The sequence below is a fragment of the Rhodospirillaceae bacterium genome, assembly GCA_016712715.1.
Taxonomy (GTDB): domain Bacteria; phylum Pseudomonadota; class Alphaproteobacteria; order Dongiales; family Dongiaceae; genus Dongia.
Window position 1 is genome coordinate 922,747 of record JADJQM010000003.1, and the last position, 57,671, is coordinate 980,417.

General features: G+C 59.7%; 45 protein-coding genes and 3 pseudogenes (2 of these 48 only partly in view). 17 read left to right on the top strand and 31 right to left on the bottom strand.

Features of this window, described 5'->3' with window-relative positions:
- Both IPK59_22045 and IPK59_22050 read right to left on the bottom strand, forming a co-directional pair.
- A protein-coding gene (locus IPK59_22045) for an acylneuraminate cytidylyltransferase family protein (GenBank protein ID MBK8161316.1) crosses the window boundary here: on the bottom strand, positions 1-377 show its 5' portion. Its footprint begins 316 nt before the window's first position; only the first 377 of its 693 coding nucleotides appear in the window; its start codon is at positions 375-377; its stop codon lies beyond the left edge, outside the window.
- Position 378: 1 nt separating this feature from the next.
- Positions 379-1,320 carry a Gfo/Idh/MocA family oxidoreductase gene (locus tag IPK59_22050; protein ID MBK8161317.1) on the bottom strand — a complete coding sequence of 314 codons (942 nt, stop codon included), beginning with the start codon at positions 1,318-1,320 and terminating at the stop codon, positions 379-381.
- 230 nt (positions 1,321-1,550) lie between these two features.
- Here IPK59_22050 and IPK59_22055 point away from each other — a divergent pair, with 230 nt between their 5' ends.
- Both IPK59_22055 and IPK59_22060 read left to right on the top strand, forming a co-directional pair.
- Positions 1,551-2,453: an aldo/keto reductase gene (locus IPK59_22055; GenBank protein ID MBK8161318.1), complete on the top strand. Its 903-nt coding sequence runs from the start codon at positions 1,551-1,553 to the stop codon at positions 2,451-2,453.
- Between the two features lie 114 nt (positions 2,454-2,567).
- Positions 2,568-3,302 (top strand): pentapeptide repeat-containing protein, encoded by a 735-nt coding sequence (locus tag IPK59_22060; protein ID MBK8161319.1) that lies wholly within the window; start codon positions 2,568-2,570, stop codon positions 3,300-3,302.
- Between the two features lies 1 nt (position 3,303).
- Here the strand turns inward: IPK59_22060 and IPK59_22065 are convergent.
- The 9 genes and pseudogenes from IPK59_22065 to IPK59_22105 all read right to left on the bottom strand — a co-directional run bounded on the left by IPK59_22065 (position 3,304) and on the right by IPK59_22105 (position 16,957).
- Positions 3,304-6,476 (bottom strand): annotated as a pseudogene (locus IPK59_22065) (efflux RND transporter permease subunit).
- A gap of 4 nt (positions 6,477-6,480) precedes the next feature.
- Entirely contained in the window at positions 6,481-7,599 is a 1,119-nt protein-coding gene (locus tag IPK59_22070) for an efflux RND transporter periplasmic adaptor subunit (protein MBK8161320.1), read from the bottom strand.
- Between the two features lie 48 nt (positions 7,600-7,647).
- Positions 7,648-8,187: a hypothetical protein gene (locus tag IPK59_22075; GenBank protein MBK8161321.1), complete on the bottom strand. Its 540-nt coding sequence runs from the start codon at positions 8,185-8,187 to the stop codon at positions 7,648-7,650.
- Positions 8,188-8,393: 206 nt separating this feature from the next.
- Positions 8,394-9,353 carry a carbamate kinase gene (gene arcC, locus IPK59_22080; GenBank protein ID MBK8161322.1) on the bottom strand — a complete coding sequence of 320 codons (960 nt, stop codon included), beginning with the start codon at positions 9,351-9,353 and terminating at the stop codon, positions 8,394-8,396.
- 4 nt (positions 9,354-9,357) lie between these two features.
- Entirely contained in the window at positions 9,358-10,362 is a 1,005-nt protein-coding gene (locus tag IPK59_22085; GenBank protein ID MBK8161323.1) for an ornithine carbamoyltransferase, read from the bottom strand.
- 33 nt (positions 10,363-10,395) lie between these two features.
- A complete protein-coding gene (locus IPK59_22090) occupies positions 10,396-11,625 on the bottom strand; it encodes an arginine deiminase (protein MBK8161324.1) in 1,230 nt (409 codons plus the stop codon).
- Between the two features lie 53 nt (positions 11,626-11,678).
- Positions 11,679-13,156 (bottom strand): annotated as a pseudogene (gene arcD, locus IPK59_22095) (arginine-ornithine antiporter).
- Between the two features lie 846 nt (positions 13,157-14,002).
- Complete coding sequence (locus tag IPK59_22100) at positions 14,003-15,316, bottom strand: UDP-glucose/GDP-mannose dehydrogenase family protein (GenBank protein ID MBK8161325.1); 1,314 nt, start codon at positions 15,314-15,316, stop codon at positions 14,003-14,005.
- A gap of 81 nt (positions 15,317-15,397) precedes the next feature.
- Positions 15,398-16,957 (bottom strand): exopolysaccharide biosynthesis polyprenyl glycosylphosphotransferase, encoded by a 1,560-nt coding sequence (locus IPK59_22105; protein MBK8161326.1) that lies wholly within the window; start codon positions 16,955-16,957, stop codon positions 15,398-15,400.
- A gap of 327 nt (positions 16,958-17,284) precedes the next feature.
- Here IPK59_22105 and IPK59_22110 point away from each other — a divergent pair, with 327 nt between their 5' ends.
- The gene (locus tag IPK59_22110) at positions 17,285-17,977 is read left to right on the top strand and encodes a polysaccharide export protein (protein MBK8161327.1); all 693 of its coding nucleotides are present in this window, start codon (positions 17,285-17,287) and stop codon (positions 17,975-17,977) included.
- Entirely contained in the window at positions 17,977-19,200 is a 1,224-nt protein-coding gene (locus IPK59_22115; GenBank protein MBK8161328.1) for an outer membrane beta-barrel protein, read from the top strand. The genes IPK59_22110 and IPK59_22115 overlap by 1 nt, the downstream gene beginning before the upstream one ends.
- Positions 19,201-19,209: 9 nt before the next feature.
- Here IPK59_22115 and IPK59_22120 read toward each other — a convergent pair whose 3' ends face one another.
- The 9 genes from IPK59_22120 to IPK59_22160 all read right to left on the bottom strand — a co-directional run bounded on the left by IPK59_22120 (position 19,210) and on the right by IPK59_22160 (position 26,792).
- On the bottom strand, positions 19,210-19,758 hold the full coding sequence (locus IPK59_22120; GenBank protein ID MBK8161329.1) for a hypothetical protein: 549 nt from the start codon (positions 19,756-19,758) through the stop codon (positions 19,210-19,212).
- Positions 19,755-21,107: an acyltransferase gene (locus tag IPK59_22125; GenBank protein MBK8161330.1), complete on the bottom strand. Its 1,353-nt coding sequence runs from the start codon at positions 21,105-21,107 to the stop codon at positions 19,755-19,757. Before IPK59_22125 ends, IPK59_22120 begins: the two co-directional genes overlap by 4 nt.
- A gap of 60 nt (positions 21,108-21,167) precedes the next feature.
- Positions 21,168-22,340 (bottom strand): glycosyltransferase, encoded by a 1,173-nt coding sequence (locus IPK59_22130; protein MBK8161331.1) that lies wholly within the window; start codon positions 22,338-22,340, stop codon positions 21,168-21,170.
- Position 22,341: 1 nt separating this feature from the next.
- Entirely contained in the window at positions 22,342-22,761 is a 420-nt protein-coding gene (locus IPK59_22135) for a polysaccharide pyruvyl transferase family protein (GenBank protein MBK8161332.1), read from the bottom strand.
- A gap of 81 nt (positions 22,762-22,842) precedes the next feature.
- Positions 22,843-23,628 carry a polysaccharide pyruvyl transferase family protein gene (locus IPK59_22140; GenBank protein MBK8161333.1) on the bottom strand — a complete coding sequence of 262 codons (786 nt, stop codon included), beginning with the start codon at positions 23,626-23,628 and terminating at the stop codon, positions 22,843-22,845.
- A gap of 37 nt (positions 23,629-23,665) precedes the next feature.
- Positions 23,666-25,177 carry a lipopolysaccharide biosynthesis protein gene (locus tag IPK59_22145; protein MBK8161334.1) on the bottom strand — a complete coding sequence of 504 codons (1,512 nt, stop codon included), beginning with the start codon at positions 25,175-25,177 and terminating at the stop codon, positions 23,666-23,668.
- 97 nt (positions 25,178-25,274) lie between these two features.
- Positions 25,275-25,832 carry a glycosyltransferase gene (locus IPK59_22150; GenBank protein MBK8161335.1) on the bottom strand — a complete coding sequence of 186 codons (558 nt, stop codon included), beginning with the start codon at positions 25,830-25,832 and terminating at the stop codon, positions 25,275-25,277.
- Positions 25,715-26,500: a glycosyltransferase gene (locus tag IPK59_22155; GenBank protein ID MBK8161336.1), complete on the bottom strand. Its 786-nt coding sequence runs from the start codon at positions 26,498-26,500 to the stop codon at positions 25,715-25,717. Before IPK59_22155 ends, IPK59_22150 begins: the two co-directional genes overlap by 118 nt.
- Positions 26,501-26,564: 64 nt before the next feature.
- Complete coding sequence (locus tag IPK59_22160) at positions 26,565-26,792, bottom strand: hypothetical protein (protein ID MBK8161337.1); 228 nt, start codon at positions 26,790-26,792, stop codon at positions 26,565-26,567.
- On the opposite strand from IPK59_22160, the gene IPK59_22165 reads away from it, so the two are divergent.
- From IPK59_22165 to IPK59_22175, 3 genes are read left to right on the top strand one after another with little or no spacing between them, the layout of a single operon-like run.
- Positions 26,722-26,889: a glycosyltransferase gene (locus IPK59_22165; protein ID MBK8161338.1), complete on the top strand. Its 168-nt coding sequence runs from the start codon at positions 26,722-26,724 to the stop codon at positions 26,887-26,889. The genes IPK59_22160 and IPK59_22165 overlap by 71 nt on opposite strands.
- Positions 26,890-27,615 (top strand): glycosyltransferase, encoded by a 726-nt coding sequence (locus tag IPK59_22170; GenBank protein MBK8161339.1) that lies wholly within the window; start codon positions 26,890-26,892, stop codon positions 27,613-27,615. It abuts the gene before it with no gap.
- Between the two features lie 11 nt (positions 27,616-27,626).
- Entirely contained in the window at positions 27,627-28,583 is a 957-nt protein-coding gene (locus IPK59_22175; GenBank protein MBK8161340.1) for a glycosyltransferase family 2 protein, read from the top strand.
- Between the two features lie 51 nt (positions 28,584-28,634).
- Here IPK59_22175 and IPK59_22180 read toward each other — a convergent pair whose 3' ends face one another.
- The 3 genes from IPK59_22180 to IPK59_22190 all read right to left on the bottom strand — a co-directional run bounded on the left by IPK59_22180 (position 28,635) and on the right by IPK59_22190 (position 31,488).
- The gene (locus tag IPK59_22180) at positions 28,635-29,801 is read right to left on the bottom strand and encodes an AAA family ATPase (GenBank protein ID MBK8161341.1); all 1,167 of its coding nucleotides are present in this window, start codon (positions 29,799-29,801) and stop codon (positions 28,635-28,637) included.
- A 46-nt stretch (positions 29,802-29,847) separates the two neighbouring features.
- The gene (locus tag IPK59_22185) at positions 29,848-30,639 is read right to left on the bottom strand and encodes a CpsD/CapB family tyrosine-protein kinase (GenBank protein ID MBK8161342.1); all 792 of its coding nucleotides are present in this window, start codon (positions 30,637-30,639) and stop codon (positions 29,848-29,850) included.
- A 318-nt stretch (positions 30,640-30,957) separates the two neighbouring features.
- Positions 30,958-31,488 carry a hypothetical protein gene (locus IPK59_22190; protein MBK8161343.1) on the bottom strand — a complete coding sequence of 177 codons (531 nt, stop codon included), beginning with the start codon at positions 31,486-31,488 and terminating at the stop codon, positions 30,958-30,960.
- A 322-nt stretch (positions 31,489-31,810) separates the two neighbouring features.
- Here IPK59_22190 and IPK59_22195 point away from each other — a divergent pair, with 322 nt between their 5' ends.
- Positions 31,811-34,231, top strand: coding sequence for a tetratricopeptide repeat protein (locus IPK59_22195; GenBank protein MBK8161344.1), 2,421 nt, complete (start codon positions 31,811-31,813; stop codon positions 34,229-34,231).
- Here the strand turns inward: IPK59_22195 and IPK59_22200 are convergent, their stop codons facing one another.
- On the bottom strand, positions 34,232-35,626 hold the full coding sequence (locus IPK59_22200; GenBank protein ID MBK8161345.1) for an O-antigen ligase family protein: 1,395 nt from the start codon (positions 35,624-35,626) through the stop codon (positions 34,232-34,234).
- A 52-nt stretch (positions 35,627-35,678) separates the two neighbouring features.
- On the opposite strand from IPK59_22200, the gene IPK59_22205 reads away from it, so the two are divergent.
- Entirely contained in the window at positions 35,679-36,776 is a 1,098-nt protein-coding gene (locus IPK59_22205) for an acyltransferase (GenBank protein MBK8161346.1), read from the top strand.
- Between the two features lie 12 nt (positions 36,777-36,788).
- Here the strand turns inward: IPK59_22205 and IPK59_22210 are convergent, their stop codons facing one another.
- The 4 genes from IPK59_22210 to IPK59_22225 form a co-directional block, all read right to left on the bottom strand.
- Positions 36,789-38,156, bottom strand: coding sequence for a hypothetical protein (locus tag IPK59_22210; GenBank protein ID MBK8161347.1), 1,368 nt, complete (start codon positions 38,154-38,156; stop codon positions 36,789-36,791).
- 71 nt (positions 38,157-38,227) lie between these two features.
- Positions 38,228-39,949, bottom strand: coding sequence for a hypothetical protein (locus IPK59_22215; GenBank protein ID MBK8161348.1), 1,722 nt, complete (start codon positions 39,947-39,949; stop codon positions 38,228-38,230).
- A 38-nt stretch (positions 39,950-39,987) separates the two neighbouring features.
- Complete coding sequence (xrtD, locus tag IPK59_22220; protein MBK8161349.1) at positions 39,988-41,493, bottom strand: VPLPA-CTERM-specific exosortase XrtD; 1,506 nt, start codon at positions 41,491-41,493, stop codon at positions 39,988-39,990.
- Positions 41,494-41,616: 123 nt separating this feature from the next.
- The gene (locus tag IPK59_22225) at positions 41,617-42,684 is read right to left on the bottom strand and encodes a glycosyltransferase family 4 protein (protein MBK8161350.1); all 1,068 of its coding nucleotides are present in this window, start codon (positions 42,682-42,684) and stop codon (positions 41,617-41,619) included.
- Positions 42,685-43,068: 384 nt separating this feature from the next.
- On the opposite strand from IPK59_22225, the gene IPK59_22230 reads away from it, so the two are divergent.
- The 6 genes and pseudogenes from IPK59_22230 to IPK59_22255 all read left to right on the top strand — a co-directional run bounded on the left by IPK59_22230 (position 43,069) and on the right by IPK59_22255 (position 52,657).
- Complete coding sequence (locus tag IPK59_22230; protein MBK8161351.1) at positions 43,069-44,877, top strand: VWA domain-containing protein; 1,809 nt, start codon at positions 43,069-43,071, stop codon at positions 44,875-44,877.
- 133 nt (positions 44,878-45,010) lie between these two features.
- Entirely contained in the window at positions 45,011-45,199 is a 189-nt protein-coding gene (locus IPK59_22235; protein ID MBK8161352.1) for a hypothetical protein, read from the top strand.
- A 921-nt stretch (positions 45,200-46,120) separates the two neighbouring features.
- A pseudogene (locus IPK59_22240) lies at positions 46,121-50,373 on the top strand (response regulator).
- Between the two features lie 178 nt (positions 50,374-50,551).
- Positions 50,552-51,187, top strand: a complete 636-nt coding sequence (locus IPK59_22245) for a sigma-70 family RNA polymerase sigma factor (protein MBK8161353.1) — start codon at positions 50,552-50,554, stop codon at positions 51,185-51,187.
- A 186-nt stretch (positions 51,188-51,373) separates the two neighbouring features.
- On the top strand, positions 51,374-52,270 hold the full coding sequence (locus IPK59_22250) for an acyltransferase (protein MBK8161354.1): 897 nt from the start codon (positions 51,374-51,376) through the stop codon (positions 52,268-52,270).
- A 63-nt stretch (positions 52,271-52,333) separates the two neighbouring features.
- On the top strand, positions 52,334-52,657 hold the full coding sequence (locus IPK59_22255; GenBank protein ID MBK8161355.1) for a hypothetical protein: 324 nt from the start codon (positions 52,334-52,336) through the stop codon (positions 52,655-52,657).
- 375 nt (positions 52,658-53,032) lie between these two features.
- On the opposite strand, the gene IPK59_22260 is transcribed toward IPK59_22255, so the two are convergent.
- On the bottom strand, positions 53,033-53,623 hold the full coding sequence (locus tag IPK59_22260; GenBank protein MBK8161356.1) for a hypothetical protein: 591 nt from the start codon (positions 53,621-53,623) through the stop codon (positions 53,033-53,035).
- 232 nt (positions 53,624-53,855) lie between these two features.
- Here IPK59_22260 and IPK59_22265 point away from each other — a divergent pair, with 232 nt between their 5' ends.
- A complete protein-coding gene (locus IPK59_22265; protein MBK8161357.1) occupies positions 53,856-54,296 on the top strand; it encodes a polymer-forming cytoskeletal protein in 441 nt (146 codons plus the stop codon).
- A 12-nt stretch (positions 54,297-54,308) separates the two neighbouring features.
- On the top strand, positions 54,309-54,515 hold the full coding sequence (locus tag IPK59_22270) for a hypothetical protein (protein MBK8161358.1): 207 nt from the start codon (positions 54,309-54,311) through the stop codon (positions 54,513-54,515).
- Between the two features lie 30 nt (positions 54,516-54,545).
- Here the strand turns inward: IPK59_22270 and IPK59_22275 are convergent, their stop codons facing one another.
- Together IPK59_22275 and IPK59_22280 are read right to left on the bottom strand one after the other, a co-directional pair.
- Positions 54,546-55,478: a hypothetical protein gene (locus tag IPK59_22275; GenBank protein ID MBK8161359.1), complete on the bottom strand. Its 933-nt coding sequence runs from the start codon at positions 55,476-55,478 to the stop codon at positions 54,546-54,548.
- Between the two features lie 129 nt (positions 55,479-55,607).
- On the bottom strand, positions 55,608-57,671 hold the 3' portion of the coding sequence (locus IPK59_22280; protein ID MBK8161360.1) for a calcium-binding protein. 21 nt of this gene lie beyond the right edge of the window; only the last 2,064 of its 2,085 coding nucleotides appear in the window; its start codon lies off the right edge, out of view; it ends in the stop codon at positions 55,608-55,610.

The window sequence follows — 57,671 nt, forward strand, 5'->3', positions numbered from 1 at the left end:
GCGTCGACGGCGCTGCGCACGTGATCCGCATTGCGCAGCGGGCAGGTCGGCAGCAATTGCGTTACCATCCTGGCTGGCTTGCCATGCCAGGCCGCATATTGTTCCAGCGCCTCGATCGTCGCCAGGGAAACCGGTGAATGATCGTCGCCGGTGCTCCGCCGCAGAAACGGCACCACGGCGCCATGGGACTTCGCCACCTCCGCAATCTCCGGGTCGTCGGTACTGACCAGCACCTGCTCGAAGCAGCCACTCTGACGCGCCGCCTCAATGCTCCAGGCGATGAGCGGCTTGCCCAGGAAATCGACGATGTTCTTGCGCGGGATGCGCCGCGAGCCACCTCGGGCCGGGATGATGGCGATACTGCCTGCTATGGTCATGTCATCCACCCGTTGCGCGACCACGCTCGATGATTGCGGTCACGGCCATCATGCGTGGCTGGCTGAACATGCGTTGCCTCGTCAGAACGCCGGTGCAGAACTGCTGCAGGGCGGTGCGGAAGGCGGTGAAGGAATCCCTGAAAACCAGATTGTCGTGGCCGCTCTCGCCATAGACGGCAAGGCTGATCGGCGCGGCTATGCTGCCAAGGGCTGCGAATTGCGCCGTGGCGCCGCTGGCCCAGACGGCGTCAACCAGGCGCTGCGTGCCGCCCCCGGTGGCGGTGATCTCCGCCGGCGCAGTTTCTTCGCCCAGCAACTGCAAGGCCGGCTCGATCACATGGACGGCATAGGTGTCCCAATATTTCGGCGTAACGCCAATGACATGGCGCACCTTGCCAATACGCGTCGCCTGCTCTGGCGTCAGACGCATCTCTTCCGCCCAGGCAACGGCGGTGCCGGTAAATATCTGCCCCGGATAACGCTCTTCCGCCAGAAGCTGATTTGCCGCAGCAATGCTGAGTGCCAGCGGCTTGTCGAGATAGACGGGCAGGCCGGCGCGCAGAAACGGCACAGCAAAGCGCGCGTGATTCTCGGCATCGTCGCGCGCCAGCAGCAGCCCATCGACGGCGCCGATCATGTCCTCGGGTACCGCGGTGATCGTGGCAATGCGGCTGGCACCGGCGATGCGCCGCGATTCCGACGAATCCTGGGTCCAGATATGGGTGACGATCGCTTCCCTCAGCCGATCGTCGGGAAACCGGCGCGCGGCGAGATATGCGGGGATGCCTGGAAAGGGGCAGTCAGCCATCAGTGCCGCATCATAGCCGTTGCAGATTGCCGCCCATGAATAAGGATGGCCATTGCCGGCGCTGCTGCCAATGATGCCCAGACGCAAGGGGGCCTCTCGCCGGATGCTGTTGAAGCCGTCAGTTTCCAGGGCCATGTCCGGCACAAATCCGCGCGTCGATGTTCACGTCAAGAGCTCCAGCAACCTATTGCTATCAGTGGTGAATTTCTGCCAAGATCGCGCCTAATAACCCACCCGGATCAGAGTTTGTCAATGCGCATCATTGTCCAGGCGCCTAGCCATCCCCCCCGCCTGACAACCTTGTCGGAACTGCGTCGTCCCACAGGCCCGCGGCGATGAGCAACGGCAGGAGGCCGGCTCACTTCGTGCTGGGTACCGTCCAACTCGGCATGCCCTATGGCAAGCTGCGCCAGTTCGCCTTCCCAAGCAACGCTGAAGCGGTCGCCCTTATGCGCAGGGCCGCCGATATCGGCATCACCGATTTCGACACCGCCCGCAACTACGGAATCGCCGAGATGCGCCTGGGCGACGCCTTCGGTCCGATCCACGATCCGGCACGCACTATCGTAACCAAGCTGCATCCGCTGCAGCATGTGCCGCTGGATGCCCCGGAATGGGCGGTACGCGCCGCCATCGACGCCAGTATCTTTGCGTCCTGCCGCGCGCTGCGTACCCGGCATCTCCCGGTCCTGCTGCTGCACCTTGTCTTCGCGCGGCATGCCTGGAAGGGTGCTGCCTGGCGCCGCCTCCTTGAGCTGCGGGACGAAGGCATCATCAGCAAGCTCGGCGTATCGGTCGTGAACCCGGAGGAAGCGCTGGAATATGTCAGCGATCCCGAGGTGAAACATATGCAGGTACCGATCAACATCCTTGATCGACGCTGGGGCGAGATGGGCTTGGCCGAGAGATTCGCGGCGCGACCTGATATCACGGTCCATGCCCGCAGCATCTTCCTGCAGGGTGTGCTGCTGCAGGACGACCCTGCAGGATGGCCGCAGCAGGCCGGCAGCAGCGCTGGCGAGATCATCCGCTGGCTGCGGCAGACCGCCCACGATCTCGACCAGGCAAGTGTTGCGCAGCTTGCCGTCAATTACCTCCGGTCTTTGGGCTGGATCGACGGCCTCGTCATCGGGGTCGAGAATGAGGGCCAACTGGTCAACAATCTGTCTTTGTTCAAGATGCCGCTCCTGGACGCAGCGGGCCTGGCGCGGATCGAGGCGACAAGGCCCGCGGTTGAGGATTGGCTGCTCGATCCCGGCAAATGGTGATCCCGGCCGATTGTTGATGCCCTAAGAATCGAAGACATCCACAATGCTCGACATCGGCAGATACCACGGATCCTGATCCAAACCGGTTGCGGTGCTGACAGCGGGAGGTAGGCCATGATTGTCCGATGTAGCGGTTGGGCGGCTTGCCGGGCGGGCGTCCCATTCCGGTCCTGGCTGCGTCTCGTCTTCGCGCTGCTGTTCCTGGGCGCCCTCGCACCGCCCAGCTTCGCCGATTGCAATGACAAGCCGGCGCCTGGCGTCGATTGGTCCGGCTGTCAAAAGCTCAACCGCCGCATGGACGGCACCAATTTCCAGGGCGCCAATCTCGCCGGCGTGAATTTCACCAGCAGCGATCTCGCAGGCGCCAATTTTACCGGCGCCAATCTGAGTTCCGCCATTTTGTTGCGAACACAGATGGCGGGTGCCGTGCTGTTGCGCGCGGACCTCGGCAAAGCCTTGCTGGACCGCACCAATCTCCGCGGTGCTGATCTCAGTGCGGCCCGGCTCGTGAAGACTGAGTTGCATCGCGCCGACCTTACTGATGCGCGCCTTGTGGGCAGCGACCTGCAAGGAACCGAATTCGGGCGGGCATCCCTGGTCAACGTCGATCTCACCGGCGCCAATCTGCAGGGTGCTTATCTGGCCCGCACCGACCTCAGCAACGCGCAATTCGGCAATGCCGATCTTGCCGATGCCGATCTCTATCGGGCAAATCTCGTCGGCGCCGACCTGTCACGGGTCATCGACCTGACCGCGGCACAACTGGCCACGGCCTGTGGCGATGCGGCAACGCAACTACCGCCTGGCTTCACGCCCCCAGCCAGTTGGCCCTGCGTCGATTTGCCTTAGCTCAAGGTGCCGGAGTCGCCTCAATGTCGGCCGGCCTGATATCGGGAATCTCTTGCGCCGGCTTGGTTGACGGGCGCAGCTTTTCACGGCCCCACTGAAAGACGACATAGAGCGGCGGGATCACGAAGATGCCGAGGAATGACGCCGCGATCATGCCGCCGAAAACCGGCGTGCCGACGTCGCGGCGCGCCAGTTCCGAGGCACCCACGGCCACCACCAGCGGATAGAGGCCGAGGATGAAGGCAAAGGATGTCATCATCACCGGCCGGAAGCGCAGGCGAGCACCTTCCGTCGCGGCACGGTACAGGCTGTATCCCTTGCTGCGCAGTTCCTGGAAAATTCGACGATCAGAATGCCGTTCTTGGCGGCGAGGCCGATGAGCACAACCAAGCCGATCTGCGCATAGAGATCGAAGGTAAGGCCGGCCAGCATCACGGCACCGAAACCGCCGAATACGCCGACTGTGACCGAGAGCAGCACCGGGACCGGAATGGTCCAGCTTTCATAGAGCGCGACCAGGAACAGATAGGCGAACAGAACCGCCATCGCCAGGATCGCCGCCGTCTTGCCCTCGGCGCGCTTTTCCTGGAAAGCCGTATCGGTCCATTCGCCGGCGAAGCCCGGCGGCAAGGTCTTGGCCGCCACCGCCTCCATCGCCTGCAGTGACTGGCCGGAGGACACGCCCAGGGCAGGGCTGCCTTGCACCGTCACCGCGCGCACATTGTTGTAGCGGATGATGCCGGGCGGTCCGGTCACGATCCTGACCTCGAGCAGGCTGCGGAGGGGCACCATCTTGCCCTCGGCGCTGCGCACGTTGATGTTGTAGATATCCTCGATCCGGGAGCGGTCGGCGGCCTCGGCCTGGATCTGCACCTGCCAGGTGCGCCCGAACAGGTTCAGGTCATTGACATAATATCCGCCGAGATAGGCCTGGAGCGACTGGAACACATCGTCGAGACGAACGCCCAGCACCTGCACCTTGTCGCGGTCGATATCGAGATAGACCGAGGGGCTGGTCGCCGAGAAGGTCGTGAACACATTGCGCAGTTGCGGATCCTGGTTGGCGGCCACGACCAGGCCGCGCAGCACCTGCGCCAAAGTCTTCGGATCGCCGCCGCGCAGATCCTTCAATACATAGGTAAAGCCGCCGCCGGTGCCGAGGCCGACGATCGGAGGCGGCGCCAGCGGCACCACCACGCCGCCGCGAATTGCCCGGAACTTGCCCGCGAGCCGGGCCATGACGGCATCCACCTTCATGGCGGCGTCCTTGCGTTCCTCGAACGGCTTCAGCGTCACCACGATGAAGGCCGCATTGGCCTGTGAATAATTGTCGATGAAGTTGAGGCCCACGACGGACGTGAAATCCTCGACCGCCTTCTCGTCCCGGAGGGCTTTCTCCGCATCGCCGATGACCGCCATGGTCCGGCCGAGGGAGGCGCCTTCAGGCAATTGCACGACGACGAAAAAGGCGCCCTGATCGTCTTCCGGCAGGAAACCTGTCGGCGTCACCTTGCCGACCGCCACGGTCCCCACCGCCGCCACCAGCGCCACGGCAAGGCCGATGATGGAAATCCGGACAATCCGCGCCACGAGGTCGCCATAGGCGTCGCGGATCCAGTCGATCCCGCGCATCACATGGCCCATGACACCGCGCCGCGGTCCCGCGTGGCGTTTCAACAGGACACCGCACATCGCCGGTGACAGGGTCAAGGCATTGATGGCGGAAAGAAACATGGCGACGGCCACCGTCACCGCGAACTGCCGGAACAGTTCACCCGAGATGCCCGGAATGAAGGCTACCGGCACGAACACCGACAGCAGGACCAGGGTGATGGCGATGATCGGCGCGGTGATTTCAGCCATCGCCTTCTTGGTGGCTTCGGCCGCCGACAGCTCCGGATGCTCCTCCATCACGCGCTCGACATTCTCCACGACGACGATTGCGTCATCGACCACGATGCCGATCGCCAGCACCACGGCCAGCAGCGAGACGGAGTTTGCCGAGTACCCGATGGCATTGAGCACGATGAAGGCGCCAATGAGGCTGACCGGCACGGCAAGAACCGGAATGAGGGTCGCCCGCAGACTGCCGAGGAACAGATAGACTACAATCACGACCAGGATGAAGGCCTCGATCAGCGTCTTCTGCACCTCATGAACCGTGGCCTTGACGAAGGTGGTTGGATCGTAGGTGACCTTCCAGGCCAGATCCTCGGGGAAGCTCTTCTCCAGTTCCGCCAGCCGTGCCTTCACCCCTTCCAGGGTGGCGATGGAATTGGCGCCCGGCGCCTGGTAGATTGCCATCACCGAGGAGGCCGTGCCGTTGAAGCGCGTCTCTCGGTCCAGGTTCGCCGCCCCGAGTTCCAGGCGCGCGACGTCGCTTAGCCGCAGCACGGAACCGTCGGAATTGGTCCGGATGACGATTTGCCCAAACTCTTCCGCCGAGGTCAATCGGCCCTTGGTCTGGATGTTGAGCTGAAGTTGTTGTTCGTCGGAAATCGGGCGTGCACCGATCCGCCCCACAGCCGCCTGCATGTTCTGCGCCTGGATCGCGCTGATGATATCGCCCGGGGTGAGACTGAGTCCCGTCAGGCGGTCGGCCTTCAGCCAGGCGCGCATCGCATAGTCCTGCGGACCCCACAGCGCCGCATCGCCGACACCGGGCGCGCTCTTCACCTGGTCAAGCAGGTTGATCGTCACATAGTTGGAAATGAACAGCGGGTCGTGGCTGTTCTTAGGTGCATAGACGGCGATCACGGCGAGCAGGGCCGAGGATTTCTTCTTGACCGTGACACCTTGGCGCTGCACTTCTTGCGGCAGCTTCGACAAGGCAACCTGGACGCGGTTGTTCAGGTTGACGGTGTTGATGTCGGGATCGGTGCCGAGCTCGAACGACGCGGTGAGCGTATAGCTGCCGTCATTGCCGCTGACGCTCTTCATATACATCATCTTGTCGACGCCGACCACCTGCGCCTCGATCGGCTGCGCCACGGTCGCATCGACGATCGCCGCCGAGGCACCCGGATAGCTGGTGGTGACGGAGACCTGCGGCGGCACGATATCCGGATATTGCGCCACCGGGATGACGAACAGCGACAGCAGCCCACCGATCAGTGTGACGATGGCGATTACGATGGCAAGGCGCGGTCGGTCGACGAAGATGGCTGACAGCATTGCCTTATTCCAGTCCGGTGGCGGCCGGGATCGGCGCGGTCGTCACCGCCGCGCCGGGCCGGACGAACTGCAGCCCCTCAACGATCACTAGTTCGCCGCCGGCAAGCCCCTCCGCCACAACGATATTCGGCCCCTGCTCGCCGCCGGTCTTGATCCGCTTGACGACGGCCTTGCCATCCTCGACGGCAAAGAGATAGGGGCCGGTCTGGTCCGCCAGCAGGGAAGATTGCGGCACTGTTACCACTTCGGTGGTCGAACTGCTCGCCAGTTCGACCTGCACCAGTTGGCCATCGACCAGGTTGCCCTTTGGATTGGGAAACACCGCGCGAACCGCGATCGTGTCGGTGCTGCGATCGGTGGTTACGTCGACAAAGTCGATCTTGCCTGTTTCCGAATACTCGGTCCCGTCGGCGAAGTGCACCTTGACGATGAAATCGGGCTTTTGCGGATCGGCGCCTTGCTGCGCGCGCAGGAATTCGCGCTGACTGACCGGAAAGGTCACATACATCGGGTCCTGGCTGACGATCACGGTGAGCGGTCCGCTTTCCGGGCCGACGACATTGCCCTTGGTCAACGCCGTCCGGCCGATTTTGCCGGCGATCGGCGAGCGGATATCGGTGTAGCCGAGGTTGATCTGGGCGGTGAGGAGGTTGGCCGACGTGGCACCGACATCACCCTCGGCCTGCGAGACGGCGGCTTCCGCCTGGTCCATCGACATGCGGGACGCTACTTCCTTTTCAAGGAGTTGCGTCGTACGCGATTTCTGCTGCTGGGCAAGGATGACTGAAGCCTTGGCGCTTTTCACCGTACCTTCGGCCTGTTTCACCGCCGCTTCGAAAAGTTCCTTTTCGATCCGGTAGAGCGGTGCGCCGGCCGCGACGGTGTCGCCTTCCTTGAAGAGCACCTCCTCAAGATAGCCGGATACCCGCGCCACGACCTCGACCCGTTCGATCGCGTCGACACGGCCGACGAAGCTCATCGATTCCGAAATTTTCTGTTTCATGGCCGGGACTGTCCCGACGATGAGGGCCGTCGGCGCGGATGCCTGGTCGGTCGCTTCCTCCGCCCAGGACACCGTCGGCAAGGCCAACAGCATCAAGGAGATCCCCAGAATTCGACGCATCACTGCTCCTGTTGCAGTCGGGCCAGCGACCCGGCTGGCGGTCTTTTCCTAACGCTCCCAGTGGAGGAAAATGCCGACTGTCCCCGGCATCCCCTCCGGATAGTCAAGAATCTGCGCCGTCAGGGTGAAACCGGGCGGCTTCAGTTCCTTGAGATAATAATCATAGGCCCCCTTGGCGAAACCTTCGAACAGGCCCGGCCAGTCCGCCTCAAGACTATTGATGCGGCGATTGCGATCGTTGCAGAAGGTCGCCAGAAAGGAAAGAGCCATGATCTGGTTGAGCCCCTGTTCGGTCGCGCGGCGAATCGCAGAAGCACGACCGAGGACAAGGACCAAAGGCAGAAATCTCCAGGGCGAGCTATGCGCGCCCTGCTCTTTTCCCTGCAGCACCACCCCCGGCCTGAAATCGCCGGCTTCGCCAAGCCAGCTGAACAACAGGATCGCGAGCGCCAAGGCGCGGCCAGACGTCCATAGCGATTCCCGGAGATGGTCATAGATGGTCGAACCGGCGACGGCGGTTGCAAGATAAGCGGTGCCCGAGAGCAGCGAGGTCTTGTCGCCAGAATATGAACCTGAGATGATCGCCATCGACGCGAGGAAGACGCTTGGGCTGAGGATCTGCAGCCCTTAATGGACCATCGACAGCACATAGCTCAGGTCTCGATCAGCGCCACGAGCGGTATCAGCGCATCGATCGGTCTCGGCCTCAGCACACCGTCATTTGCGGCGCGTTCTGGTTTGATTGGCTGATCCGGATCCGACATGTTTCGGGCCTTGCCCGGGGATGCGCACCTTCACTGGGCGGTATGCCAGCTCAGACCTTGAATGGCCTGGCCCTGGAAGGATCGTCCAATCAAGGTCCCCTTCTCGCCGCGCACGATGGCCGGAATATCCGCGAGCGCGCCGATGGCGGCCGTCTTCCCGCTGAGCTTTGCAAACTGGACCGCGGCGCTGACCTTCGGCCCCATTGAGCCTGCTGGGAAATCATAGGCCCCGAGCGCATCCGGATGCGCCCGGTGCAGCGCCTTCGCCGTGGGTTTCCCCCAGTCGACATAGACCGCATCGACATCCGTCGCCATGACGAGGAGGTCGGCTTCGAGCTCGCGCGCCAGCAATTCCGAGCACAGATCCTTGTCGATTACCGCCTCGACGCCGATCAACTCGCGCGTGGCGCCGGGCTTGTACAGGGTGGGAATCCCGCCGCCGCCGGCGCAGATGACGATGGTGCCATGTTCCAGCAGCCATTTGATCGGCCGCAACTCGAAGATGCGCTTTGGGAGCGGCGACGGCACCACCCGGCGCCACTTCTCGCCATCCTTCTTGAAGACCCAACCCTTCTCCAGGGTGATGCGCTCCGCGGCACTCGCGTCATAGACCGGTCCCACAAACTTGGTCGGATTGTGGAAGCCGGGATCCTCGCCATCCACCTCCACCATGGTGAGGATGGTGGCAAACGGCACCTCGAACGGCAGCCTGTTGCCCATCTCCTGCTCGATCATGTAACCGATCATGCCCTCCGTCTCGGCGCCGAGCACGTCGAGCGGATAGGCCTCCTCCGGCTTGTAGGCGGCACCCTGCAGCGCAAGATGGCCGACCTGGGGGCCGTTGCCATGCGTAATCACCAATTGATGTTCTTGCGCGACAGGTGCCAGAGCTGCGGCCGCGATACGGATATTGCTGCGCTGCGCTTCCGCCGTCATCGGCTCACCGCGCTTCAGGAGGGCGTTGCCGCCCAACGCCACCACAATCCGCATGACCTCAATCCCCCAGCGTTGCGACCAGGATGGCCTTGATCGTGTGCAGCCGGTTCTCGGCTTGCTCGAAGGCGACATTGGCCTCCGATTCAAAAACGTCGTTGGTGACCTCCAGACCATTGGTCATGCCGTAATCCTCGGCGATCTGCTTGCCCAGCGTCGTTTCGGTATCGTGGAAGGCCGGCAAGCAATGCATGAACTTCACCTGCGAATTGCCACTGGCCTTCATCAGGGCTGCATTGACCTGATAGGGGGTAAGCAGCTCGATGCGTTCCTTCCAAACCTCTTTGGGCTCGCCCATCGACACCCAGACATCGGTGTGGATGAAATCGACGCCTTTCACGGCCGCGGCCGGATCCTCGGTGATGGTCAGGCGCGCACCGGACTTGGCCGCCAGATCCTCGGCGATCTTCCGATACTCCGCCGCCGGCCACAGCGATTTCGGCCCGGCGATGCGTACATCCATGCCCATGAGGCAGCCGACGATCATCAGCGAATGGCCCATGTTCGAATGCGTATCGCCGACATAGGCGTATTTGATTTCGGCGATCGGCTTGTCACTGTGCTCGCGCATGGTCATCACGTCGGCCAGCATCTGCGTGGGATGGTATTCGTTGGTGAGGCCATTATAGACCGGGACGCCCGCATACTTGGCCAGTTGCTCGACACCCTCCTGGGCCGAGCCACGATACTCGATCGCGTCATACATGCGACCCAGTACTCGCGCGGTGTCCTTGAAGGATTCCTTGTGCCCGATCTGCGAACCCTGGGGGTCGAGATAGGTGACATTGGCGCCCTGGTCGTGGCACGCCACCTCGAAGGCGCAGCGCGTGCGGGTCGAGGTCTTCTCGAAGATGAGGCAGATCTCCTTGCCGGCGAGATGCCGCTGCTCCGTGCGGGCATATTTGGCTCGCTTCAGGTCGCGGGCGAGATCGAGCAGATAGCGGAATTCCCGCGGCGTATAGTCCTGCACCGTGAGGAGCGAACGGTTGCGCAGATTGAAGCTCATGGCGAATCTCCGAAGAACGGGTTCAGCAGGAAGTCAGTAGGCGGGCTCGCGCCAGATCGGGCAAGTCATGCAATGGCCACCGCCACGCCCGCGACCGAGCTCCGCACCTCGGATGGTGATCACCTCGACGCCCGCCTTGCGCAGCAACGTGTTGGTATAGACGTTGCGGTCATAGGCGACGACCACGCCCGGCTCCAAGGCCACGACATTGTTGCCGTCATCCCACTGCTCACGCTCCGCCTCAAAGCTGTCGCCGCCGGTGCCCACCACCCGCAGTTCCTTGAGGCCCAACGCCTCGCGCACCACTTCCAGCATCTGCTTCGGCTCAGGGCTTACCTTGAAGCCAACCTCATTGTTCTCAGGGTAGATGCTGTAGCAGCGGATCTGGTCCACCACCTCGCGGAACACGGTGACAAGATCGCGGTCGCAGAAGCTGAAGACGGTGTCGAGATGCATCGCGGCACGGCTTTTCGGCAACAGGCAGGCAATGACCCGGGTCGCCGCATTGTGCTTGAACAATTGCTGGGCGACCTGCCCCACCGCCTGGTGCGTCGTGCGCTCGCCCATGCCGATGAGCACGATGCCCTTGCCGATCGGCATGACGTCGCCGCCTTCCATCGAAGCGCCGGTGAACGGCTCGTCGGAATCGCCCCACCAGATCTTGAAATCGGCATCCTTGAAGAAGGGGTGGAATTTGTAGACCGCGCGCTGCAGCAGCGTCTCCGGCTGGCGTGCCGGCCAGTACATCGGGTTGACGGTGACGCCACCATAGATCCAGCAGGAGGAGTCGCGCTGGAACAAGGTGTTGGGAATCGGCGGCAGGATGAAATCGCTGACCCCGAAGGCCTCGACCATCATCTTGCGCGTGGCACTATCCGGCAGGTCCGAGACCGCGATGCCGCCGATGAGGTGCGTCGCCAGCAGTTGTGGATCCATCTCGTCCAGCCAGGGTCGAATAATGCCGCTGATGGCGACGCCGACCGAATGCACCGTCACGCGACGGTCGAGCACAAAGTTCCGCGCCACTTTATCCGCGAGCGTGGTCGCCAGCATCTCATGGAGTTCCAGCACCTCGATGCCGCGCTCCTGCATCTTGAGCGTGAAGTCGTAATGATCCCTCTGCGCCTCATGCACCCAGATGACATCGTCATAGAGAAGTTCGTGGCAGTTTGCCGGCGTGAGGCGCTGATGCGCCAGGGACGGCTTGCACACCATCACGGTCCGCAGCTTGCCCACTTCCGAATGAACGCCCAATGTCCGCATGGCTCATCACTCCCGATTGGGGCGGGTCGGCGCTGCCGTCCGCCGAATTCCTGTCACAAAGGGCTGATTGTCCCGATCCACATCAGCCAGGCAGCAACAATTGCCAGCACGCCGATGACGATGGCGATCAGCAGCTCCCCGCCGGTGAAGGCTTTGACACCCTGTTCGTGTCGCGCCTTGGCATAAACGAGGATGCCGGGTGCGAAAAGCACGGTGCACATCAGGAGGTAGGTGAGCCCGGCAGCATAGATCAGCCACAGGCCGTAGAGGGTCGCGAGCAGGCCGACGATGAGGTCGCGGCTGCGATTCCCCTTGCCGTCGGCATAGCCCTCGCCGGTCACGGCAAGTTTCAGGGCATATCCCCCTGACAGCACATAGGGCGGCAGGATGGCGACCGACGCGATGAAGTAGAAGAATTGATAGGCACTCTGCGAAAACAGGCTGAGTACAAGGAAACCCTGAACGAGCAAATTGGTTGCCCACAGCGAATTGGCCGGCACGCCATTGCGGCTCTCGATGCCGAACCATTTTGGAAAGGTCCCATCCTGGCCGCAGCTATAGGGAATCTCGGCAGAAAGCAGTGTCCAGGACAGGAAGGCCCCACCGACAGAAAGAATGAGGCCGAGATTGATGAGTGCGGCTCCCCAGGGACCGACCAGTGTCTCGAACACGCCGGCCACGGAAGGCACTTTGAGACCGCTCAGCTCCGGCTGGATCATGATGCCCGCCGCCAGGATCGACACCAGCACATAGATGCCGAGCACGCCGAAAAAGCCGATGACCGTCGCCCGCCCGACATCAGAGCGCTTGGCGGCCCGGGCCGAATAGACGCTGGCGCCCTCGATGCCGATGAACACCCACAGGGTCACCAGCATGGTGCCCTTGACCTGCTCCAGGAGCGAGCCCAGATCAGCCGCCCCGTCGACACCGCCGCGGCCCCAGAAGTCGAAGGTGATCTTGTCGAGATTGAAGCTGACGATCGCTACCAGCACGAACAGCATCAGCGGCACCAGCTTGGGCAGCGTCGTCACAACATTGATGAAGGCAGCCTGCTTGATACCCTTCAGCACCAGGAGATGGACCAGCCACAGGCACAAGGAGGCGCCGATGATCGAGGGCAAATTGTTGCCGCCGCCGAAGATCGGAAAGAAATAGGATAGAGCCGAGAAGATGGCGACGGCATAGGCGACGTTGCCGAGAAAAGCACTCAGCCAATAGCCCCAGGCGCTGTTGAATCCGATATAGGTGCCAAAGCCCGCGCGGGCATAGGCATAGGGGCCAGCGTTGAGCGCGGGTTTCCGTACGGCAAGGCTCTGATAGACGAAGGCCAGCATCAGCATGCCGAATCCGGTCACCAGCCAGCCGATGATGATGGCGCCGGGCGAGGCGCCCCCGCCATGTCGGAGGGGAGGTTGAACACTCCACTGCCGATCATCGAGCCGACGACGAGAGCGATGAGCGGCAGCAAGGTCAACTTGCCTGACCGTGGCGGCTGGACAGCCTCGACTTCCGTGGTGCTCGCAACGCTCATGATATTTCTCCCCATCCGGCTGGTTCAGGCCAGTATGCTTGATCAAAGTACTCCCGCGCGGGGCGCAAGGGAGGGGTCGTTACCGCAACGTACCGCCGCTCTTCGCCTGTGCGCCGCCCCGATTTGAGACACCCATGGCCTCAGAACGTCTCTGGCACATTCTTGGAAACATATTGCGGGTCCCAATAGCCCTTTGCAGGCTGCCGTTTGGGCAGGCTGATCTTCTGGCGTTTCGCCTCATCATAGGGCACCAGGCTCAGTAGATGCGTGATGAAATTGAGACTCCCCCGTCTAGTATCGCGGGCTGTGCCACATACCAGGGGGCCGAGAAAGTACCGGTCGCCTGGAACATCTCATCCCGGGCGCGCGAGTAGTCCTACCAACGGCTTTATGATTTGAGGTCCATCGGCGACAGCTGGGGGGTAGCCTTCCTTTGCGACCTGCAAGCCCTCAATTCGCCTTGTCCCTGCCGCCTTTGCCAACTGATCACCTCGCCGCTCTACTCGCCTCCGGGGGCCTTCCCTGCGCCGTCCTGCTGGTCAGCGACCTGATGACGATCCCACGCACGGCGAGGCTTGGTGTCATCCAGGATGCCTTCAAGGAACACGGCGTTCAGATCATGTCGCCGCAATTCTATGAACAGCCGCCGCAGCCCCTCATCCCCGGTACAAGAGACCCGATAATCGCCGCCCCCATGGCTGAGAACCATAGTTCTCTAGGCCAGACCCTTCAATGCATTGCCCGGGGGTCTACGTTGTAGCAGTCAACCTCTGAGCTGATCTCTAGCACATAAGATGTCACTGTCGTTACAGGAAAGGACGGCTGGCGCCTTCCTTGGAACGACCGTCAATTAACCTGCGGTCGTCCCAGGCTGACATAGCGATATCCACACTGTGCCATTTCGGCAAGCTGATAGATGTTGCGCAAATCCACCACATTGGGGGCTTTCATGAGACCCTTCATGCGCTTGAGATCAAGCGCCCGATAGCTGTTCCATTCGGTCAGGATAACCAGCACATCGGCACCTGCCATAGTGTCATAGGCATCTTCGCAGTAGCGGATGCCCGGCATGTGCTTTCGCGCTTCTTCGATGCCAACTGGATCATGCGCCTGGACGGTGGCCCCGCGCGCCACCAGCTCCGGCACGATAACCAGACTGGGCGCATCCCGCATATCGTCGGTGTTCGGCTTGAAGGTCAACCCAAGCACCGCGACCGTCTTCCCTGAGAGGCCGCCATCGACGGCCATTTCGACCCGATCGGTCATCTGATGTTTTCGGGCATCGTTGAAGCTGACAGTTGCTTCAACCAGCGACAGAGGTGCGTTGACGTCCCGCGCGGTCTTCATCAACGCCAATGTATCTTTCGGAAAGCAGGAGCCGCCATAGCCGGGGCCAGGATGAAGGAATTTTGGACCGATACGACCATCGAGACCCATGCCGCGCGAGACGTCATGAACATCTGCGCCCACCTTGTCGCACAGATCGGCGATTTGATTGATGAAGGAGATCTTCATCGCCAAAAACGCGTTGCTGGTGTATTTGATCAGCTCTGCTGTCTCTAGGCTCGTGAACAGGATGGGAGTCTCGATCAGGAAAAGTGGCCGGTACAGCTGCTTCATGACGGAGCGCGCCTTCTCCGTCTCGCACCCGATGACGACCCGGTCCGGACGCATGAAATCATTGATCGCAGCGCCTTCCCTGAGGAATTCCGGATTCGATACCACATCGAATTGCGCAGCCGGATTGGCGGCTTTCATGATCTCAGCAACCTTTCGCCCGGTTCCAACCGGGACCGTCGATTTTGTGACAACGACGGTATAGCCTGTGATCCGTTTTGCAATCATTTCAGCTGCGGCATAGACATAAGTTAGGTCGGCATGGCCGTCACCTCGGCGACTTGGTGTTCCGACTGCGATGAAGACGACATCTGCATTCGCGACAGCTGCATCGAGGTCTGTTGTGAAAGCCAAACGCCCTCGATCGACGTTGGTCTTTACCAACCCGTCCAACTCGGGCTCATAAATGGGAATTCTGCCTTCTTGCAGCTGGGAGATTTTCTGCCGATCCTGATCGACGCAGACGACGTCAAAGCCAAACTCCGAGAAACAGGCGCCGGAAACGAGCCCGACATAACCGGTGCCGATAACGGCAATCTTCATAATACCCTCATGACTTTTGAAGTTATTGCTTCAGCATGAGGCACTTTTGGCGAAATCGGCCGACCGCACTCACACCCTTGATCAAAACGCGTTTCTTGGCCTTATCAATTCAACGACTGTCAAAATGAGTATCTGGATATCAAAGAAGAAAGACCAGTTGTCGATGTAATAGATGTCATGCTGGACGCGCGCCTCAAGTGCGGATGGCACGTCGATAGCACCGCGCAGGCCGCGGACCTGTGCCCAACCGGTAATGCCCGGCTTCATGCGATGACGGACGGCGTAGCCACGCACGATCTCATCACATAAATGATTGCCGACCTGCATGCCGAGCGCATGGGGGCGCGGTCCTACGAGAGACATGTCGCCGCGCAGAACATTCAGAAGCTGCGGCAGTTCATCAACACTTGTACGTCTCAGCCAGGCACCAACTCTGGTTACGCGGGCATCGTTCCGCTTTGTCTGCTGCCGGGCGCCAATATCCGCGCAATCGACATACATCGACCTGAATTTGAGGACGTCAAACTGGTTGTTATTGAACCCCATGCGCGGCTGGCGAAACCAGATCGGCCCCGGGCTATCTATCTTCATCGCGATGGCTGCCACGGCAAATATCGGTGCCAACAGGATCAATCCACCAAGCGCAGCTGTGAAGTCGAAGCAGCGCTTTATCAGGATATCGATGTCCGACAATGGTCTGCGGCAGATACTGAGGATCGGCGGATGCACGCCACGTATTACCTGCTTGTCAATTCGAACGCCGACAAGCTCAGGCACCAGCGCGACATCAACAAGGAGATGCTGCAATCGGTGCAACAGGTGCAAAATTCGCGCCTCGGCATGCATCGGCAAGGCTACCAGGACCTTGTCTATCGTTGGCGTGTTTTGCACGAGCGCGATCAGATGTTCAATTCCGCCGTCGACAGGGATGCCATGGATTTGGTCCGGGACCCGCTGTACGCGATCGTCGAAGACGCCACGAACTTGTACAGAATCCGCATAATCATCGCGAATGACCTGCATCAAGCGTTGGCCAATGGTGTCTGCGCCGAACAGCACCACATTGGTGCACAGCTGCCCGGATGCTTGCAGGCGTCTGAGAAAGCCGTAGATGGCCGCCCGCTCGATGCCGACGGAGGCCGACGCCAAGGCCACAAGACAGACCTCCGGAATGAGGTCTCGTGCCGACAGGCTCTCACCAACCGATAGAATGCCATGATCGAGAAGGGTGCTCACGCCGCAGGAAAACAATATAGCAAGGCCAGTCAAGATCGTCGGTTTGACGATGAACTTCACTCGCGTGGTTTTGGAAATGCGCGAGAGGTTATCGCCCTTGTAGGACTGCGCGAAGGCGTGCCCCAGGAACACACTCAACAGGCTGATAACAAAGAAATACGGGAGGTTGGTGGAAAGCAGCTTGGCATCCACATACGTCATCACGGACGCGACCGCAGCGATCGAACTCAGCACAACGCTGATGTCACAAATCGCGAGCAGGACACCTCCAAGATTTGGATCGCGCGGGATCAGACGGCTGCGATTTAACGGAAGCGGCCGCGGTTCGTGCGTTTTACCCGAAAATGCTGGTTCGAGACGTCGTTTCGGCGTAGAGTGCAATTGCAGCATTGCGGTACCTGACATTCCAAATACTCAAAATTAAGTATCCAAGTTTCGGCAACGACGGCATCTTGACGACGCAAGAATGTTTGTGCTGCAGCGAAGGAAAGCACCAGTCTTAGGGACGATGCTCCTGTCTTGGGACGCGCTATCTCGGACCTTACCGTACGACTCACTATCTGGAGCAGGGTCGGAATCTACTTAGGCGGAAGCAGGCATTTCACCCGACTATGCACATGCTTGCTGGCGACATGTGCGATCTCGTGAAGACACTACTCATACCGATTGACTGAGGCACGTGTTTCCGGCCCGGCAAGCTGAGCAGATAGCAGTGCACGTCGAGATGATAGTTTGCTTGCCCATGATATCGGCGATACCTTGGCGACGATTGTCGACACATCATCGACCCACAACAAAGACCGAGACGCGGTCAAGAAGGCTCCAATGTCAACCAGGCTAACGACACTTATGATCGCGGTGATTTCCTTCATGGCAGCCGGCATTCTCTCCAGCTGGGCTGACGAAGAGGCCTATCACATCAACGGGGGAGATCTCCTTCACATTTCTGTCTATGGCGAACAGAATTTGAATGAGGATGTGACCGTGCAGCCGGATGGCTGGATTTCCTTTCCCCTGGTCGGCAACATGAAGGCTCTCGGCCTTACCATGCAGGAGCTTCAAACGAGGGTCGCAGACAGCCTCCGCAAGAGTCAGTATTTTCCGAACCTGACCGACAGCGAAGTTACCGTCTCCATGCGCAAAGCCAGTGGCAATTCGATCTCGGTGGTGGGCCAGGTTAAACAGCCCGGCACATTTGCCTTCGATACCCGACTGGACGTCATGCAGGCCCTCAGCATGGCTGGTGGATTGACGCCTTTCGCCGACAAGGACGAAATCAAAATTCTCAGGCGCGATACCACGGGCAAGCAGACGGCTATACTGTTTGACTATTCCGTTATTGAGGACGGCGAGAAACTCGACAGCAATATACTGCTGCAAAGTGGAGACGTCGTCGTGGTTCCGCAGGGCGGGTTCGGTTTCTAGTGGAACGGCCGCCCGGATATGTTGCGCTACCCAAACCTGGCGTCATTCTTGGAGTAGTTGCCGGGCTGACATCGCTCTGTTTCTGCAGCGCCAGTGAGGCCCAGGAATGGAAACTGGACACGGGTCTGACGCAGCAGGTTCTTTACGGCGACAATCTGTTGTTGGGGCGGGAGAGCGAGATCAGTGACTTCGCTTCTGTCACCACGCCGGCCTTGCGGCTGCAACGGACGTCCCCGACATTCGATTTTAGTCTCGATGGACAGTTTGAGTTTTCCGAGTACCTGGATCACACGGATTTCAACTCGCAAGACCAGTCGTTGCGCCTGAAGACAAGCAAGGCCCTTACCGACCGTAGCTCCCTCGGCGTCAGTGGCAGCTTCATCCGCGACACCAACCTGACCTCCGATATGGATGAGACCGGAAAATTCGTCGATGAGCCGGTCCATTATACTTCGTGGGATGTTCACCCTAGCTGGACCTATCTTCTTTCCCCCGTCGATCAGGTCGTGCTGGGTGGGCTTTATCGATCGGTAACCTATGATGGGTCGGAAAAGACCGACTATAGATACTTCGGGTCGACCGTCGATTACGGCCACAAGCTCAGTGAAGTCGACCGGCTTACCGCCAATTTCAGCTATTTTCACTTCGATCCCGACAGCACGAATGACCAGGCCTCCGACACACTGAGTGCGTTGGCGGGATACGCCTACGCCCCGTCGGAACGGCTGGCGGTCAGTGGCTCGGTTGGCCTCGGCTACAGCCTGGAAGACCAGGGCGCCACCGACACGAACAATGATGGGGGCCTTGGATACCGGCTGAAGTTCAATGCCAAGTATCAACTCGCCGATCAAACCGCGCTGAAGATGTCGCTTTCACATGACGCCGAGCCTTCCAGCGACGGCGAACAAGTGACGCGCAACCGCGCCACATTCGGTCTCAATCATCAGTTAACGCCCTATACAGCGTTCGCACTCGATGTCGACTATGTAGACAATTATGACTATGCCGGCTTGGAGAGCGATACCCGATCCGACAACAGTGAGTCGCGCTACGCTTCTGTTCGGCCGTCCCCGTCCTGGCTCCTGACAGAAGAGTTGAGCCTCATCGCCGAATACCGCTATCGCTACAAGCTATACGAAGACGGCGGTGATGCGGCCACGTCCAATACCGTGTTCCTGTCCGTCAAATACGCGCTACCAACCTGGGGCTGGGACGGATTTTGACCGATCATCTCACTTGAAGCCACCCCAGGCCTTGACCTTGTCCGCGATGAAGATCGAGCCACCATCGGTAAAGTGCCCGTAGTCAAAAGCCAATGGTGTGCCGGCGTCGTCGGTGGTGCGGCATGTACTATCCGCGCAGATCGCCTGATAAAGCGAGAAGTAGGGAATATTCATGCCGGCCAGCTCGCGACGAAACAGCTCATCCGTTGCTTTCTGTTCGATTCTGCGATTGCCATCGATAAGAGACATATTGTCCTTCAGAATGCTGAGCGCCAGTATCCAGGGTAGATCGTGCTTGTATTCAACCCGTGGCCCGAAAACGATAACATTCTCGCCACCTTCCGTGAGACGCGACAAGGTCACCTTCAGGAAAGGTAGATCTTCCGGCTTCCAGCGTGCCGCCAGGACAATGGTATCGACCCGGTTGTTCGGCAGGAACGTATGGAAAATCATATCCATAAGCTCCCGGCAACGCTTTTCACCTGCCTGCTCTAATACTGGCTTGCATCCTGACGAGGTGGCCTGAAGAAAGTTGATATCCGGATTGACCACTTTCAACCCGGAAACCAGATCCTTGGCCTGACTGTCCCCGATGACAATAAAGTCTTGCTGCGACGGTGACAGTCGGAGGCAATCCTTCGTGTCGAACAGCGCAACGTCATCGTTGCGGGTTGAGAGGAAACAGGTTTGAAGGTGCCCACCCGATTTGTGCCTTGATTGACCACCTCAAGAATGCGCTTTGCGTCCGGCGGCAGGCTCCATACCCGCTCGCTGATTGCTGTCATCATCACGGCTGCAAGGACCAACGCTCCCATGATTCCGCCAGAGGTTAGCAGGACCGAGGCATTGCCGGCCTTCGAGGATGTGCCCCTGCGAAACGGACGCTCGACAAAGTACCACGACGCAGCAGCCGCCAGGAAGCTGAGCGACAGGGCCGCCAGCTTGAACGATCTCGCATCCGTATCCCACATGTACCAGAATCCGGCGAACTTCATGATGACGTTGATGGGCCAGTGCCAGAGGTAGAGCGAATAGGAGATCAGGCCGATAAAGCGCATGGGCGGGATCGCGAGCAAGCGCGTCGAGACCGGTATTGCATGCGTACCGCCATGGATGATCAGCGCGGCACCAATGCATGGCAACAAAGCAGCCGGCCCGGGAAACAGTACGTGCTCCGAGTAGAACAGGACACTGACGGCGATAAGAGTCAATCCTGACGCGACAATTGTTTCCGCCAGCTTGACGTTGCGAACTGCCGGGAAGACGCCGATTGCTAACAGAGCGCCGATCAGCAACTCCCAGGCCCGGGCCTGCAGCAGGTAGAACGCGCCCGATGGGTCCGTCCATAATAGCCAAGTCGACACGGCGAAGGATGCTACCGTGATACCGACAAGCCAGTTTTTCCGCGCCTTGTCGGAGAATCGCGAGATGAGCATAAGCAACAATGGAAAGAAAATGTAGAACTGCTCTTCCACCGCCAGCGACCATGTATGCAGAAGCGGCTGCGTTTCGGCACCTGGCGCGAAATAGTCCGCTGTCAGATAGAAGTGGATGTTCGAGAAGAAGAAAGTCGACGCAATCAGACTGTCTTTGAATTGATCCGTCACATTTGGCAGGCAGAATATCAGAACGAAGGCGGCGCAGACGGCGAACATGAAGAACAGGGCCGGGAAAATCCGGCGTGCTCGACGAACATAGAATTCGACAATGGAGTAGCGGCCTTCCGCAATACTGCCGTAGATCAGCCCGGTGATCAGATAGCCGGATATGACGAAGAAGATGTCGACGCCGACAAACCCGCCTGCAAAGATCCGGCGATCGAATGCCGCCGCATCAAGATGATAGATCACAACAGCGAGGACGGCGATCGCGCGCAGGCCATCAATATCAGCCCGGTATTTCGTCATCTTCCATGCTCCCGGTGGCCGCGACCCTCGGACTTCGACCACCAGACCACACGTAGCCGGTCAACAGTTACCAGCATGCATCCGCTCCGCATGTATGATTTCCCAATAGGCCTCTCTGGCTCGTCCAACACTGAACTGGGCCGCTCGCCGGGTGGCTTTGTGCCCATATGCCTGGCGTCGCTCCGGATCGGCCATGGCCTGCATGGCCGATGCCATGTCGGCCACATGATCGCACGTAACGAGGATCCCATGCTCGGCGAGAACCACGCCTGGCGCGACGGCTTCCCGCGGCATGTCGGCCAGGATTTCGGCCGGGCCCGAACGGCAATTGGTAGATACAACGGGCACACCCAGGGACATCGCTTCAAGCAGGCTGTTCGGAAAGCCCTCGGCATTCGACGGCAGGATGAACGATTGTGCCCGCCGCAGCATGGCAAAGGGGTTGCGCGAAAATCCCGGCAGGTGAACTCGGTCCGTCAGTCCCAGTTCGGCGATCCGCTTGATCAATGACGAGCGTTCCGGTCCTTCGCCCAGAATGAGGAGGTCGGCTTCCGGATTCGCACGGCCATAGGCTTCAATCAGCATACCGAAATTCTTGTTGGCGACGAGCCTTCCCATTGCCATGACATAGGGTCTTGTGACGGGGGGAGGATCACCCATTTTGCTTTGCCGCTCGATCTCGTCGAGGTCGATCGGATTGGCAATAACAACGACCTTCTCTCTGGCAAGGCCGAATGCACGGTGGAGATCCTCGCCGACGCCAGGTGAAACAGCGATGATCCTGCCAGCCCATGGGTAGCAGCGCTTGACCAACATCCGCGCCAGTTTGCCACCCCACCCACTTCCGAGATGGCTTGTCGTATTGACCCTTTCGCTGATTACCACTGGCAACCGCAGAGCGCGCCCAGCAAGGATCGACGCCACGTTCGCACGGGTGAGAAAGCTCACGATGGCCTGCGGTCGCAAACGACGGAGCAGAACAAGCAGCTGCCATGTGCTGCGCCACAGAGCATGTCGCCCGTCCAGCTGGTGCAACGTGATCCAATCCGGCACGCTATAGGCCGATGGCTCGATATCCAGCAGGACGAGATGCAGGTCTCGCGTTGCCGCTTCTGACGATGACGCCTTCAGCAGAGTGCTCATGACCCGCTCTGCTCCACCACCCGCCAGCGAATTGATGACAAAGACGATGCTTGTCCGGCTTTCCGGAAAATCGGGGCGCGCCTTCACCATGTCAGGCCGCCGTCCGCGCTTGGCTGGCGGCCGACCGTAACAGGGGTCCTGCCGACAGGGCCAATTGACGTTCCTTCCCGACTGCGACGAAGAGCTGCTTTCGGCTGCCCGGCAAGGCGTCGATGAAGCCCTGCACCGTCGCTGGAAAATTTTCCGGGTTCACGTCTTCAATGGCCGTGACCCAATCCGCCATGCCGAGGCGCGCAAAGAGTTCCACTGTCTTGAACTCATAGGCAATCGGTAGTACGGGAACGCCCGCTGCCAAGGCCAGAATTGCCATATGCATGCGCGTGGCAATGACAGCGTCGAAACGGTCAAGTTCCCCCAGGAGATCGAGTGGATTGTGAAATTGATGGTCAACAAGAACCCGACCGTCAGCTATCCGGGGGGAAATACAGGCGGCGATTCGGGACGCAACCATCGAATCTTGACCCTGGTATTCCTCTATTCCCTGACAGGTGGAAATAAAGACGATGTCGCAGTCGTATCGTTCTATCAGGAGCTAAGCCGCCTTCGCGACGCCGGAGATATAGCGCTCCATGCCGGCCGCGGATGCGCCGTCACGAAAGAACGGCCAGTCGCGCACCGATATGGCAACCCGACGCACCGGTCCCTGCCGATTCTCTGCGGCTGCCAGCCTTCCCGCCTGGGCCAGGCCAAACACGCAGTCGGCCAGGACGTGGATTTTAGCGGGATCCACGCCCAGCGCCTCGACACTGGATCTTGACCGCGCATCACGCAGGAGGATCAACGGCGCTCTGTCGAAATAGGCCGTCAGCATTTCTCCCATTTGCCGCTTTTCAAACGGCCCCAGTGATTGCGTGTAGAATAGTGGCCGCTTGCCATAGGCCATGGCAACGTCCAGCTCGCGCAATCTCGGCGAAATATCATAGTTGTCGACAAGATAGGTGCCGGCGACCGAGATCACCATGTCGGCATCGGCATAGTGGCGAAAGACGAGACGCATGTCCTTCGAAAGGACGAGACGGGAGATATCCATCCCGCGGCTCAGCATTCCAAGTGCAATTGCCACGCGGAGCCGCGAGATACGTCGCCCTAAGCGTGTCAGGAGCCGCGATGCACGCCCACCTGTTGCGCGTGGCTGGATACTGATCAGCTGGCTGATCTCCAATTCCGGGTAGTACCTCCGCGTCGTCGTCGCCATCGAATCGAGCACATTGACTACCGTGTCCTGGCCGAAGGTGTGGCGCAGCATTTCGATCATCGCAAACACGATGGCCGCATCGCCACCATTGACCAAGGTGGTATTCGTGATGATGACTTTCATACCGACCCGGAGCGGTTTGTGATTTTCAGATCGCAAGTCATATACGGGTACCGCCCTTGTTCAATGAAGCCAACGCCAATTGCGCCATTACGAGAGAGTCCTTCATCATCGCCCGCCCCGATGGCAGTGCGGCCAACGCACCGGCCGTAACAGGCAAGGCGACTACCGCGGCCACGGTCAGCAACAGGAATGGCTGGTCGTGAAAGAAAGCACTCGATTTCAGTCCGAGATAGGTCGCAGCAAGAACACTGCCCGAGCAGACCGTTGGCACAAGCAGCCTGTACTGGTCGGCGGTGGTGACCGATCCCCGCCTTCCAACCAGCCAAAGCGTCAGCGGCGTTCGGAGAATGAGCCCGCAGACCGCGTAGGATGCGGCCACACCGACAGGTCCGAAAGGCAGACCGACGATGAACGAAAGGACGGACAGGCCCGAATTGATGAGGCTGTTGCGCAGCATTTCACCGGACCTGTTCTGCGAAATCAGCAGGCAGTTCGTCGTGAAAGCCAGCGGCTGATAGATCATGGCGATACCGAGCCAGGCGACAACCGGCGCGGCGGCCATCCAGTTTGGTCCCAATGCAACGCGGACGATCGTCTCAGGCAATACCAACATCAGGCAGCTGAGCGGCATCGCTAGCATGACGATCTTTTCAGTCACACGCAGATAGACGGTACGATATGAGACGGGCTCATCGCTAAGCCGACTGAGCAGGGGAAGCATGACACTGTTAATGGGCATGCCGATCTGCTGCATCGGCAGCATCAGCAGTTTATAGGCTTGGTCATAGAAGCCCAGGGCCAGTTCGCCCCATTGCCATCCGATCAGGATGTTGTCGGTATTGCGGGATAGATAGGTCGCCAACTGAGATCCCGTGACATGCCCGGCGACGCCGATCAGCGACCGAATTTCTGTCCCGCGCCTAAATCGGCTCGGCCGCCAGGCGCTGGCAACCCAGCAGCCAAGTCCCAGCAGGGCTTGTTGAACAAGGCGCATGATAACGAGCGCCCAGATCCCGTACCCCAGGAAGGCCGCCGTGACTCCGGCGACTAGTGTGAACAGCGACGAGACAATTCGAATGATGGCGATCGCACCAAACCTCATGTCCCGGCGCAACAATGCGTCCTGCATCGCCCCTGTTGTCCCAATCAGAAAGCCGCTCGCCAGGACGCTGATAACGAGCGTCAGGTCCGGCTGGCTGTAGAACCACGCGATCGCCGGTGCGGCAGCGACTGTCAGTGCGGTGAGGGTCAGACCAAAGGCGACATTCATCCAGTAGAGTGCCGAGAGTTGATCCTGCGACAGCACTTTCCTCTGCAGGACAGGCGTCGTCAGGCCGAAATCCCGGAACATCATGATGAAATTGGACACGGTGGCGGCCATCGCCATGATGCCGAATAAACTCGGCGGCAAAAGGCGAGCGAGAATGGCTATGCCGACAAAATTTGTGCCGAAGACGACGCTCTGGGAGACAAGCATCAGCATAGCGCCCCGAGCGCTGGACGCGCCAAGTCGCATTCTGGGCTGACTGTCTTCTTTTTGCATCTTCATCCTGGGCGTTTTCAGTACTATCCAGATGCCGCGTTCATATCGGACGCAGAATTGCGCCAGGCACGGCCGCGTGCGTCCTGGGTTGCATCACGGATATTCACGTCGCCTGTGGCATCAAGGCGCGATAGAGGTCCGACAGCCGCATGCCGAGAGAACGCCGATTGAACTGCGCCACGACTTTGCGCCTCCCCGCATGGCCATACTCCGCACGCAATTGCTGCTGATCAATCAGGCGCTCCACGGCAGCCGCCAACGCCGGCACATCCCGCTCCGGCGTCAACAGACCGCTAATCCCGTCTTCCACGAGTTCAGGAATGCCGCTATGTCGCGTGCTGATGACCGGTACACTTCGCGCCATCGCCTCCATGAGGGAAACCGGTATTCCCTCCATGTCACCGCTTTTCGACGTAATGCTTGGCAGAATGAAAATCGCCGCCTTGTCGAGCAGGGCCAAAGCGTCGCTATGTGCCAGCGAGCCATGAAAATGAACGACATCGTGAAGGTCGAGAGCGGACACTTCGGCCTCGATCTCGGATCTTAGCGGCCCGTCCCCGACAATGTTGAGCATGAATGATAGGTCCGGACGGCGCGCGCGCAGCAATGCCAACGCTCGCAGCGAATATGAATAGCCCTTCTTTTCGACAAATCGACCGATGGAGACAAGGCGAAGGACAGCCTCTTGCGGTGGCCTGAACTCCTCGTCGCTTGTCGGGCCGCATTCGACCCCATATGGTGAACCACGATGCGCCCGGGATCACATCCCAGTTCGCGGAGACTATGTGCCCAATAGTCGCTGATCGGCAGAAACAGGTCGCCATGTGCGAACAATTCCGCGTAGTGATGCCTGCCCCGCCGGGCGATGGTTGAAGAGATATCAAAACCATGAAACGTCGTTACAATCCGTGCCCGCAGGATACCCAGGTGCCGAAGGACTGCGGCATATCGACCTTGGCGTCCAAAATGGCAGTGCAGGATGTCAATCCGTCCGGCGCGCTCGATATCGCGCAGCCGATAAGCGAGTGCCAGGATTGTCATGCGCTCGACCATGCTTCCATAGCCATGGCCTAGCACAACGCGCCAAAGAACCGGCTTGGCCAGCATTGACAGCGCGCCGAGACCGATCAGTTCGAGGAGATAGGCCCAGCGCCGTTTCGTTAAGACGTCGATGACGTCAAGATCCATGCCGGCCATGTTCGCATAGGCGAGGTTCCTGACATTGGCACGGCGCAGAGAGATCACCGTAACGTCAACGCGATTCCTGACATGTTCCTTGATTTCATCGAGAACGAATGTCTCTGAAAGTTTGGGAAATTCGCCAACCAAATATCCGATTCTCAATAACTGATGCCTTCAAAATGGTTCCGTGACGCCGAACCAGGGTGTTGCGTCACCGCTCCTTAACGCGCCGGATAAGAAATCCGTTCCCGCAGGAACGTAACTGATTTGCCGGCGTTTCAACCGATACGGAATTGTCACGGCTGAGCCTGTAATGGTCGATCGACCACTGACCCCAGGCTTTGGCCAGGAACCAGAACGGTGAGATTTTGCCTGTCGAGATACCATCGCCGCCCTCTGTGAGCGTCATCATTCCGGTCTGGAACAGTCCGTCGCTCATAGAAAAGTGCCTGACCGCCGTTCTCGCCCAGTCCTACCCTCAGGACTCCTACGAAGTTCTGGTGGTCGACAATGGCTCCTCCGACAACACGGCCTAAATCGTCAGAGGTTTTCCCCGTGTCAAGCTCCTGTCCGAGCCGCGGCCGGGCTCCTATCGGGCCAGAAATGCTGGACTTGCCGCAGCGCGGGGTCAGTTCATTGCCTTTACGGACGCCGATTGCATTCCAGACGTGGAGTGGCTGGCGGCAGGAATGGCCGCAGCGCAATCGCATCACCCCATCGGCATCGTCGCTGGCCGGATCGATCTCTTCCGCGACAGCATCCTCTACAGCGCCGCCTGCGAGCAGTATGAACGAACCTATGCTTTCGATCAGGAAAAGAACGTCAAATACCACCATTGTTTCACCGCAAACTGGATCAGCCCGCGCAGCGTTCTTGCCTCCCACGGCGGATTTGATGCCACCCTGAAATCCGGGGGAGATTTTGCTCTTTCCCAGGCTATTCATGAGAGCGGTCAACAGATCGTCTATGCACCGGACATGGTCGTGTCGCACCCGGTGCGCGCCACCCTGCACGAACTTGTCCATAAGCGACGTCGCGTCATCGGCGGCCGGTGGATGATGCGGCGTCGCCGTTGGGCCCTGCTGCAATGGCTGCTGATCTGTTCGCGGGAAGCTGCTGGCAAGGCAAAGTTCCTGCTCTTCAACGCGCGGCTGACCCCAACTGAAAAACTCAAGGTCGGCGGCGTCCTTGCGGTTCTTACGCTGGTCACGCTCGCGGAGGTGTTTCGGATCGCCTGCGGCGGCGTTCCGCGACGCGCCTGAGAGAGGGATGAATGACTGATTTTGCCGTCGTGATCCCCCTTTACAACAAAGGGCCGCACATCAGCCGCGCCCTGGATTCAGTGTTACGACAGACATTTCCCCCTCGGCAGATATTTCTGATCGACGACGCTTCAACGGATAATGGCCTGGAAATAGCTTCGCGCTATACTGATCCTCGGATACGCGTGCTCCAGCGAACAACACCAGGTCCGGGCGGCTATGCCGCCCGCAATCTCGCCATTCTGACGGCGGACGCTGACTGGATCGCCTTTCTGGATGCCGACGATGCCTGGTTACCCGGGCATTTGGCTTCGCTTCACAAGGTAATCGTGACTGATGAACATGACGATCTCGCTTGCGTGTTCGCTGGCTACACCAACGTCTATGCCGACGGGCGGCAAGCCAGCGACCGGTTTTCCCGCCGGAGCGATAGCCAGGACTCGGCACATTTTCATCTCGATGAACTACTGGCGATCTGGCTCGATCTCGGTGAATGCCCCATATGGACGTCGGCTTCGACTTTTCGACGCCAGGCCCTGATAGAAAGCGGACTCTTTCCGGCCGGTCGTTGTAGCCGGGGCGGCGACAAGGATCTCTGGTTACGCGTTGCCTACAAGCACATCTGCGCATCTGCGCCGGACAGGACGGCGATATACTACCGCGATTCGATCAACATGGTTACGCGGACCAGCTCAACGGCAGGTCGGCACTGCCTCTGCGAAACAATCGCTGCGATGCTCAATGGCGCGCCGCTCAAGAGCCGCCGCTTGTTGAAGCGGTTGTTCAATCAGGAAGTCTTCCAACATGCGATGTCGACCGCAAAGACCGACATTGTCCGACGCAATTCCTGGCACGGTTTCCACTGGAGAACCAACCCATTGCGCTTCTTGGTTTTGACCATTCTGTCTACCAGGCCAGGCGCTTATGCGGCGCAGAGCCTCCTTAGGGCCTACACCCAATTGGCATGAGGGCTAGTCTGTATTTCCGTCAGCGAACGAAACCAATCGTTTGACCGACGCTCATCCCGCGCCGCCAAACGTACGGCGAAACCAGGACGGCCGCTGGCGCACATCTGTGGCACGCATTTTCTCCAACCGATGATCCTGAAAATTCCGGATGCGCGCCGGCGCGCCCTTTTCGCCGGCAACGCCCAGTGCCGCGGACCACGCGCCACCAGCTTCGAGCGGCGCGCTGTCGCTTGCCGTCTCTGCGCGGTCGAAAGATGCAGTGTGGGGCATCACAGGATCAACCTGCGCGGCACCCGCCCCAGGGAGGTTCGCCCCAGTTGCTTCGGCCAACGCTGCGGCCTTCTGCACCATGCCGGAAATTCCAGATACAACATCCGGGTCTTTCGGTTGGCCCACACCTGCGAAACTGGCCAGACCACTTGCCTGTCGATCACTGATCACGCGCAAGACGATATCGAGATCGACGACGCGTTTCTCGTCGGCAAAGCAATAGACAAGCGCCATATCACAGATCGAATTGATAACTCTCGGCACACCGCCAGAAAAGTATTGCACACCACCGATTGCCATGTCGCTGAAGAGAGCACCAGATGCCCCAGCAACGTTCAGCCGATGACTGATATACATCTTAGTCTCTTCGAAACTGAGTGCCTTTAGATGATAGGAGATGCTGATGCGCTGCGCGAATTGGCGCAACTCCGGACGCTTCAGCTTTTCTAGCAACTCCGGCTGCCCCACAAGGATGATCTGGAGAAGAAGATCACTGTCGGAGTTTATGTTGGATAGCAATCGCAGCTCTTCTAAAGACTCGATCGTCAGGTTTTGCGCTTCGTCGACGACCAGAACGCAGCGACGCCCCGCCGCATATTCGTTGATGAGATACTGCATCAATTCGCGATAGACATCCGATTCGCTGCCGCCAGGCGCCTGCTGCCCGAATGCCGCCAATGCCCAGGTCGCAATATTTTTCTGCGATGCATGAGTATTGGAGATAAGCCCCAGCGTGATATCGCGCCCGATGCGCCGCAGCAACGCACGGATCAGGGTCGTTTTGCCGGACCCTATCTCGCCCGTAATCGCGCAGAATCCGGCGTGGCCGGCAAGGCTGTACTCCAGCATGCTCAGTGCGGTCGAATGCTTCTTGCTCAAGAACAGAAAGGCGGGATCCGGCAGCAGGGAGAATGGCTTGTCCCTCATGCCAAAGAATTTCTGGTACATGCCTTCGTCCCGATCCGATTTTCCCGGCGCTGTCAGCCAAGCGCTGCTAGGCGGCTCCGTGCGCATTCATAAGTGTTCCAAGCAGCACCTTTCCATTGAGCAGCTCGGCCGATTTTTCGATTTCCTGCCTTGTCGTCTTTCCGCTTTGCGCAACCAGCAGAACTGCGTCGGCGTTCGGCAGGAAACCGAGCGTATCGCTCGACGACAGCAAGGGTGGAGCATCATAAATGATGATGCGATCCGCATAGCGGCTGCGCAGCTCCCGGGATAGCGCCGTCATGCGCGGGGAACTGAGGATCTCAGCAGCATCGCTGTTGGCACGCCGGGCCGGCAATATCACCAGTCGCGGGATTCGCGGGCTTACCAGACAATCCTTGAGTGTGGCCTGGTTTCGCAGATAGTCATCTATGCCGGCGCGAGGTTCGAAATTGAACTTCTTGCTGACTGACGGCGATCGCAAGTTCAAATCAACCAGGAGAACGGTCTGGTTGACATCGAGCGCAATGGCGACGGCCAGATTTGCAGCGGTGGTGCTGGCTCCGCAACCCAGTGCCGGGCCGGTGACGACCAGGCTCGAAAATCCCCGGGCTCTCATGCGCTGCAGGACTTGCGTACGGAGAAGACCATAGACATGCGACGCCTTCTGATCGATCGAATCCGCCACAAGCCTTTGTGCCTGCGATCTTACTTGATCTGCGGCGACAACAAAGGTCTCGGTGTATTCTGGTGTGACGCCATTTACCGCTGAACTGGCATGTTCCCGGATAGGCAGGGGGATGGCGCCACCGCCGTAGCGCATTTCCTTCGCCTTGGCCAACGCTTTCTCAATCTGCTCCATGGCAAACTCCTTCGACCGACCACCGCCTCAATGACCTTCGGGTGGACACTTTCATATGCATTACTCAGCCCGCGAGGGGATCGTTCATTATCTTGCGCGCCGGCATGCAGTTAGTTGCGCGGCCTCGGCCGCTTGAAGACGTCAACAGGAGCACTGGAAACGGCCCATGGCTGCCGCTGAGCTCGCTGTCCTCAATTCTTCCCTCGTCTTAAGCAACACATTTCACGCCAATATGGGTACGAAAGGAATTACCCTCGGGAGAAACTCCCGAGGGTTCAGATCATCAGACGGCAAGACGTCGGCGCTAGGGCGTTTATTTCACGCCCGCACTTTGCGTCGACGATAAGCCGCCAATCCCATACCACCCAGGGCCGTCGCAAAGAGCAACAAGGCTGGCGGGATCGGGACTGCATTGAAGTCAATTCGGTACTCGTAGGCATTGCCCAGTGCGCCGGTGTCACCCCTGACGCGTAAAAAGTAACTGCCCGCGGCGAGATTGAGGTAGCTGAACTCGATGCCCGTGCCGACGGGGTCGACATAGGTGCCCAGGGAGGTCGCCGGATCGACCGCATTGAACAGGTCGAGCTGGAAATTGAGTGAATTCAACGGGATTGCATAGAAAATCGTCAAATCCGAGATGGAGCCGACGAGCGATGTCGCAAGGTCTACCAAGGAGAAGGAGATTTGATCATCGAAGTTCGTGATATTCGAGCCGAAATTGGCGACGAAACCCGACTTTGAGTCACCCGCACTGACGGTACCCAGATCGAAGCTGGATGCCGCAGCCTGCTTTTCTGCCACTCCCAGAAACAGGAACCCCGCAATCAGTAGCGTTAACAATCGTTTCATTGTGTTCTCGCGCAGTTAATGTGGGCCACACGTCCAATCCCCCCCGGATCAGCCGCATTTGATGATCTACGGCAGGTGGAGCTCTAATAGTAGGATCGGAATCTACTCAGCTTGCCGACGCTACACCTAGCAGCGCAGCACAAGCATATGCAGCAAGCCCGGCGGGCCAGCGGGGAAGTGCCCCCGACCGAAGTTCCCCGTGGGCTGGAACTTTCCTGCAAGCTTCAGCATTCAAACCCCCACATGGACCCTTCGACCAGCGATCAAGGCAGCGACGATCTTGCCCCAGCCACCGGTCTAGAAAGAAAGCCTCGGGATCAAAATGCGCTACCCTCCCTTCTCGCTATTCCTGGCAGTGGCCATAATCGTGTTTCTGGCTGCCTGCAGCTCGCCACAGGAGCGTGAAGCGGCTTACCTTGAAAACGGCAAGTCATTGATGAAGAAAGGCGAATTGGCGAAAGCTTCGCTTGAATTCCGGAACGCCTTGCAGGTCAATCCGGCCGGCATTGAAGCCAAGTATTTCATCGGCCTCATTCTCGAAGAACAAGGCAACATCCCAGCAGCGGTTTCAGCCTTTCAGGAAGTTGCCTTCGCTGACCCCACCCATCGAGACGCGTTGCTGCGGCTTGGCAAATTTGCCCTGATGGCAGCAAACCCGGACAATGCCCTTATGCGCGCCGAGAAACTGATCGAGCTTGACGGAAACCGAGCAGATGCGTTGACGATCAAGGCGGCGGCACTCCTGATGAAGGGCCAGCTGGAGCCAGCCCGGGTGGCAGCTCGCGCCGCGCTTACCAGCAAGCCGAACGATGAAGACGCGCTGATCGTCTTGGCCAGCGAAAGTGCGCGACAGGGTGATCTTGCCGCCGCCCTCAGGGTCGTCGATGGCGGCTTGAGGTCGATGCCGAGGAGCACCCAGCTACTCGGGTTCAAGCTGAAGGTCCTGCATGACCAGGGAGACATCAAACAGGCCGACGCTGTGCTACGGCAGCTTGCCACCGTCGAGCCTGCCAATATTCGCTATATCGCCCCCCTCGCTGCGCATCTCGTCGCCGCTGGCGACCTGCCAGCCGCGCAAGCTCTCTTTCGGAACGCCATTGCGGTCAGCACCGACGCTGAGCAAATTGTCGCTGTTTATGCAGATTTTCTCCAGCAAACTGTCGAACCACAGCAGGCGATCGATGAAACAAAGGCGCTGGCGGACAAATACCCGGAAGATCCTCGCTATCGATTTCTTCTGGCGCAGCTGTACCTGAAGCTCAATCGCTTCGACGAGGCTCGTGGACAGTTGAACAGCCTGGTCGCGACACTTTCGACGACGAGCGAGAAGCTCGATGCCAGGACGGAACTTGCACGGACAAGCCTCTTGCAAGGCGACAAAGACAGCGCACTCACTCAACTGGGCGCGATCCTCGAGGAAGACTCACACAATCACGGTGCGTTGCTGTTGCGCGCTGCCGTCCTGCTGGACGACTCCCAATTCGATGCCAGCCTCGCCGATGCCCGCGCCGTCTTGCGGGACGTGCCCAACTCGACCATCGCCCTCGCCATCCTTGGCCGCATCTACGTCGCAGTAAATGAGAAGGAACTGGCGATTGGCACGCTACGAACTCTAGCTGCGCTGGATCGCGGCAATATCGACGCTCGGCTGCAACTGGCTGGTCTTCTCGCCACAACCTCACCCAGTGAGGCATTGCAGTATCTGGACGCCGCGATCCTGCTGGCACCAGACCGGCCCGCCTATTCCGTGCGCAAGGCGCAACTCCTCATCTACTCGAAAAAGTGGGACCAGGGTGAAGTGATCGGCCGTGCACTTCTTGCCTCTCCCGCCACCATGGCCTCAGGGCATGAGATCATTGGCGAAGCCGCCTTTGCGCGCAAGGATTTCCGGGGTGCCGTCACTGCATTCAACCTCGCCATGGATGCCGGCGGAGATTTTTCGATCATCGGACCGAAACTGATGAACGCCTATGCCGCAATTGAGAATACCGGCCCATCTACTGCAGGGGGGCCACCTGACGACCCGGCTGCCGCTGAGGTGATGTTGAGAGAACGCATTCTGAAGAACCCGCAGGATTCCGATGCGCTGACATTGTTGGCGTCGCGCCGTCAGGCAGGAGGAGATGTGAGGGGTGCCGAACAGCTGCTGCGCCAGGCAATCGCCACAAATGTCAATAATCGCATGGCCTACCTGTCGCTGGCTCTCCTCCTGAAGACGGAAATGGACTACCTCGCTGCGGCGGAAGTGCTGGATGAGGCTGGCAGCCATTTTCCGAACGATCGTATCATTCAGGAAAGCGCTGCAATCGGCAACGAGCTCGCCACCCAGTATGATTCCGCCAGGGCCAGATATGTCCAGGTACTGAATAAGTGGCCCGACAGCATGGTGGCCGCCAACAACCTTCCCGCGCTCATCGCGGACGTCTGGCCGGACGACAAAGTGGCCTTGGAGACGGCCCGCAACAGCCTGGAAAAGTATCGCAACAGCGGAAATGCCATCCTGATAGATACGCTCGGTTGGGTACATCTGCGCCTCGGCAACATCGACGAAGCGGTCTATCTTCTGGGAAAAGCTGCCGCATTGGAGACGGATGATCCCCAGATTCTCTATCACTATGCCCTGGCCCTGTCGCAAAAGGGCCTGTCGGAGAAAGCGAAGGCGACAATCCATCAGGCGTTGCTCGACAAACCGAACTTCCGCGGGCTGGCAGAGGCTGAGGCCCTTGCCGAAACGATGCGCTGATCAGCGCTTGCGGTCTATCGCCAGCATGCCGCGTGAAGTCCGCATCTCCGGCACTGGCGTGATTGTCGGCATCGGTTGTGCCGTCACCGTCGTGGGAACCGGTCGCAGGTAGAAGTAAAGGGTATAACCGCAGATAACGCCATAACGGATGTCCCCCTCCAGCATCCATTGCGGCATCGTCGCCATGTTCAGCAGGAAGAAACTGACATGCGCGGCGACAAGCTTGCCGCGCGGACCATGCTTCACCCTTAACGCCGTATACAGCATCGCCCCCCATAGGTAGAGAAGGGCGCATACACCGAAGATACCGTATTCATAAAGGGCTGACACAAGGGTGTTGTGTGCGTAAGCGACGAATACCCCGATCCAGGCATCCGGCCCGAATCCAACAAGGTGATTGAGCGTACCGCCATCCATATATGCGCTGATATAGCTGCTCCAGATATATGGTCGGCCGGAAAGAAGTCGACTTTCTTCGTAGGAGTATTCAGCCGGCCGCTTGATCAGGTCGTCCAGCGATGACAATGCGACCGATATGTCCTGGAAGCGATCCCGCAGCAGCCATGCGACCGCCAGGAATGCTGGCAGGCTGATCAGCAACACCCCGACGGCGACAATGCTGCGTTGCTGGCGCGGGAACCGACCGATTACATCCATGTTGAACTGAATGATGGCGAGCGGCGCCAATGCCAGGATAGCTGTCCGGTAGTTCGCAAGGAGGATGCCAACCAGGCAGATACATAGGATAGCGCCGCGCAAGATCGGTCTGATGCCCGTTGTAAAACATGCGATGACGAAGCATGTCATCAGGACGATCGAGAACGCTGCTTCGTGGTTGTAGCCGCCAATGTAGCTGACCGATCCGTCGCTCTCGCTCGCCTTGATAACGCCGAATATGACCGAGAGAGCCTGAAGGACAAATGGCATGACGAAGGCCCAGAGCAGCAGAACCGCCATCCTGTTCTCGCCGAGATCATCCAGACCCTCATAGACCACGATCGTGATCAGACCGAGATAGCCATACTTGACGACAACGTCTACGATGCCATGGACATCGTGGTTCGCCATGCCGCTCACCACAATGACGGCAATGAAGCAATAGACGGGCATCATCTGCTTCAGCAAGAGATGGCGCTTTTTTATCAACAAGAGCCCCACGAGAAACACGGCAGACGACCCGAGGGCGTTCCAGGACAGGCCGAGGGGCGATGCTTTGAAGGTAATGGCATGATGCGCGTTGGCGATGTAGCGAAAGCAGAGGGCAAAGAGGGCAAACCCACCAATGACGCTGCGCGCCCGATAGAAGGGATAGATGAGCATCAAGATAACCATCAGCGTGACTGGATACAGCAGCCATGCGGGCATCGATGCGCCGAGATCCTGCGCGACGTCCATGTCGGATACTCCCTGCCGTTCTATCTATACGCACTGAATGCTTGTGTGACACATGTTACCTGAGATAGGCACGAGACCGCCAAGCAAGATCCTCTATGTCGAAACCTTGCGCGGCATCGCCTGTCTGCTCCTGGTATCATACCATGTGATCGGCAATACCAGCCTGAACGGCCTGCAGCTGCCGCCGGAGCACATCTACAGCTTCCTCAATCGGATGTTCGTGGACGTGCGCATGCCGCTCTTCTCATTCATCTCGGGCTTCGTCTTCAATTGCTACGCGCGTGACTCCGCGGCACTTGGCGGCAAGATATCGAGCAAGGCGCGACGTCTTCTTCTGCCGATGATTGTCGTCGGATCGTTGCATTACTGGACTCAATATCTCGTCGTGCCGCTCGACCGGGATCATCTGTCCTATATCGAGATCTTCTTCCTGCCCTATGAACACTTCTGGTACCTGCAGGCAACCTTCGTCCTGATGGCGGTGTCCTATCTGCTGAGTTTCGCGATGAAGGGGGATGGCGTCCGGACCATGTCTCTGCTGTGGCTACCCTGCATCATCGGCTATGTCTTCGTGACAAGGTGGTCGCCCGACGTCTTCTCCGCCTATAAGGCGCTCTATCTTGCGCCCTACTTCATCGCCGGATATCTCCTCGGCCATGCGCCAGCAGCCATCACCAGAATGGCAATATTGTCAAAATTGCCGGCCGCCCGAGCTCTGGCAGCCATTCTTCTCTTGGCGCTGTTCTCGATCGAATTCTTGCTCCTGACGGATGCGGTCACCTTCAACGAACCCACGAAGCGCGCGTTCGGCTTCCTGGTGGGATTGTCCGCCTGCGGCTCCTTCTTCCTGTGGCGGATCAAGTCTCGCGCCTTGGCCTTCATCGGCGACAAATCCTATGCCATCTTCCTGCTGCACGTCTTCTTTACCGCAGGTAGCCGCATCGTCCTGCTCAAGCTGGCGCCTGCTCTGAGTGTGGACGTCTTGTTCCTTGTCGGCGTCCTTTCCGGTGTCTTCGGCCCGATCGGCATCTATTGGCTGGCACTTAAACATCCTGTCCCGGCACTCCTTCTGTTCGGCGTCTGGCGAAGACCGGTCCTCGGTCATGCAGACCAGCCGCCGACGCCGGCATCCAAGCAGCCGGCAACCTGACGGCACGACACGCTAGCGCGTTTCGTTGTTGTTCAGATCATAGCGCCGACTCCGCAGGGTCCCGTTGACGGCGACGTCATGCAGTTCCAGGGTCCCGGCATCGCTCGATCGCGCCAGCGCCGCTTGATTATCAATGTTGATGGCACCGCCATACATGTGGACGACGGGTGCCGTGCCGGTCTTCAGTCGATGCAGCATGATGGCACTTGTATCTCCACCCGCCGCCAGGATCGTATCGTGGATGACCAGTGTTCCCGAGGCCTGGATACAGGCCCCCTTGGTGCTGCCGCGTGTCACCGGGTTCCGGAAATGGCTGCGCCGGATCATATTGTCACCCTCGGACCACACACGTGCGCCGAACTTGCAGGAGTCGCTGCCACTGTCCTCGATAAGCACCCTGGTCGATTTCAGGTCGAAGGCAGCGTCGCCCATGCCGCTGCCATGGCACTTGCGCAGGGTGATGTCGCTGGTTTTCCGCTCGCAGACAATGCCATCGCCTTGCACATAGCCCTGGCTGCCATCCTCCAGCCACCGTGCATTGACGGCATTCTTCAGGATAACGTCTTCGAACAGGATGTTCGCACCACTGCCGATGCTGATGAGCTGGCAAACGTTCTTGCCGCCCCCATCGATACCTTCCGCATCCAGGTCAAGGCGTCGGAAGACGGCATTCGACAGATTGTGGAAGCGCGCGAAGCCGCGCATGATGGCGCGTGCGCGACAATCCTCCACCTGCATATCGCTCACGAAGGCGTTGCGGTCCGTTTCGATCAACCGCCCGACATTCCGGGCGTCGATGTCCGATATCTGCACGTCCTGGAAGCTGTTCGACCCGGTTTTGCGCGCGCGAAACTTCATCAACCCATCCGCCGACGTGCCTTCTACCTGGAATCCCGTCAGCCGCAGGTAAGAGGCACCATTGGTAAGGGCGAGGTAGCACGGAGACCCTTTCCTACGGGCAACGCGCTCGATCGTCCATGGCACGCTGCTCTCGAAGGAGGGCGGCGCGGCATCCGCACTCTCCCCGACTCCTGCGCCCTCAAGGGCGCTGACCGTGATGGGATGCCCTTGGCTGCCCGACGTCTTGATCGCAATTTGCCCATGGTCGATGGCGATGGCCGTCCGGTCATCTTGACTGGCGCCGATCAGAAAGACGTCACCTGGTGCGGCTGTCGCCAGACCTTTTGACAGCCGGGCGACCGGCCAGGCATTTGGCCAGTCGGTTCCATCTTGCCGGCCAGCCCCGTTTCTGGTCAGTCGCTTGACGGATCTGACCGGCAAGTTGCCGCCGCTCTGAGCACCCGCCGATAACGGGATGCAGCATGCGCCCGCCGCCAGCAGCAGCATGCGGCGGCGCCCGATACCGCGAGAGGGCAGCATAAGAGGTGACGCCTCGTCCGGCGCTGGCAGTGCCGTTCTCGTTCTTGCCGCCAAGGCTGCGTGATCATGCATTACAGGATTGGCATAAGTCTGAGGTAGATAAACGAGGTCATAGCCACGGCAACAACGGTCGCAGCACTCGCCAGTCCGGCCATCCGCCAACGGCGCCAGCGGATTTCGGAACGCGTCATGATATAGGGGACGACGGCAAGCGGCATTTCGCCGAAGGCGGCCACAAGGCCTTTGGCATCATGAATCCTGCTATCGAGCAGATCCAGCACCAGCATGAGCGCTACTCCGGCAAAAAGGGACAGCAGCAGGCCGGCGGCACAGAGAAGTTTACGGTTCGGCGTAAAGGGAATGTCAGGGTATTGCGGCGGCTCGATGACCGCGAATGTCTCACCCTTGCTTTGTTGCTCCATGTTCTCCGCCACTTGAGCATCCGCTTCCTTGTCTTTGAAGCTTTGATAGCGCTGAAGGGCAGCAGCATGTTGTTCGCGCAATGAATTGTATTCGCTTTCGATGGTGGGCGTCTGCAGGATCCGTGCTTGCAGGTCCTCCGTATTCGCTTCAAGCGTGCCCAGGCGTGCCTGAATGCCACTGATCTGGGAATTCACATCGGCCAGCTGACCCTGCAACTGGATGTAGATCGGGTTGTCTGGCGGCCCTTGAGGCGCCGTTAGGACGGAGATCTGCGGGACGTCCTGCGCGCTGGCACTCAGCTCCTCGAGCTGTCGGCGGAGTTTTTGCACGTCGGGGTGCTGCTCGCCATAGCGCTGCTTAGCCTCGTTCAGCTTTCCCTGCAGAAGCTCGAACTTGGCGCGATCGAGCGATGCATTGTCCACCTGGCCCAGTTGGCCCTTGAGCGACGCGATCTGACGCTGCAACCGAATGACATCCGGATGCTTGGCGCCGTACTTCGCCGACATGTCGCTGTATTCCAACTCCAAAGCCAACAACTGCGCCTGCGGCGTCGCGGGGCGGCCATCCGTGGTCATCGGGGTATAGGGGCTGATCTGCCCCAACTGATTCTGCAGGAAGGACCTTTTCTCGGCCAGGACCTGCAGGTCGCTGTGGCTCTGAAGCAACTGCGACTGCGCCTGATTGAGCAACTGGGTGTTGAAGGTGAATTGCTCCGGCAGGCTGCCATTGTATTTCGATTTCAGCTCCAGCAGCTGCTTCTCTACGCGCTGCACATCGGCCAGAAGCTTGTCGGCCTGTTCTGTCAGAAAGACCGTCGTCCCCGCGGCCTTCTCCTGGCGCGAACGATCGTTCTCTGCCAGATAGATGTCGGTTAGCCGATTGGCGACCTGCTGGGCGATGCTCGGATCGCCATGGTCGAATGACAGGGTGAAGGCGATGGTCGCCTGATTCTGTGCCTTGGCACGATTCTGCGGCGACCCAGAGAGGTTCGCACTGACCACTTCCAGCAATACCTTGTTGCGCATCATGGCGACGATTGCCGACCGCGGCAGTTCCAGCTGCAGGGATCTGTAAAGGCCGAATCGATCGATGATCTCGTTCAGATGCTGGCTTGTCATGACCCGCTGCTGAATGACCTGAAGTCGATCATTGGCAAAGGTCGACACGGTGGATTTGACCAGGTCGGCCGGCACGTCCGGCTCTTCAATGAGAATTGTCGCCGTCGACCGATATGTCGCGGGGAGGCCGGCAACGATCACGACAGTGGCGATGATACCAGCCACGACGACGCCGATCCCGTACCATTTCCGGCGGCGCAGGATGCCGAGGATATCTATGTTGATGAGGCGATCATCTGTTTGGGTTGTCATGGCGTCCTCTATATGGGCTCGGTGCGATCCTGGTGCCGTCAAGGCAGGAATCGCGGTAGCAAGGGTGTTGCTTCACGCACAAAATTTCCAAGGATCAGATCCGCGGCGGCAAAATCGCCATTTTCGATCGGCGTGATAAATCGCACCAGCGCGCCATCACGGCGATTGTCGATGACTGCATTGGCAAAGAGGCGCGCCTTGGCGAGGTATTCATTGGTTTCCACCACGCCACCTTCTACGAACCAATAATAGACGAGTTGACGCCGACTGCCCTGGGCAATGACCAGGCGGTTTATCGGCACGCTGAGCATGCTGTTGCCTGTGTCGACCGGCAAGCTGATGGTGTCGAGACTCTCGATCTGCCAACCACCCCCGGGGATGCACACCAGCGGGGAATGGGCGGCACTCCCGCTGTACTGCGACTGATAGTAGGCAACCCACAGGTTCACGACCGTGTTGTCGCCCTGGGCAAAATTGAGGCTGAGATGATCCGTTGCATTCAGCGCCGCCAGAGATTCCGGGTCCACCAGGAATTCGAAACCGGTCCAAACACCAATCTGCCTGGGAAACAGGCTGAACTGTGTGCGGGATGGCGCCGCATCCACGCGGGTCCCGATCGACGCGATGGTCACGATCGTCAGCACGCAAAGGCCGACAGCCCATCGGCTTGGCCACAATTTGTGTCCGGATGCGACCAGATGAGCGTCCGGCATGGTGGATCGCCCTTTCGGCAGATCCAGATCCAGCCGCCGCAGCAGGGAACGGTCACCGCTACCGATGAAGCAGAGCATCTTCATTTCGACGAATAGCAGAAAGAGGCAACAGCAATAGACCACCCAGCCTTCAAACTCGTGGAAAAACCCCTGAGCGGCCTCAACACCGAAACGATCCACCAGCACGCCGGTCACGGCAATACGAACAATGTTCATGGCAATCGTGATCGGAACACTGGAAAGGAAGATCACCGCGCGCTTGGCCGGATGTCCCATGAACAGATAGGCGCAGAGGAAGGAGAAGGCGGCCAAGGGAAAGAGATATCTGAGGCCGCTGCAGGCCTCTGCGACCTGAAGTTTGATGGTCCCGAGGTCGATGACATTGCCCTCGCGCAGCACGGGTATGTTCATGGCCCGGATGATCGCCACGGCACCCACGGACGACACCATCTGCAGGGCCGAGGTGAGAATAACCTGTATGGCATTGGCCATCGGCAGACCAAACAGCAGGAAGACCAAAGCGGGCCAGACTTCCCTGGCACGCGCTTCGCCTTGCCAGGCAATGAATATGCCGATGAGCGTCAGGAACAGGCCGACCTGTCCGGGAAAATGCGTCCGGCTCAAAAACTCCAGCAACCCCAGGAGCAGGCCGACAAGCACAATTGCCAAACCCCACCATCCGCCGGTGTAGCCAGCCGTGCTTCGTGCCAGGTCACGCCACAGCATCAGCGTGACCAGAACCGGTATCAATGGGCCGTAATTGTACTCAGGGGAGTTCATCCAGACATCGACCGTGTCAATGATCGACGTGCGAAAGATGATGGCGATCAAGGCGACGTTCACGGCTGCAAGTAGCCATGGCGTGATCGGCCACAGGAACCGAGCGCGCGGATATCTCCGATCCGCAAGTGCCATACTTGAGGAGCCGGCTACCATGGCGCGCCTACGCTTGTCTCAACCCGCAGCAAGACCGGCATATACCCTCTGTGTGGCTTTTGTTATGGCATCCCAGTTGAATCGACGCCCGATATCCGCGCCATCGACCCGGTATGCGGCATAGTTCTGCGTCAGTTTTTCGGCCAGTGCAGCGGGATCGGCGCTCTTGAAGTAATTTCCGGGCGCGAGGCCGATGTCGAGATTGGCCTGAATGTCGCTGAGCAGTACTGGTATGCCCAGATTGGCGGCCTCCAGGGCCGCGATCGGCAATCCTTCATGCGTGGAGGGCAACACAAACAAGGCGGCGTTCTGATACAGGGTCCGAAGCATTCCTTGCTTCTGGAAACCGCAGAAGATGACCTGGTCGGAGGCCAATGCCATGAGCGAGCGCGAATACGCATCCTCGTGATCCGCCTTGCCGGCGATGACCAGTTTCCGGCCTGGCCTGGCCGCATTGAAGGCGGCGATCAGGAAATGGAACCCCTTTTCGGGCACCAGGCGTCCGACCGCCAGTATGTAGTCGCCCGCCTTGAGGCCAAGAAGCTGCAAGCGCGCGCCTTCGTCCATCGACGTCGCATCCGGCACCAGTTCGGTGGCGCCGTTCGGGATATACTGGATTCTGGCTTCATGATGCGGGTTCCGGCGACGCAGATTGCTGGCGACGGATCGCGACACGACGATCACCTGATGTGCGGCGTGGATTGCGCATTGCTCGCCCAATCGCAGGACAAGTCTTGCCAGCCGGTTCCACTTGGCACGGTTGAAATCCTGGCCATGATGCGTCACGACCAGTTTCATCCCGAACAGCCGCGCCAACGGACCAAGGAGGGCCGGACCGATTCCATGGATATGCACCAGATCTGCGTTGACCACGAAACGCGCATAAAGGACAGCCATGACGGTGTTGCTGATGGCCTCGAAGTATTTGTTGCGCGCCGCCGGCAGGGATACCACCTTGATGCCGCGATACTCATGGGTGCCGGCCGCGATGTAAGGGTGCCGGCCGAGGACGGTAATGTCATAGGGCGCGCCGAGATGCCCCAGCCGGGGGAAAAGCTGTTCGCAATGCGATTCAATACCGCCCATGACTCCGGGAATCCCCCGCAACCCCATCACGCATATCTTCATCCTGGTCGGTTTATCCGACAATTTTCGACCCAAGTTGATGTTCCTGTTCGCGATGACGTCATGGATTTCTAGGCAGCGTCGCAGTCGCGGCTGAGTCTGCCAGCGTAGCGGCGGCAAGATAGCAGTGGCCGATGCAACCCCAATACCCTCGGAAACTACTCATCCGGTGGTTTTCTCCGCATCCAGGTGAACAGGCGAAGCGCTTGGTCGCTAAGTATTTTCCGACGCTATCGCCATCGGTCGCTTGCCGCGCTCTATAGGGTCAACACGCATAGTGTCGTGGCGCTGGGCGCCGTTCGATGCGACGGCGCAATTGGAACCTTGGTGATTTTGGAGTTGAGCATGCAGTCCGATAACATCGCTGGATCGTCTGACCATTTCGAGGACGGCTTCCTCGAGGAAAACAGCGAACGGATCTATCTCACGCAAGCTGGCAACGCCGTCTCTCAGGGTGATGAAACGGCAGACCAGCGCATCATCCACATCCCGGTGGTGCCTGGTGAAACAGTGCAGCTGCCCTTTTCCAGCGACAATCTCTATGCCCGGCTCGCCGACGACAGCAGCAATCTGGCCATCAGATCCGGCGACGTGACCGTCATTCTGCTCGGATATGCCGATGCCATGCGGACCAGTCCGATCGTTGTCATGGCGTCCGACGGAGCAGAAGTCGATGTCCCATTCGTCCTGGCGGCGACGGATCCCACGATCGATATCGTGACGGCGGGTGGGCTCGCGGCAGGCGATCTCGGCACCGGCGCGGACAATACCGGCAGCATCTTCACACCCTACGATCCGGCACAGGGAATCGGCGGTTTCCAATCGGTGGGCGGCCTCGATCCGACCGAGCTCAATTATGTCCTGGTGGAGCGGAGAAACCTCTTCCTGGAACCGGAGGACGAAGCCACCGCATTGATTGGCGCCGGCCAGGATTCTGTACCCGTCAATCTCAACGACTCCCGCAGCGGCAATGAGAATGTCACCCGCAACGCCAATATCATGGTCGTTCTGGATGTCTCCGGCTCGATGAACGAGGATGCCGATTCCGGTACGGCGGGTATCCAGACCCGGATCGCGATCGCCCGGGCCGCGCTGACGAACCTGCTGCATACCTATGACACGCTGGGCGAAGTACGAGTCACCGTCGTGGCTTTCGGCACGGGCGCGGTCGTTCACTTCGCCTGGGGCAGCGTCGCGGATGCGATCGACTCACTCGGCACGTTGGTGCCAAAGGACCTCACCAATTACGCCGCGGCCCTCGGCATTGCCGACGACGCCTGGATGGCCGGCGGCAAGCTGACGGGCGATACGGACAACATCGTCTACTTCCTGTCGGATGGAAAACCGACCGCGGGCGGTGGCTTTGGCAACCATCTCACCGCGGCCCAGAAAACTGACTGGAACATCTTCCTGGAAGATCCCTTCAATGCGATCGACCATGTCTACGCCGTCGGCATTGGCGACAGGATCGGGACGGAGGCAGACCCCGATTCGGACCTGGTCAATGTCGCTCGGCCGGACGCAAATGATCTCCCGCCGGGTGACGTGCTATACATCGTCGACCCGATGGATCTGGCGGAACGGCTGGTAGACACCGTTGAAGGGGTGACCTTATCCGGCAATGTCCTGACCGGCGTCGATACCTCCGGCGTGGGTGATTCCGGTCAGCCTGGGCAACCGGATACCGCCGGCACCGGCGCCACCTATATCTATACCTTCACACATGAAGGCTCAGCCCTGTCTTTCGACGTCGCGTTCGGCCGCGACAGCTCGACCGACGCGCCTGTGCAAATCGGCGGCGACGGCCAGAATGTCTCGATTTCCGGCATGGATGTCTCCTTCGACACCGAGCATGGTCGCATGACTTTCCATTTCGATACCGGTGCCTACACCTTTACGCCGGGGGAGGTCTCCGCCGATACCGATGTTGCGTTCCACTACGGCACGCGGGATGAAAACGGCAATACCGACATGCCGGGTGGCGTCGACGCTGACGGCCCGGCCGGCGGCGGCGATCTGGTGATTTCGATTGCCGACAGCGACCCTGCCCCGGCATCTGCCCGCACCCAAGAGTCGGCTGAGATCTTTGTCGCGGGCTTTCCCTTCCCGACTGATCAAGATGTTGCTCTTCTCACCACACCGGAACTCGTGTGACGCCGCCGGATGCGATCCTCATCTCCCGACACCCGGCGGTAGGTATTTTCCGATGGTGGCGCCCGCCCGTCATTAACCTTACCCTTGTTCGCAACTTGAGACGCAATCTGAGCTGAGCGGAAATGCGATGTCTATGATCCAGCACAACCCAATGGATTTGCGTGCCAAAGCCGCGGAATACCGCATCAGGGCCGCGTCGCTGCGAGATGAAGATCTCCGCGGCCAGTATGCGGAACTGGCAAGCCGATATCAGCAGTTGGCGGAAAGAAGCACCGGCAATGGCGCACCACATTCGCAGCAAGACAATCTTCATTTAAGTTAACAGGCTGCCACCCAGCTTCACAGCGGGCCCTGGTGTCATCCTAACTGAGCGGTGTGTAGTCTCTCCCCGTTCCCTTCCCCCACAGGGCACGACGTGGCTCACCCGCCGCTAGACCGTCGGCCTCGCCCCGGAGGCCGACGGTCTGTTTCTTGATTCCGGCGAAGACTGAGCTGCCGATCACGGCGGCGTCTTCAGCGGCGAGCCCGCGCTAAGCGGTCAGCGCCCAGCATCTCCGCCAGCGCCGCCTTCATTGATCCACACATCGATACGCCTGGCGAGGTCAGACCGACCCAGCGCGCCCTGCATTGGCGACGTTGCATGCCGACCGGGAACCAACACCTTCGCAGCCTGTTTAACATCGTCAGGTTCGCTTCGGACCATCGCTGCTACCGACTGCATCTTTGCCTTTCTGAGTATGGCTTGGGGTCGCCCGTTCTGTTCCGATTGCAATCCGTGCCAATTGGTCACAGCTCACCATTGCTGGTCGCTGCAATGCTCGGTGGCCATGTTAATTGTTACGTTCGCTGAAGCTAGGGCCGGAAACTACGCATCTCTCCGCATGTCGTCTCCGCCATCTCGTCTTGCCAAGTCATTCTGCTTTGCATCCCCGGCCGCTGTTCACCTTGACAACCTGCGGTTGGGAGCACTTACTGCAGTGCACCATAGCAACCGGCAAGTCGACTCTCTAGCGAGGCTGGCACACACCTCCATGTTGGAGGAAACCCTTTAAAAGACAGTTGTGAAATGCCGGAAACAGGTCGCCATAGCGCCAATCCTACGAAGCCCAACGCAGATGGGCGAACAGCGCCAATGGGACATGTCAACCGGTTGCACGACTTCTCCGTTGTTGGCATCGGCGCATCTGCTGGCGGTCTGGATGCCTGCAGGCAGTTTCTGAACGCCCTGCCGACGCCCATCGGCATGGCCTTCATCCTGGTCCAGCATCTCGATCCCAATCACCAGAGCCTGATGGCGGACCTTCTGGCGAGCCATACGCGGATGACGGTCCGGCAGGCCGCCGAAGGTATGCCGATCGAACGCGATCATCTCTACATCATACCGCCCGGCACATATCTCTCGGTTGGCAACGGCACGCTTCACCTCTCCCAACCGCAAGCCAGGCATGGCGCGCGGCTGCCCTTCGACTATCTCCTGAAGTCGATGGCGGAAGAATACAATGCGCGCGCCATCTGCGTCGTCCTGTCAGGTACCGGTGCCGATGGCAGCCTTGGCCTGAAGGCTGTGAAGGAACAGGGGGGATTGATCATCGCCCAGGATCCGGCCGAAGCCGCCTTTGACGGCATGCCGCGCAGTGCGATCGCGACCGGCGCGGTTGATCTTGCCTTGCCATTGGCGGGAATCCCGGATGCGCTTGTCAAATTCGACCGCCGCATCGGCCTCGCCCGGACACAAGATGAGTCCGCCCAGGAAGACACCGTCCGCAACTGGTTGCCCGAGATCATCGACCTTCTCCGTGCAAAAACCGCCCATGACTTTACGCTGTACAAGCAAGGCACGCTGCAGCGCCGGATCGAGCGGCGCATGGCCATGGCATCGATCGAGACGGATGACATGGACCGATACCTCGATCTGCTGCGGCAGAATACGCCGGAGCTGGAGCTTCTCGCCAAGGACCTGTTGATCAATGTTACGAGTTTCTTCCGGGACCCCAAGGTATTCGAGTTTCTGTCCGCCGAGATCATCCCCGAACTGATCCGCAAGCAGCCGGTCGACAAGCCGATCCGGATCTGGGTCGCCGGCTGCAGTTCCGGCGAGGAAACCTATTCTCTTGCCATGCTGTTTCTGGAACGCATCGCCGCGGACAAGCCCGGCCTGAAATTGCAGGTGTTCGCCTCCGACGTCGATCCTGATGCCATCAGCCACGCCCGTGATGGCCTCTATCCCGAAACAATCGAATCGGAAGTGTCGCCGGAGCGGCTCGCCCGGTTCTTTGCCAAGGAAGATCACAGCTACCGTGTCCTGCCGGACTTGCGGGGCGTGGTCGTCTTCACCGTTCAGGATGTGCTGGCAGATCCGCCCTTTTCGCGCATGGACCTGGTTTCCTGTCGCAATCTGCTGATCTATCTGCTGGCCGAGGCGCAAGCGAGGGTCGTCTCGCTGTTTCATTTTGCGCTGCGCGAAGGCGGCCTTCTCCTCCTTGGCAATGCCGAGACGCTCGGCACCGGCGATGATCGCTTTGAAGTGATTTCAAAGACAGAGCGCCTCTATCGGCACATCGGGCGCAGCCGGCCGGGTGAATTCGGCTTCCTGAGAAACGCAGCGGACGGCATTCGGATACCCGCTCGGCAGGGTCAGGCGCCCTCCCAGCAGTCGGTCCTGGCGGATCTTTGCCGGCGCCTCGTCATGGATACCTATGCGCCGGCCGCGATCCTGATCAATCGAAAGCATGAATGCCTGTTTTTTCTGGGGCCGACGGACCGGTATTTGCGAGTGCCACCCGGTCATCCCACCCATGATCTGCTGACGATGGCGCCCCAGGGCCTGCGCGCAAAACTGCGCTCGGCGATCCAGCGGGCCAGCCAGACGAAGTCGCGCATTAGCCTGAAAAGGGCCCGCATAGAGTATCAGAACCAGACGATCACCTTCGGCATCGACGTGCATCCGGTGCAAAACGAGGGCGAGGATTTGCTGCTGATCTGCTTCACGAATGAGCCGGCGGTGGAACAGCGCCGGGAGGCCGCGGCCGAGGCATCAGACAACCCACGGCTGACCGAACTGGAACGGGAACTCGAAGACACCAGAACCGAACTGCAGGGCGCCATCCACGACCTGGAGATTGCCACGGAAGAGCAGAAGGCAATCAATGAGGAGGCGCTGTCGGTCAACGAGGAGTTCCAGTCCACGAACGAGGAATTGCTGACCTCCAAGGAGGAACTGCAATCGTTGAACGAAGAGCTTACCGCGCTCAACAGCCAGCTCCAGGAAACGCTGGAACGACAGCGCACCACCTCCAACGACCTGCAGAACGTCCTTTACAGTACCAATGTGGCGACACTGTTTCTCGACAGGCAGCTCAACATTCGCTTCTTTACGCCGGCAACGAAATCGCTTTTCAAGGTGATTCCCGGCGATATCGGGCGACCGCTCGCGGACCTCAGGTCTTTGGCGATTGACGCAGCCCTCATCCCCGATGCCGAGGCCGTCTTGCGCAATCTGGAGCCACTTGAACAGGAGATTCAGGCGCAGACGGGTGCGTGGTATGTGCGCCGCATCCTGCCTTACCGGACTCACGAGAACGGCGTCGAAGGCGTTGTCATCACCTTCACCGACATTACCGAGCGCAAACTCGCCGCAAGCGCCCTTGAGGCTGCCAAGCAGCAGGCGGAACATGCCAATGTTCTGAAATCCCGGTTTCTTGCCTCGGCAAGTCATGACCTGCGGCAGCCATTGCAGACTTTGGCGCTCGTTCAGGGATTGCTGGCCAGGCTGGGCGAAAGTGAGCAAGCCAAGAAGCTCGTCGCCATGCTCGACCAGACGCTCAGCGCCATGTCGGGCATGCTGAACACGCTGCTCGATATCAACCAGATCGACGCCGGCATCGTGCAGGCCAAAATGGTTCATACGCCCGTGAATGCCATTTTCGACCGCCTCAAGGACGAGTTCTCCTATCATGCCCAGGCAAAGGGCCTGGGGCTGCATGTCGTCCCGTGCAGCGTCTCGATCGAGAGCGATCCGCTCCTCCTGGAGCAGATGCTTCGCAACCTGCTGACCAATGCGATGAAGTACACCCGGCGCGGCAAGATCCTGCTGGGCTGCCGGCGGCTGCACCATGCGATCCGCATTGAAGTCTGGGACACCGGCATAGGCATTCCAGATGCCGAACAGCAGACGATTTTTGAGGAGTATCACCAGGTCGACAATGCTGCGCGTGAGCGCAGCCGCGGGCTTGGCCTCGGCCTGTCCATCGTGCAGCGCCTGGCAACGCTTCTGGGACACCAGGTGCGGGTCCGCTCTCATCTCGGCAAGGGCTCCGTCTTCTCGGTCGAGGTCCCATGCGCGGACCTGGAGGCGCTCTCCCAGACCCGCAGCGACACGGCCCAGGCCCCGGATGAGGTCGCCAATCCAGTCGGCAGAGATGAGCGTCATACCGGCGCTATCCTGATCATCGAAGATGATCCCGACGTTCGGGAACTCCTCGACCTGCTGCTGCAGCAGGAAGGCCATCGAATCACGACCGCAACCGATGGCAACAAGGCACTCGATCTGGTCACCAGGGAAAGAATGCGCCCGGATCTGATCATTGCCGATTACAACCTGCCCAATGGCCTCAACGGGCTCGAAGTCACGAAGGCATTGCGGGAAAACCTTCGTCGCGAGACGCCGGTGATCATCCTGACGGGTGACATATCGACTGGAACACTGCGGGATATCTTCCTGCAGAAGTGCCAGCAATTGAACAAGCCGGTCAAGGCCCAGGAGCTTTCCAGGACGATCCAGCGCCTTCTGCCGCCGTCTTTGCCCCCGTTGCCCATGCGAACGCAGCTACCCGCCGTCTCGGTGGGCCGGCCGGTCATCTTTGTGGTCGACGACGATGATCTGATACGCCAGGCCATTCGCAGCGCATTCGAGATCGAGGATACACCGTCAAGGACTACGCGAGCAGCGAGGATTTCTTCGATGACTACGCACCCGGTGGCGAGGCGTGCCTGCTGATCGACGCCTACCTTCCCGGCATGAATGGGTTGGAACTGCTGCATCGGCTCCGCGCATCCGGCGACCATCTGCCGGCCATTATGATCACCGGTAACAGCGATGTCTCCATGGCGGTCCAGGCGATGAAGGCCGGTGCCCTGGACTTCATCGAGAAGCCGATTGGCAGCACGGAGTTGCTGGCCAGCGTTGCGCGCGCCATCGAGCATTCGCGGGATTCGGGCAAGTTTTCCGCATGGAAAAAGTCCGCCGCCGGCCATATGGAGGGTCTGACGGCGCGCCAGCTCGAAATCATGACGATGGTCCTTGATGGCCATCCCAGCAAGAATATTGCCGCCGATCTGGGCATCAGCCAGCGCACGGTCGAAAACCACCGTGCCTCGATCATGAAGAAGACCGGCGCCACCTCTCTCCCGGAGCTGGCCAGGCTGGCTCTGGCCGCGAGCTGGAACAGCCCTGACGATGTTCCCGCATCACCGGGCTCCGCCCTCGGGGCCGCCTGACACCCTAGGTAGTTTCCGAACCTAGCGCACCGCCGCGCCAGCCCACTATCCTTTCCCGGCTGCTTGCGGATTCCGCAGCAGCCCTTTGATCAGGCCTTGTCGGCGCCGACGATGCTGCGGCCTGTCGGCGCCAGATGCCCGGTTTCCTTCTCCTGGGGATTGGCGCGGAGAAACGGTGATGATGGCAGCAATCAACAAGACCAGCAGTTTCACGGAAGCCGATCTTCTGGCTTGTCTGTCACCACTGCGCGCCTATGCCACTTTTCTGACGCGGGACCGAATCTACGCCGACGACCTTGTGCAGGACACGATCGTCCGGGCCTTGACCGCGGCCCATCAGTTCCAGCTGGGCACCAATCTGAAAGCCTGGCTCTCGACCATTCTGCGGTATCAGTACTACAGCCAGATCCGGCGCAATCAGGCACGCGTGCGCACCGTCAGCGACACGCTATGCCTGGAGGCATCCGTGCCGCCCAGTCAGGAAGCGAGCCTGGAATTTGCCGACTTCTGCCGCGCCTGCTGGCAACTCAGCCCCGATCAGCGCGAGGCATTGATTCTTGTGGGAGCGAGCGGCTTTTCCTACGAAGAAGCCGCCTCGGTCTGTGCCTGTCCTGTCGGCACCATCAAGAGCCGCGTTTCGCGCGCGCGGCTGGAGCTTCAGCGCCTCCTGCTGGACGGCGCCCTCCCGGGAAATCGCCGCGACCTTCCGGTCCTGTCGCCCGATCGCACACCGCTGGAGAGCTGGTACGCGAGCCTGCCAGCCGCCCTGTCGCAGCAGGACAAGGCGGCGGAACGCATCCTGGTCAAGGCTTGACCATCTCCGTCTTGGCTGCCCTGCTATGGCCGTCTGGTATCGGTCGGGTGTTGGTCCGCTCCGCCCACCAATGCTGTTGGCGCCATCCAGTCCATCGCCCCGGCAGATGAACCAGCCGAACGCGACGACGACCGCAGGTCCACCCCATCATTCGAAGCAGCGTCGCGACGTTTCGGCGGGCGCAACATGCTGACGCAGGTTCGGCAAAGTGACGGCATGTCGTCTGGTCGCATCGAATGCCTGGATGGTTTGCGCGGCGTCGCCGCCATCTGGGTATTGGTGGGCCATGCGCTGCTGCTGTGCGGCTGGCGCCTGCCCGTCCTTGCGCGGCCGGACCTCGCCGTCGACCTCTTCATGATGCTGTCCGGATTCCTGATGGTCTTTCAGTATACGCAGCGAAAGGCCGTCGAACCCTGGCACAGGCCGCGGACATGGTGCCTGTTCTGGACCCGGCGTTTCTTTCGCATCGCACCTCTTTATTACGTGCTCCTGGCCATTGCCCTGCTTGCCGGGCCGAACCTTGGCGCCTATCGCGACGAGATCGCCCAGGCGCTTCCTCAAACGGGCACCGTCACGGCGCGCTATCTGGATCAAAGCTGGCAGAATGTCATCGCACATCTGACCTTCGTCTTCGGCTTTGATCCTTACTTCAGCTACAGCACACCGCTCCCGGACTGGAGCATCGGCCTGGAGATGGCCTTCTATGCGGCTTTTCCGTGCCTCATGATCGCGGCCGGACGTTTTGGATTTCCCACAACCGCGATCGTCATCTCCGGCGCCTGCCTGCTTGCGTCCCTGCTCTTCTCGGACTTCTTTCGCTCCTTCAAACAACCTTCCCTGCTGGCGATCAAATTGCCCATCTTCTGGGCGGGGATGCTGGTGGCGGCCTCACTGAATGCCGGCGGTCGCCAACGCTGGGTGCTGATCTGCTCAGCGCTCCTTCTTTGCCTCCTGCCGGTACGTGGTGGCGGCAGCGCGCCACTGGAACTGGCCATGCGCGTGGCGAACCTCGCCGGCATTTCCCTGCTCGTCCATGCCGGCCACCTTCCGCAGGGCAGCCGATTGGGACGGACGGCGCGCTAGCTCGCGGCGCGCTTTGGCGGCCGCACGGCCAGTTTTTTCGGCGACAGTTCCTATGGCGTCTATTTGCTGCACCTCCTGATCATGGTTCCCGCCGTCGCCCTGATCATCAGATGGGCGCAACCAGGCTCCGCCGCGGCATTGTTTGGCCTGACCATCCTCGCCGTCCTGCCGGTGACATATGCGATTGCCTGGTTGCTGCATCTGGGCATTGAACGCCCCGGCATCCGCCTTGGCCGGCTGTGCGCCGGCCGGTTGCAGCGAAGGCCCGATAACCATGTGAAGGCCGGATCGACCGCGCCACCAAGCGCGACAGGTGATGCCGATGACAATTCGGGTGATGACCGTGGAAGCCGCGCGCGCGTCACATTGATGGATCTGCGACCCTGACGGCCTGACCAGCCCCCGCGGATCGGCCTGACAGTCGGCTATCGCTCGCCTATCGTTCCCGCGGCGCAACTGCGTTGTTGCCAATGGCCCGGAGAGTGGCGTCCCCAACGGGAGTCCCACGATATAGTACATCTCTGAAAACGGTGTTCAGAATCCGTCTATAGGTCGTCAAGTATACTCCGCGGTAGATTGATCGCTGTCGCCCATGGCCAAGATCCTGGAGGTGTATAAGCTCCCTCCACTTTGGCGCGAAGTGAGCGGCGCCGTCATTGATGTGGCCGGTAGGCGGTTTCGCCTTAGCGAAAAGGGCCGCCGACAAGCCGGCGGCCCTTTCCCTGACGTCGTCCCAGCGCAAAGGCCGGGCCGAACGAGAGTCTAGTTCTTGTCTGGGCGGCAGACCCGGATCGATGCGTCGACAAGTTCGCCATCGCAGTACATCAAGTTCTGCACCAGCTGAACCGAGCTGCTCGATGCCGGAACATTGGCGCGCGCGACATCCTGCCCGGGAATTGCCGGATCTTGCGGATCAATGACGGGGTTCGCTGGTGTGGCGACAATGTCGAACGGTTCAAAATCAGGCTTCTTCGGTTTGGCCTTCACATCACCCGCCTTAGGTTCAGGCTGCGGTTCGGCATTCTTGAAATTGTCGTTCGGCTGCCCCGGATCACCGTGACCCTGGTCGATGGCAATGTCGCGCGAGGGCTTCGGCTTTGGCTTCGGATCCGGCTTGTCGCCACCACCGCCGCCGCCGCCGCCGCCGCCGCCGCCACCGCCGCCGCCGCCGCCACCGCCGCCGCCACCGCCGCCGCCGCCATCGCCGCCAGCACCTTCACCACCGCTCGATTTTCCCTGGCCACCGCCGGTTCCGCTATTGGCCGCGAAAGCATCGCTACCCGTCAGCACGGTCGAGCTAACGAAGGCCGCGAGGGCCAGAGCCAGCAATGGGTATTTCAAGGTCTTCTGCATGATCGTCTTCCCTTTCAAGTTATTGACGCGCAGTTCGTTCGCTAGGGTTGACGCAGCGAGGTTCGGTCCGGTTGCAATGATATGTGTTTGCGCATTTTTAGGTAATTTTGTTGTGCGCAGAAAATGCCAAGGCGCTGGCCGTGCGCCGAAAATGACGTGCAACCGCGCCTGCTACGCAGACGTCTATTGCTGCGCCGACTGTGATGGCGCGCACAACATTGAAGGATTTCCCATGTTCTCAAAGATCGGCAAACCAGCTCCTGCACCGAGCGAATCCGTGGTGGCCCAGGTTGTTGCCAGAAGCCCGCTGCCATCGATCATCGGTGCTGATCTGCGAATCGTCGGTGACCTCTGCTGCAACGGCGACGTTCATGTCAGCGGCTGGGTTCAGGGCGACATCATGGGCCGCAAGGTGACGATCGAGCAGCACGCGACCATCCTCGGCAATCTGCAGGCGGATGCGATCCGCATTCGCGGCCTGGTCAATGGCGATGTCCGCGCCGATGTCGTCGTGCTGGAAAGTTCCGGCCGCATGACCGGCGATATCATCCATCGGACGTTGGCGATCGAGGAAGGCGCCTATCTGGAAGGTTCATGTCGGCCACTAGATCAGAATCCCGCACCGATCATCTCGGTCGATCCACAGTTTGCCGATTACATCACTGAAGCATAAGGCCCATTCCAGATGGAAATCGTCATCCGCGCATTCTTGGGGTTCTTCTTTGGTCTGTTCTGTGGCGGCTCCGTCGCCCTGTTCGGGTCGATCGCCGTCTTCTCCCTGTTCCGCATTTCCAATTTTGAAGGTTCGGCCTCGATGGGTATCGCCTTCGTCATCCTGCCGACCGGCGCTCTCTTGGGCGGCATTGTGGGGGCAATCTGGGCAACCTGGTAAGGTCGGCTTCGCGCAGGACGACGCCGTCACTCAGCAATCGTAGCCGTCATATTTCCTGATCGCGACACCCGGCATGGCAGCAAGATGCGCCGCTGCCGCCTTGATCGATGCCATACCGTAGCAATCCCACACCTCCCAGGGACCGATACGGAGTTCCGAACGGCCACCGCCCTTGGCCGGCTGCAGTTCGATATTGGTGATCTCCACTGGCCGACCGATGGCGAAACTGACCGTGTCCCATTTGCTTGAAGCACCCCAGCAGGCATCGGCCACACTGCGCCAGAGGCCAAAGCTGCGCGCCCCCAGGCGCGCTGCGATGCTGGGTGGCGTGTCGAGGATCTCCGGCTGCGACAGGGCCAAGGAGGATTCGCGGCCACGGCCTTGGCCTTTGCCATAGAGCTCGACGGAGAGCTTGAACATCCGCAACTCCGATATTCGCGTAGCGATCGTTGCCACCTCGACATTCCGTCGGCGCCATTCACTGAGAAAGGGCCTGGCGGCAAGTTCGGTGCGCCAGGTGACCCAGAGGCAGGCCGCGGCAACACCGTATTCAACCGGCCGGGCGGCACCGTAGACAGAGAGGCCTACCGTTACCACATCGCTGTCCCAGCGCGCGTAGAGCGCGACTCGATCGGCGAGTGACGCATCCGTGGGCAGGTCTTCCCGCTCGACGAAACCGGGGGTTCCAAGACGCGCATCGAAGAACTGCAACCAGTCTTCCGCGGTCGGGTGTGACATTGCCAACTCATAGCACAGTTGCGTGACCGGTCGGTCAGACCGTGCCGCCGTGAGCTTGACGCTGATCGCGGCTATCCCATCCACGGAGCGGCAGGGATAGGTCCGTGAGGTGAGGTTCTGGGGGCGCTGCGTGGGATGCTCGCCGTCACCGCACTGATCAAGGATCGTGCCCCAGGGCAGGAAGCGGCCATCGATCTCGAAGCCGCGCATCAGTTGATCAAACATCGTCCGTCTTCCTGCCAAAGGCGATGGCGACCCCATCGGGATGGGAATGGGGTCGCCATACCAAGCCTTGCCGTCGGCAAATCGGCAAGACTGGCCGTCAGTGGATCAAGCTCTCAGGGAACTAAATCCTCAGGGAACAAAGTCTGCCGCGTCGATAACGTTTTCTTGCGTATTTCTCACTACCGCCAAGAACTCACCATTATAGATGAGCACTGTATCGAGGCCATTCTGTTGCTTTTGAAGGTTGTTGATGTTGAAGCCGGCAATCTGGAAAACATCAACATTATTCTCAAAATCCTGAATAATGTCGGCTTGGTCTATGGCATTGCCACCATCTCCGGCGGCGAACACAAATGTATCAGAGCCAGCCCCCCCGCTCAGCACATCAGCGCCCGTCCCTCCGGTAATGATATCTAGGCCTTCCTGACCAGAGATATTGTCGGCGCCGGCACCGCCATTTAGCTTGTCATCACCAAGCATGCCGATAAAGGTATCGACCCCATCGCCGCCATTTAACGTATCGTTCCCGTTGTCACCCTCTAAAAAATCATCCCCGATTCCGCCAGTGATGATGTCGTCACCCATTCCGCCAACTAGAGTGTCGTCCCCGATTCCGCCAAAAAGCTCATCATTCCCGTTCTGACCGAACAAACGATCATTGCCGATCTCGCCGTAGAGTTTATCGTCGTCGTCTCCGCCCTGCAGCTCGTCGTCGCCACCTTCACCGTACATAATGTCGTTGCCACTATCTCCAAACACCGAGACGTTGTTGAGGGGGCCATCATGTCCAGCACCGGCGTAGATCGTATCATCGCCTTTTCCACCACTGATGTAGTCACCGCCCTGGCCGCCATAGATTTCATCGTTACCGTCATCACCGAACAGAAAATCTTTGCCGCCATTCCCATTTAGAATATCATCGCCTACGTCACCGTGAATATCGTCACCGTCGGCGCCGCCACTGATATCATCCGATTCCGTACCACCTTTTATCTTATCAACACCCGCGCCTCCGTTTATCTTGTCCTTGCCGGCGCCTCCCTCGAGGGTGTCAGCGCCAGTGCCGCCATCCAATTGGTCGTCGCCACCTTCGCCATTAATGGTATCCGCGCCGGTGTTGCCATGGAGAATGTCGGCACCGAGGCCGCCGTTTATTTTGTCATTGCCGGCACTGCCTTCGATCGTGTCATTGCCGGCATCGCCCAGGAGGGTGTCGTCGCCGTCCTCGCCAAAAATGGAGTCGTCGTCATCGCCTCCATTGATAATGTCAGCGTCGCCGCCGCCAAAGAGGAAATCCTTACCATCACCACCCAGCAACGTATCGGCGCCACCCATGCCCATCAGGGAGTCGCTGCCTTCGCCGCCGTCGAGCGTGTCAGCACCATCGCCGCTCTGGATCACGTCATCGCCCGCATCGCCGAAAATCTTGTCGTCGAATCCACCGCTGACGATGAAATCATTGCCGCCATTGCCGTGGAAATCGTGGAGCGGATCATAGCCGGCCTGCGCAGCGATGGCCACATTGAGGGGCAAGGTCACCACGTCGTCGCCTTCGAGCGCGTCATACTGCGTGCCGTCGAGATAGGTTCTGGCGAAGACATTGGCAAAGTTCACATTGTCGTTGTCCGGCGTGAACAGTGGCGGCAGGCTGGCCGCCTGTATGTTGTCGAGCTCGTCCACGAATTTGCGCGCATTGCCGCCGGTGCCGAAGCCACCATATTGCAGCGAAGTGGGATCAAGGCCGCCGACCGACTGAAAGCCACCGAGCCCGGCGCTGGGGTCGAAGCGTTCGAAGCGGGCACCCTCATCGAGGTCGAGATCGAAGAAGTACTTCAGCGCCGGCACTTCTTCGCCGGTCTGCGACCACAACACCTTGGTGATCTCGAGATTGACATTGGCGACGTTCAGCACGGCCCCGTCGGCAAAACGCACGACCAGGGCGTTGTTGGCGCCGAAGATGGTGACGTCGTCACGGTCGAACTCGAAGACAACGACGTTTGCTGCCACCGCCGAGACGGACACGGTTTCGCCGGCGTTGGGGGCATCCAGATTGATAGCCCGGGCGCCTGGTCGCAACGCGACCGGCATCGGCACCAGATCGGCACCCATGGCGTCCGGGACCGACGGCACGCGGGGGGTGGTTTCGGAAATCAGCAGCCAGGCATTCGGGCTGTCGCCAGCCAGGATCGGATT

Coding starts and splice junctions, on each gene's coding strand:
- IPK59_22195 (MBK8161344.1), top strand. CDS start 31,811: ATGCGCTACCCTCCCTTCTCGCTATTCCTGGCAGTGGCCATAATCGTG.
- IPK59_22185 (MBK8161342.1), bottom strand. CDS start 30,639: ATGGAGCAGATTGAGAAAGCGTTGGCCAAGGCGAAGGAAATGCGCTAC.
- IPK59_22210 (MBK8161347.1), bottom strand. CDS start 38,156: ATGCTGCCCTCTCGCGGTATCGGGCGCCGCCGCATGCTGCTGCTGGCG.
- IPK59_22135 (MBK8161332.1), bottom strand. CDS start 22,761: ATGGTTGCGTCCCGAATCGCCGCCTGTATTTCCCCCCGGATAGCTGAC.
- IPK59_22060 (MBK8161319.1), top strand. CDS start 2,568: ATGATTGTCCGATGTAGCGGTTGGGCGGCTTGCCGGGCGGGCGTCCCA.
- IPK59_22190 (MBK8161343.1), bottom strand. CDS start 31,488: ATGAAACGATTGTTAACGCTACTGATTGCGGGGTTCCTGTTTCTGGGA.
- IPK59_22200 (MBK8161345.1), bottom strand. CDS start 35,626: ATGGACGTCGCGCAGGATCTCGGCGCATCGATGCCCGCATGGCTGCTG.
- IPK59_22230 (MBK8161351.1), top strand. CDS start 43,069: ATGCAGTCCGATAACATCGCTGGATCGTCTGACCATTTCGAGGACGGC.
- IPK59_22250 (MBK8161354.1), top strand. CDS start 51,374: ATGCTGACGCAGGTTCGGCAAAGTGACGGCATGTCGTCTGGTCGCATC.
- IPK59_22130 (MBK8161331.1), bottom strand. CDS start 22,340: ATGGTGAAGGCGCGCCCCGATTTTCCGGAAAGCCGGACAAGCATCGTC.
- IPK59_22270 (MBK8161358.1), top strand. CDS start 54,309: ATGGAAATCGTCATCCGCGCATTCTTGGGGTTCTTCTTTGGTCTGTTC.
- IPK59_22215 (MBK8161348.1), bottom strand. CDS start 39,949: ATGACAACCCAAACAGATGATCGCCTCATCAACATAGATATCCTCGGC.
- IPK59_22260 (MBK8161356.1), bottom strand. CDS start 53,623: ATGCAGAAGACCTTGAAATACCCATTGCTGGCTCTGGCCCTCGCGGCC.
- IPK59_22140 (MBK8161333.1), bottom strand. CDS start 23,628: ATGAAAGTCATCATCACGAATACCACCTTGGTCAATGGTGGCGATGCG.
- IPK59_22105 (MBK8161326.1), bottom strand. CDS start 16,957: ATGTCAGGTACCGCAATGCTGCAATTGCACTCTACGCCGAAACGACGT.
- arcC (MBK8161322.1), bottom strand. CDS start 9,353: ATGCGGATTGTGGTGGCGTTGGGCGGCAACGCCCTCCTGAAGCGCGGT.
- IPK59_22145 (MBK8161334.1), bottom strand. CDS start 25,177: ATGAAGATGCAAAAAGAAGACAGTCAGCCCAGAATGCGACTTGGCGCG.
- IPK59_22050 (MBK8161317.1), bottom strand. CDS start 1,320: ATGGCCCTGGAAACTGACGGCTTCAACAGCATCCGGCGAGAGGCCCCC.
- IPK59_22225 (MBK8161350.1), bottom strand. CDS start 42,684: ATGGGCGGTATTGAATCGCATTGCGAACAGCTTTTCCCCCGGCTGGGG.
- IPK59_22160 (MBK8161337.1), bottom strand. CDS start 26,792: ATGAGCGACGGACTGTTCCAGACCGGAATGATGACGCTCACAGAGGGC.
- IPK59_22090 (MBK8161324.1), bottom strand. CDS start 11,625: ATGCGGACATTGGGCGTTCATTCGGAAGTGGGCAAGCTGCGGACCGTG.
- IPK59_22265 (MBK8161357.1), top strand. CDS start 53,856: ATGTTCTCAAAGATCGGCAAACCAGCTCCTGCACCGAGCGAATCCGTG.
- IPK59_22245 (MBK8161353.1), top strand. CDS start 50,552: ATGATGGCAGCAATCAACAAGACCAGCAGTTTCACGGAAGCCGATCTT.
- IPK59_22235 (MBK8161352.1), top strand. CDS start 45,011: ATGATCCAGCACAACCCAATGGATTTGCGTGCCAAAGCCGCGGAATAC.
- IPK59_22070 (MBK8161320.1), bottom strand. CDS start 7,599: ATGCGTCGAATTCTGGGGATCTCCTTGATGCTGTTGGCCTTGCCGACG.
- IPK59_22205 (MBK8161346.1), top strand. CDS start 35,679: ATGTTACCTGAGATAGGCACGAGACCGCCAAGCAAGATCCTCTATGTC.
- IPK59_22125 (MBK8161330.1), bottom strand. CDS start 21,107: ATGACGAAATACCGGGCTGATATTGATGGCCTGCGCGCGATCGCCGTC.
- IPK59_22175 (MBK8161340.1), top strand. CDS start 27,627: ATGACTGATTTTGCCGTCGTGATCCCCCTTTACAACAAAGGGCCGCAC.
- IPK59_22075 (MBK8161321.1), bottom strand. CDS start 8,187: ATGGCGATCATCTCAGGTTCATATTCTGGCGACAAGACCTCGCTGCTC.
- IPK59_22100 (MBK8161325.1), bottom strand. CDS start 15,316: ATGAAGATTGCCGTTATCGGCACCGGTTATGTCGGGCTCGTTTCCGGC.
- IPK59_22085 (MBK8161323.1), bottom strand. CDS start 10,362: ATGAGCTTCAATCTGCGCAACCGTTCGCTCCTCACGGTGCAGGACTAT.
- IPK59_22275 (MBK8161359.1), bottom strand. CDS start 55,478: ATGTTTGATCAACTGATGCGCGGCTTCGAGATCGATGGCCGCTTCCTG.
- IPK59_22180 (MBK8161341.1), bottom strand. CDS start 29,801: ATGTACCAGAAATTCTTTGGCATGAGGGACAAGCCATTCTCCCTGCTG.